Here is a 57,671-nt window from a genome sequence, read left to right on the forward strand (position 1 = left end):
GGTACTTGCGGGCGAACGCCTTGACCGCGGCCGGGGCGCGACGGTCGGAGTTGCCTTCCCGCAGGACCGGGTTAACGGCACTGCCCAGGACCTTGGCGTAACGCGCGGTGACGTCCTTCTCCTCGTCGGTCTCCGGGTGTTCCTTGTACTCGGGAACGTCGAAGCCCTGCTCGTTCAGCTCCTTGATCGCCGCGCGCAGCTGCGGAATAGAGGCACTGATGTTCGGCAGCTTGATGATGTTGGCGTGCGGGTTCTTGGTGTATTCACCCAGCTCGGCCAGGTGGTCCGGCACTTTCTGGTCGTCGTTCAGACGCTCCGGGAAAGCCGCCAGGATACGGGCCGCCAGGGAAATGTCGCTGGTTTCGAAGTCGATGCCGGCCGGCTTGGCAAAGGTCTCCAGGATCGGCAGGAGAGAGCGGGTGGCCAGGGCGGGAGCTTCGTCCGTCAGGGTATAGATAATCTTGGATTTGGATTCTGTCATGTTTCGTCTTCAGGTCGTCGTTGTGGGTCAGGACGGATGGTTCAGATGCGGCCTTGTGGGCTGCATCCGCTGGTAGTCATCAGGGTGAACCGGGGAGCTGTTCAGAAACTCCCAGTACCAGGAAACCGCTGAAAACGTCCTGCCCGACGCGGGAAAACGTCAGGGCGTTTTCAGAGACTCCCTACACTTCGGACCACCCCCATTCGTACCATAACTGCCGTCGGTTTGTTCACGTTACGCGTAATCTAGTAGCCAAACGTATAGGTCGCAAACAGCTACACGTTGTCGCATTCCTTGACTGGGACAGGCCTCATTGCCCGTACAGGATGGCGTCAAGAGATGACGCGCCGGTTGTGGCCGGATCCGGTCTGTCAGGGGGACAGCGCTGTCCGTGACAGGCTTTCGGGGGATGGTGCTTGGGATCCGGTGTCGCCAACCGGAGTCGTATTGTAGCGAAAACAGCGCATTTTGGGGATGGGGTTGGCTGAACGGCCGGTAATTGGCCTTTGCCAAGGTCATGTCTTTGCCGAATCCATGTGTGGGTTTCTACCCATTGGCCCGGAAAGTCTGGGTGAAATGTCACCCATTGGCGGTGAGTGGTCTATTATGCCCATAGCCTGCCAGGCCCGAAAAGTCGCGAATTCTACTGACCTGGCCCGTTGCTTGCTGAGCTACTGACTGCTGATAGAGGACCTGCGCAGGCCTCGAAGATTCACGTCGTCGGAGCTGGCTGTTCCGGCGCGTCATGCATAACGACAATGACAGTACAGGAGTAAGAATAATGAAAGCGCAATCCCTGCTGGCGGCGACGTTCGCCTCTGCACTGATCGTATCCGGTTCCGTTTCGGCCCAGGATCGTTCCGACTGGCCGGAAAAATTCACCGTTGGCACGGCGAGTCAGGGCGGTACCTATTTCGCCTACGGTTCGGGCTGGGCGCACTACATCTCCGAAAGCCTGGGCGTGTCCGGCGGTGCTGAAATCACCGGTGGCCCGATGCAGAACATGGCGCTGGTCCACACCGGCGACCTGAAGTTCGGCCTGACCACCCTGGGGCCCGCCCAGGAATCCATCGACGGCAACAGCCCGTTGGCGCCGGGAATGAAGATGGACAACGTCTGTGCCATGTTCCCCATGTACCAGACCCCGTTCTCCGTCACGGCCCTGTCCAGCTCTGGTATCACCTCCATCTCCGACATTCCGGATGGCGCCAAGATCGGTTTCGGCCCGGCCGGCTCCACCTCGGACACCTACTTCCCGAAGATGATGGATACCCTGGGCGTGAACTACGAGCGTCGTAACGGCAGCTGGTCCGACCTCGGCGGTCAGCTCCAGGACGGCCTGATCGACGTGGTGGCGTTTGCCGCCGGTATTCCCATCCCGGCCGTGAGCCAGCTGGAAGTCCAGACTGACGTCAACATCATCGGCATGACCGACGCCGAGCGTCAGAAGATCATCGACAACTTCCCGGTGGCCGAGTTCAACATTCCGTCCGGTACCTACCAGTCGCTGGAAGGCGAGTCCCACGTGGTTTCCATGTGGAACTTCTCCATCGTCAACTGTGATATGCCGGAAGACTTTGTCTACGAGATCACCAAGCTGACCATGGAAAACAACGACAAGATGGTAGGCATCCACAAGGCCGCCAAGTCCACCATCCCCGAGAACTACAGCAAGAACACCGTTCTGCCGTGGCACCCGGGTGCGGCTCGTTGGTTCAATGAGAACGGCTACGACATCGACGATAGCCAGATCAAGTAAGCGTTCCACGGGAATCGTGACTTGACCGGACCGGCCACGAGGCCGGTCCTTTTCTTCAGGCTGTTGGCCGCCTTCCGGCCACTCTTCTTTCCCGATCAGGTTGCATCATGACTACTGATAACTCCAACAAGGATCAGGCGCCGGTCAACCCGGACGACGATCACATGCTGGCCCATGGAGTGGACGACGAACCGGTTGAACCCAATCGCCGACTCTACTCCGGCTGGGTGCTGAAGGTGGTGAGCGCGCTCGCCATTCTGTACTCGGCGTTTCACCTGTACACCCTGAACATCGCGCCCCTGGAAACCTGGTCGTTCCGTATCGTCCACGTGTGCGGCGCGCTGATTCTCGGCTTCATCCTCTACACCGGCGCGCGTTTCGTGTCCGAGCAGGAGGGCGAAGCCCGTCATCGCTGGACCACCTGGCTGGCCGCCGTCTTCCTGTTGCCGGCCCTGTACGTCCTGTACCAGACGTTCAATTTCCACCAGATGATTGCCGGCGGCACCATGCGCCTGCCGCCGGAGCTGGAAACCTGGCACTTTGGCTGGCCGCTGCTGGCCGCCACCGCCGGCGGTATCGTGCTGAGCTGGTTCCACCAGCGCCAGCGCTCGCTGTTCAGCCTGCCGGACCTGGTGCTGATCCTGTGTTCCGTGGCCAGCGCGGTCTACTTCCTGGAGGTCTACAACACCTCCATGCGCATGAGCACGGGCACCTCGTTTGCGCCCATCGGCATTTCCTTCGCGGCCATTGCCGGCACCGCCCTGATCATGGAAATGACCCGCCGGGTCGCCGGTCTGGCGCTGGTGGTCATCGCCCTGATCTTCCTCGGCTACGTCTTCGCTGGGCCTTACATGCCGGGCTTCCTGGGGTATCCGGGGCTGTCGGTGCAACGTTTCTTCAGCCAGGTCTACACCGACGCCGGCGTACTGGGGCCGACCACGGCGGTGTCCTCCACCTACATCATCCTGTTCATCATCTTTGCCGCCTTTCTGCAGGCGTCGAAAGTCGGTGATTACTTCGTCAACTTCGCCTTCGCCTGCGCCGGTCGCTCCCGCGGCGGCCCCGCCAAGGTGTCGATTTTCGCCTCCGGCCTGATGGGCATGATCAACGGCACCAGTGCCGGTAACGTGGTCTCCACCGGCTCGCTGACCATCCCGCTGATGAAACGGGTGGGCTACAGCAAGCAGACTTCCGGCGCGGTGGAAGCCGCCGCCTCCACCGGCGGGCAGATCATGCCGCCGATCATGGGCGCCGGCGCCTTCATCATGGCCGAGATTACCGGCATCCCGTACACCGAGATCGCCATCGCCGCGATCATCCCGGCGATCCTGTACTTCGCCTCGGTGTTCTTCATGGTGGACTTCGAGGCCGCCAAGCTGGGCATGCGTGGCATGCGCTCCGATGAGCTGCCCAAGCTGTCGAAGCTGATCAAGCAGATCTACCTGTTCGTGCCCATCGTCATCCTGGTGGTGGCGCTGTTCATGGGCTATTCGGTGATCCGCGCCGGCACCCTGGCCACCGTGTCCGCGGTGGTGGTGAGCTGGCTGTCGCCGCACAAGATGGGCATCCGCTCGATCCTGCACGCGCTGGAGCTGGCCGGCATCATGTCGATCCAGATCATCGCCGTGTGTGCCTGTGCCGGTGTCATCGTTGGTGTCATCTCGCTGACCGGCGTGGGCGCGCGTTTCTCCGCGCTGCTGCTGGGCGTGGCCGAGCACAGCCAGCTGCTGGCGCTGGTGTTCGCCATGTTCATTTCCATCCTGCTGGGGATGGGGATGCCGACGACGGCCGCCTACGCCGTGGCCGCCTCCGTGGTGGCGCCGGGTCTGGTGCAGTTGGGCATCGAGCCGCTGACCGCGCACTTCTTCGTGTTTTACTTCGCGGTGGTCTCGGCCATCACGCCGCCGGTGGCGCTGGCCTCCTACGCGGCGGCGGGGATATCCGGCGCCAACGCCATGCAGACGTCGGTGGCCTCGTTCCGCATTGGCCTGGCGGCGTTCATCGTGCCCTTCATGTTCTTCTACAACGGGGCATTGCTGATGGACGCCAGCTGGCTGGCCATCGGCCGCTCGCTGATCACTGCGGGTTTCGGTGTCTACCTGCTGTCCGGCGCCGTGCAGGGCTGGATTTTCCAGGCCTTCGCGCCCTGGTTCACCCGTCTCCTGCTGCTGTCGGCGGCGCTGCTGATGATTGCCGGTGGCTGGGTCTCCGACCTGGCGGGCATCGCGCTGGCCGTGGTCACCTACCTGCTGCAGAAGCAGCGGGGACCGGGGCATGGCCAGACAGCCGAGGCGTCCTGATTCCGGCGTGACCTCATGCCCGTCCCCGAACGACCGGTCGGCGTCAGCCGGCCGGTCGTTTCTTTTGCGCCTGCCGCTGCGCCGGCTATTGTTCCCATCCCGCCTCAAGAGTAGGCTTGCTCCGGACTTTCAGGAGCAGGCACCCATGACCTACCGACTCTGGGCCTTGCTGCTTTTCCTGTCGACGATGGGCGTGTGCTGGCTGCTGGGCGGTTGGGCCGGATACCGGATGCTGGAGCAGGAAGGGCAGGAGGAATCCTTTCGCTACAGCCAACTGGTGGCTAACGAGCTCAAGCGCTACCGGCCCATTCCCGAGTTGATGGCCGAGCATCCGCTGCTGGAAAGCGTGCTGCGCGAGCCGGGCGACCAGTCCCTGGTGCTGCAGGCCAACCAGGAAATGCAGCGCATGGCGGAAATCGTCGGTAGCTCCGACGTCTACCTGATGGACCGCACCGGCTACACCATCGCCGCCAGCAACTACCGTCGGCAGGACAGCTTCATCGGGCGTCAGTTCGATTACCGCCCGTATTTCCAGCAGGCCATGGCCAGCGGTGGCTCAGCGGTGTATTTCGCCCTGGGCACCACCTCCGATATCCGCGGGCTGTACTTCTCCCATCCGGTAAAAGCCACGGACGGCGGCATTCTGGGCGTGATTGCGGTGAAAGTGCAGGTGGACGAGCTGGAGTCCCAGTGGCAGCGGCCCGACCTGCTGCACGATTCGGAGATGGCGGTGCTCGACGGCGGCGGCATCAGCTTCCTGGCGAGCCGGGACAGCTGGCTGTACCGGGACTTCGAACCCGCCAGCCAGGCGCAGACACCCAACCTGCGCTATCCCAAGCGGGATCTGGCGCCCATACCCATCGAGACGCTGAGTCAGCCATGGGGCGTGTCCGACCGTTCGCGCAAAGTGCTGATTTCCGAAGGGGAAACGCCGGCGGAGTTCCTCAGTATCCGCTCGCCATTGCCCAAGATGGACTGGTCGCTGCAGGTGATGATCGGCACCCAGCCGGTGATGTGGATTCGCCTGCAGTTCCTGGTGGGGGGCTTCCTGGCCTTTATCGGCGTCTTCCTGACCTGGCTCTACCTGCGCGAGCGCTACCGGCGCGAGGCGGAGCTGGCCCAGCGCGGCGAACAACTGGAGCGACGCGTGGCGGAGCGTACCGCCGATCTGGAGAATTCCAACCGCCAGCTGCTGGAGGAAATCCGCCAGCGGGAAGAGGCGCAGAACGAACTCAAGGAAACCCAGCAGGAGCTGATCCAGGCGGCCAAACTGGCGGTGCTGGGGCAGATGTCGGCGGGCCTGAACCACGAGATGAACCAGCCGCTGACCGCGATCCAGACATACGCCCGCAACAGCCGGCGCTTCCTGGAGCGGGGCGAGGGCGCGATGGTGGACGCCAACCTGCAGGAGATCCAGAACCTGTGCCAGAAAATGGCGGAGATGACCCGCCAGTTCAAAGTGTTCGCGCGCAAGTCCGAGGGGCCGCCGGCGCCAGTGGACCTGCGCCAGTCGGTGGACGCCGCGCTCAAGATCATCGCTGCCCAGAGCAACAGCGAGGGCGTCGGTATCCGCTGGCAGCGACCGGACGATCCGGTCATGATCCACGGCGACCTGATCCGCATCGAGCAGGTGATGGTCAACCTGATTGCCAATGCCGTGCAGGCGGTCGAGGGCGCCGACCAGCCGGAGGTGCTGATCGACGTGCTGGCCGATGCCGACGGCTGGCAATGCCGGGTGCGGGATAACGGCACCGGCCTGCCGGCGGACACCGAGCAGGTGTTCGAACCTTTCTTTACCACCAAGTCGATGAAGCAGGGGCTCGGTCTGGGGCTGTCCATCTCCCGGCAGATCGTCGACGCCCTGGGCGGTACACTGACCGGACACAACCGCAGCGACGGACCCGGTGCCGAATTCATCCTCACCCTGACCCGACGGGAGGCCATGGAATGACAGACGCAGACGTACTCTTCATCGACGACGACGAGTCGATTCGCCAGGCCATGGCCCAGACCCTGGCGCTGGAGGACCTGAAGGTGGACTGCCACGCCGACGGTGCCTCGGGCCTGGCCGGCCTGGGGCCCGACTACGAAGGCGTGATCCTGTGCGACTACAACATGCCGGGCATGGACGGGCTGGAACTGCTGGACAAGGTCCAGGCCATGGACGACGCCATTCCCGTGATCATCCTCACCGGGCAGGGGGACATCAGTACCGCCGTGTCCGCCATGCAGCGCGGCGCCTACGATTTTATCGAGAAGCCGTTCGACCACGACGAACTGATCGAGCTGCTGCGCCACGCCCTGGAGAAACGCCACCTGGCCCTGGAAAACCGGCGCCTGAAGGCCCAACTGCGCCAGCTGGCCCGACCCGGCCCGCGCATCCTGGGGGATTCGCCCGCGATGCAGAAGGTGATCGCCACCGTCGAGCCGCTGCTGGACATCTCCGCCAACATCCTGATCCACGGCGAGACCGGTTCCGGCAAGGACGCGCTGGCGCGCTACATCCACGAGAACAGCCCGCGCAGCGCCCACAACTTCGTCGCCATCAACTGTGGCGCGGTGCCGGAGAACCTGATCGAGAGCGAGCTGTTCGGCCACGAGGCGGGGGCGTTTACCGGCGCGGACAAGCGCCGCATCGGCAAGATCGAACACGCCGACAAGGGCACTCTGTTCCTGGACGAAGTGGAGAGCATGCCCCTGGCGCTGCAGGTGAAGCTGCTGCGGGTACTGGAAGAGCGTAAGGTGGAACGGCTTGGGAGCAACACGCCACTGGACACCGACGTTCGGGTGATTGCCGCCACCAAGTCCGATCTGAAGGCGCTGAGCGATGCCGGCGACTTCCGCGCCGACCTCTACTACCGGCTCAACGTGGTCAAGGTGGACATCCCGTCCCTGCGCGAGCGTAAGGAAGACGTGCCGCTGCTGTTCCACCACTTCGTGCTGATCGCCGCGGCCCGCTACGACCGTGAGAGCGTGCCGCTGGATGCCGAGCAGGCGGCGCGCCTGATGCAGCACACCTGGCCCGGCAACGTGCGGGAGCTGCGCAACCTGGCCGAACGCTACGTGCTGCTGGGTCCGACGGCGCTGGAGGAAACCGGCACCGCGGTCACCGATAACGTGCCCGGCCGGCGCACCCTGGGCGAGATGATGGACGCCTTCGAGCGCTCCGCCATCGTCAGCGCCCTCAACGCCTGTCAGGGCAGCCTCAAGGACACCATGGTGCAACTGGGCATCGCCCGTAAGACCCTGTACGACAAGATGAAGAAGCACGGCCTGGACAAGGCCGAGTTCCGCGACTGACGTGTCGCTCTCTCGATACTGTTTTTATATACAGTAATTTACTGCTATGCTGCTCCGACGCGAGCGCCGGCGACCGATTGCTGCGCCGGCGATGACGACAGGAGATTGATTCATGGCAGTAAAAGCGCTGTACTTTTCAGAGAGGGACGGGCAGGCGATGGCACTGAAGCATCCGGATACCATGCTGTTTGCCAACAAGGCGGACGCCGACGCACGGGACAGGATGTTGGAACTGTCCGAGGAAATCATGGTATTTCTGCAGGGCCGGGTGGACGGACTGTCCGATGAGCTGGCCGAGCAATGCGCCCTGGCCATCGCCGAAGAGAAGGACCTGTTCCAGAAAGCCCTGAAGAAACCTTCCCTGCTCAACCAGGGCCGGGACGACACAACGGACTGATACCCCATGATGAAGGCGGCGCCCTATCTGCGCGTTCTGTTATTGCTGCTGGCCGGCTGCGTGATGTCGGCCTGCACCACGGTGCCGGCGGAAGAAGAAGCCGCTGAAGCTGAAATCACCTTTACCAACACCTTCTGGCGCCTGGCGCACGTGGGCGGTGAGAAGGTGGCGGCGGAGAACGGCGTGAACGCGCCCTACATCGTCTTCCTCGACGATGGCCGGGTGAACGGCTTCGCCGGCTGTAACGATTTTCGCGGCCGCTACGGCACCTTCGAAGGCCAGTTCCGCTTCGTCGAAATGGCCGCCACCCGCAAGATCTGCCCGGGCGAGCCGGTGGAGCCGGCGTTCATGAAAGCCATGCGCCAGACCGTGGCGGTGGACATCAAGGACGACGAGCTGTTGCTGCTCAATACCGAAGGGCAGCCGCTGGCGGTGTTCAAGGCGATGAAAAAACGTTTCCAGTCCGCCTTGTAACGGGGCTAGGGACGCGGGTAAAGCCGCTCCGGTTCGACCACCACAATCTGCTCGCCGTCGCCGATACTGGCCTGGCCATCCTGGATGGTGCACTGGAAGGTCATGGATCGCTCCGCCAGGGCGGCGAGCGCGTCCGCATCGTCGTCGTTGACCTGCAGGATGGTCAGGTTGTCGAAGCGGCTGACCTTGCCCGCCATCTTGTCCCACCACACCGGTACCGCCCGGCCGCCGTAGGCCAGGATTACCACCTGTTCCGACCTGCCGCAGGCCTTGCGGATACGGCTCTCATCCGGCAGCCCCAGCTCGATCCAGAGCTCGATCTCGTCACTCAGGCTTTTCCGCCACAGGTCCGGCTCGTCGTCCGTGCTCAGCCCCTTGGTGAAAGCGAGCGCTTCGTCAGCGTAATAGGCGAATGCCAGCAGTCGCAGCATCAGCCGCTCGTCCGTCTCCGACGGGTGCCGGGCCAGGGTCAGGGTATGGTCCGCGTAGTAGCCGCGATCCATATCCGCGATGTTGATGTGGGCTTTGAATACCGTGGACTTGAGCGCCATGGCCGGTCTCGCAGGGATAAGAGAAAGGCGGCTATTGTCGGCCAGTGGCGCGAGCGGGTAAAGCGAAAGCCTCGTTCAATGCGAAAAAATCGGATCGGTGGCGCTGTTCGGTTTTCTATTCCTTGGCGGTGGCCCACGCGATTAGGCGGCAAGGGCCGCCGTCGGGTACATTGGCGAAGCCGTTAAAAACCACAACAAGGAGCTTTCATGACGTCCCGAACCATCTGGATCACCGGCGCCTCGTCCGGCATCGGTGAAGCGCTGGCGATCCGCTTTGCCCGGGAGGGCGCCAACCTGGTTCTGTCCGCGCGGCGCGAGGATGAACTGAAACGCGTCGAAGCCCGTTGCCTGGACGCCGGGCTGCACGCCGATCAGGTGCTGGTGCTGCCGCTCGACGTGACCGACTGGGAATCCCTGCCGGGGGCAGTGTCCCGGGTGACGGCGCAATTCGGCTCTATCGACCTGCTGATCAACAACGCCGGCGTGTCCCAGCGCTCGTTGTGCAAGGACACGGACATGAGTGTCTACCGCAAGTTGATGGACGTGGACGTGATGGGGCAGATCGCCCTGACCAAGGCCGTGCTGCCGGACATGCTGGAACGCGGTTCCGGCCACATCGCGGTAACCGCCAGCGTTGCGGGCAAGGTGGGCGTGCCCCAGCGCACCGGCTACTGCGCCGCCAAACACGCCGTGATGGGCTTCTTCGACGCGCTGCGGGCGGAAGTGGAGGACGCCGGCGTGCACGTGTCCACCATCGTGCCCGGCTTCATCCGTACCTCGATTGCCGAGAACGCCCTGGCCGCCGATGGGTCGGCTTTCGGACAGGTCGACGACGACATCGCCGGCGGCATGGACGTGGACGAGTGCGCCGAGGTGGTGGTCAAGGGGCTGAACGCGAAGACGCGTGAAATCCCGGTCGGCAAGGGCAAGGAAATGGCGGCTTTGTGGGTCAAGCGGATCGCGCCGGAAATGCTGTTCAGGCTCACCAAAGGCCGCAATGGGTAAGCGTTTGTAATGCTTCCGAAAACTGGCGGTGGCGAATTCTTTGTCTAGACTTTGTCCAGAGTGGGGCGCTGCAAGGACCTCGGGCGCTCACGATGCTCCCGCATTGACCGCACCCTCAAGACGACAAGGATGGACGATGAAACGCCACTTCAACACGCTGCTCGGCTCAGCGCTTTTCATGATGATGCTCACCCCCGCCGCGCAAGCGGCGCAAGACGGTGGGCAGGTGCCTCCTCCGCAATCCGCCAGCGATGTGCCTGAACCCGTGTCCGGCGCGCCTCTCGCCCCGGAGTACGCGTCGGCCATCGGTCGAATGGCGTACGTCTGGGGCTGGCCGCTGGTGAACATGCACAACCGCCAGACGCTGTTCGCCACCGCGCCGAAACCCGGGCTTCTGGGCGGCGTCCTGCCTGTTGCGCCGCTGAACCAGGTCAGCATGCTGTCGGACTATTTGCGACCGGAACAGCGCTTTGTTACCTCGCCCAATCAGGATGTGGTCTATGGGGCCGGCTTCCTCGCGCTTGATCAGGATGCGGTCGTGGTTCAGGTGCCCGATTTCGGCGACCGCTTCTGGGTCTATCAGGTTGTCGACCAGCGGTCGGATTCGTTTGCGGCGATGGGGATCCAGTACGGTACCGAACCCGGTCATTACCTGCTGGTCGGGCCGGACTGGGACGGTGAAACGCCGGACGGGATCAAGGGGGTTTTTCACTCCCAGACCCATCTCGGCGCGGTCTTTCCCCGCATCTTTATGGATGACACCGCAGAAGACCGGGAAGCAATCCAGCCCCTCATCGATCAGGTGATGGCCTATCCGCTGGCCGCGTACACCGGCGAGATGAAAACCACGGACTGGTCGGAATCGCCCACCATCCCGAACCCCAACGAGGGCGGCGATGGCGAAACCCAGTGGGTTGTGCCCGAGGAGTTCTTCAAGGTCCTGCCGGAGGTGCTGGCTGAAACCCCGCCGCTGCCGGGAGAGGAAGGTATTTACGCGACGGTGCGGCAGGTGCTGGACGCCGCCGCGGACGATCCCGATTTGATGGAGGCGCTGACGCAAACGGCGGTAGAGACCGAAGAGCAGGTCATCTCGGACATGTTCGAGTTCCGCAATAACGGCGTCGATGCGGGCAACGGCTGGCGGACGCAGCAGAACGCGGCTCGCTTCGGCTACGACTACTTCCAGCGTACCGCAACGGCCAAGGGCAACATGTTCTCGAACGTGCCCCAGGAAACGATGTATTTCGGGGCCGATTTCGACAGCACTGGCGATCGGCTTGATGGCGCCGGGAACTACACCGTTACCTTCCCCGCCGGGCAGTTGCCGCCGGTCAACGGTTTCTGGTCGCTGACCCTCTATAACGAACAGCATTTCTTCTACCCGAACGAGCTCGACCGCTTCTCGCTGGGCACGAAGAACAAGTCCCTCGTCACCAACGACGACGGCAGCCTGACGATCTACGTCCAGAATGAGAATCCCGGCGGTGAGCGCGAGGCCAACTGGCTGCCGGCGCCCGAGGACCACTTCTCGCTGTACATCCGGGCGTACTGGCCGAAGGAGGCGATCACGAACGGCGACTGGACTCCCCCGACCATTGAGCCGGCGGACTGAACGTGAATCGACGAAGTGAGCCTGTTTCAGAAACACGCCCTGAATGGCGATCGGCGGAGGTGGCAGCGGTGACGCCAGCGACGGTTTATCTGGCCGGCCCGGAAGTCTTCTTTCCGGAGCCGGTGCGTGCGCACGTCGACCGGCGCAAGAAAGCTGTCCTGCACGCGGCGGGGCTGGAAGGCCTGTCGCCGTCCGACAACGTGTTACCGGATGGCGTGGACGACCCGGCGCAGTGGATCTACGACGCCAACCGGGATCTGATGCAACAGGCCTCGGCGCTGATCGCCAACCTCACGCCGTTTCGCGGTCCCAGCGCCGATGCCGGGACCGTTTACGAGCTGGGCTACATGCTGGCGCTGGGCAAGCCGTCGATGGGCTTTTCGGTTTGCGCCACGCCGTACAATCAGCGGGTGGGACCGGGCGATACCGATGCCAACGGCGCCGCCATCGAACCCTTTGGCCTGGCCGACAACCTGATGCTCGACTGCGGGCTGGCGCGGGCCGGAGGCGCCCTGCTGTGCGGCGATCTGGCCCATCGCCCGGCGGGGTTTGACCCCGCCGACTGCTTCGACGAGGCCCTGTTCCGCCGGGCCGTGGATCAGTTGAAAAGGCTGCTGTCGGCCTAGTTCGCTTCCCGCTGTTTCAACAGCTCACGCATGCGCAGGGTCACCAGCATGGTGTTGAGGTGCGGCACCGCCACGCCGTGTTGTTCGGCGATGGCCACCACGTTGCCCAGCACCGCGTCCAGCTCGATGGGCCGGCCGTTCAGGTAGTCCAGCGCCATGCTGTTCTTGTAGGCGGTCATCTTGCGGGTGCCGGCGATCTGCTTGTCGATGATGTCCCGGTCCATGGGGTAGCCGTCGGCTTCCGCCACCTGGATCACTTCCTCGGTCAGCGCCCGGATCAGATCCTCACCGCCCTCGCTGTCGAGGATGGTGTCGGTGTCGGCGCCGCCGGCCAGTACCGACAGCGGGTTGAACGGGGTGTTCCACAGGCACTTTTTCCAGCGTTCGCCCACCACCGTTTCCGTCAGCTTGACCTTGATCCCGCCGTCGTCGAACAGCCCCGCCAGCGTCTGACAGTCTTCACCGATGCCCTCGGGGAATTGTCCCATCACCAGCCGGCCGTAGGAGTTGTGGTGCACCTGGCCGGGTCCCACGCGGCTCACGCCGATAAACGCCAGGCAGCTGATGATCGGATTCTGCGGGTAGGCGTCGGCGATCTCGCGCTCGATGTCCAGGCCGTTCTCGATCAGTACGATGCGGGTCTTGTCCCCCAGCCAGGGGCGGATCAACGCGGCCCGGTCTACGCCCGGCAGTACCTTCACGCAGAGGATCAGGTAGTCGGGGGCGGCGGCCGGCGAGTCGCCGTCGCGGTAGACGTGATCGGGGTGGTAGGACAGGTCGCCCAGTTCACTCTCGATCTGGATGCCGTTGGCGACCACGGCGTCGTACTCGGATCGCATAACCACGCTCACCGGGCAGCCGGCCCGCTTGAGGATGGCGCCGTAGAAGCTGCCGATGGCGCCGGCGCCGACGATCAGGACACTGGGCTTGTCGGACCCGGCGGTTGCTGGCTTGGTTGGTTCTGACACGGTGAGTGACTCCTTACAATCGCTGAATGAATCGGCCTGCGGTTGGGGCAGGCGACGTCACACCATCCTGGGACGGCGTGCGTTCCGGTGTCTGTGCGGAGGCGAGCTGGGTGGCATCCTGACGGGGTGGCAACCGATGAGGCGCTTCTGTGTCGTCGTGCTCTTTTTATGGTCTTTGCTTTTTTAGTCGTTGCTTGTGCGCTCTGTCATGTGAAGGCGCGTCGCACGTTCCCTTGGCGCTTATCGTCGCCCGAACCCCGACCGTCGTCAATCACGGCCACATTCCTGAGACGCTCGCCAGGGCGCTCCTTAACACAATTTGACGCTTTTCGCCCTTGATCTAGTCTTAATTAAACGTAGCGCCTTGATGTCACGCTGTTATAGCAGGCGCTTTCGCCGACAGGTCGGTGTCGGTTGCAATCCAGGACGGAAGTCGCGTGGCGAAGGAAGGCGAACCTCTCTACATACTGATCGATGGCCAGTTCTGGCAGGTGCTGGACGACGGTACCCTGGTGGCGGTGTCCCCGGACGACATCCCGCCGGAGGCCCAGGTCATCGATGCCATCGACGGCATCAACGCCAGCCCACAAGCGCCGCCGGCCGACAACGGCGAGGCGCCCTCAGCTATCAGTGGTGCGCCCCCGACCATCAATGTGGCTTCGTTCTTTGACACGGTCCGCCGCGATGGCGACGAGGTCCTGCCGGAATCCGGCTTCCAGACCCGCCAGTTTGACGATAGCAGTCGCCTGGGGGCGTTGCAGGCCGGCGGTTTCGGTGAGGAGTCGCCGTTACCGCCGCTGGACCCCAACGCCGCCGTCACCGTCACCATCGACGACAAGGGCGACGGCTTCATCAACCGTTACGAGATTCCGGTGGTCGACCTGTTCGGCGACGCGGTCGAGTTGCGCGACGGTCAGTTCCTCGACGTGGTGGTGACCGATTCCGAGGGGCAGTCCATCACCTTCGGCACCGGCGTCAACGGGAATGCCTGGAGTCTGCCGGCGCGGGATCTGAGCACCCTGGCCGAGGGCGAGGTCACCGTCGTGGTCACCGCGCGGGACAACTACGGCAATTCGGTGTCCGCCACCGACAGCTCCGTCATCGACACCCTGGCCGAGATCAACGACGACTATCAGTACAACGGCGGTACGCTGCTTAACGCCGAGGAAGTGCTGGACGTGGGCATGACCGGCAGCACCTCGGACATCGGCGAAGGGCGGGCCATCACGATCACCTTCACCGACAGTGCCGGCGCCTCGGTCAGCCGTGAAACCACCCTGGATGCGGACGGCGCCTACGCCATCGACGACGTGGACCTGTCCGGACTGGCAGACGGCGATATCAGCGTGACCCTGACCAGCACCGACCTGCCCGGCAACATCGCCGAAAGCGTGACCACGATCGTCAAGGATACCCAGGCGGCCATCGATCTGCGCTTCGCCGGCGACCCGCCCTACGGTGAGGATGAGGTGGGGGCGATTGCGGTCACCGGCACCGTGCAGGACGTGGAGGCGGGCCAGACCGTGACGGTGACGGTCAGCGATGGCACCAACAGTGAAACGGTCACCGCGATCGTTGCCGACGATGGCACCTGGACCACAGACTCCCTGGATGTCAGCGGCTGGGACGATGGCACCCTGACCGCCGAGGCGGACGTCACCGACGTGGCCGGCAACGATGCCAGCAACACCACGACCACCGAAAAGGACACCGAAGTCACCATCGACATCGATGCGGACGTGAATGCGGACACAGCACTGGATATCCAGGCCCTGCGGACCCAGTCTCCGGTGGCGATTTCCGGGGTGACCGATGCCGAGGCCGGCCAGACGGTGACCCTGACGTTCGCCGATAACCTGGGGCAGTCCCAGCGCTTTACCGCGACAGTCCAGGCGGATGGCACCTGGTCGACGACGGTGCAGGTGGACCAACTGGGGAGTCTGTCGCCCTGGACCCTCAACGCCAGCGTGACCGACGTGGCGGGCAATACCGCCGCCGATGCGACGCCGACCCTGATCACCCCCACCCGGGCGATTCTTTCGGAGCAGGCGCTGGACGTGTTCCCGGACGGCTATTCCGCCACCAGCACCATCCGCATCGAGCAATACGACGAAGTGCGCTTTAGCGAGGGCCAGGATGACCTGGCCAGCATCACCGCCGGTGGTATACCCCTCACGGTGGACGTGGCCGCCGATGGCCAGTCGCTGACGGCGAGCGATGGTACGGACGATGTGTTGACCGCGATGATCAATGCGGACGGCACCATCACCGTCACCCTGCTTAAGCCCGTGGACCAGACACTGCTGACCAATGTGGCCCGCACGGCGCTGGCCCTGGAAGCCACCCAGAACGACGCCGACGGCACCAGCGAAACCGTAATCGTGGATGCGCAGGTGGATATCCGCGATGCGGGTACCTTTACGGTCGACGATACCTACACCGCCGTTGAGGCGGAGCCGGTCAGCGGCAACGTGTTCGACAACGACAACCTGGCGGAGGGCCCCCTGACGCTCACGAGCATCCGCGTCGATGGCACGTTGTACACGGTGACGCGGGCCAACCCCGCGGTCGTCAGCACGTCCAAGGGGGAACTGACGGTCAACGTCGACGGCAGCTGGACCTTTACCTCATCCCGCAACCTGGACAATACCGTCGACCAGAGCCTGACGTTCGAATACGACGCCCTCGACCAGGACCGGGACTTCGACACCTCGGAAGTCACCATTGATATCCGCGACGGGGCTCCGGGCGTCGTGGGCAGCGGCGTCGTGAATGCCGACGAACCGGTGTACGGCAGCGGCACGCCGCAAGAAGTGGCGTTCCGGGTGGAGGCCGGTTCCGACGACCTGGACCCGGGCTCGATCGCCTTCGGTGAAGGCCAGCAGGCGCTGCTTGACGCCCTCAACATGACCAGCGGTGGTGTGGCGGTGACCTACACCGTATCCGGCAATACCGTCACCGCCTCGGCCGGTGGCAACACCGTGTTCGAGATGGTGCTGTCAGCGGTGGATGACAACGGCGACCTGCAGGCGACGGCCACGCTGACCCAGAGCCTGCCGCTGGATCATCTGGACAGCGACGACCTGTCCTTTCCGCTGGTGGCCGTGGCAGTGGATCTGGATGACACCGAAGCCACTGCACAGTCCACGCTCGTTATCGCCGATGGGGCCGACCCAAGCACCACATCCACGGATGCCGCCCTCAGCGAGGATGACCTGGCCACCACGGCCCAGGTCACCGGATCGGTTGATCTGACGATCGGCAGCGACGCGATCGACGGTCTGGCGTTCAGCGCCGAGCAGTCGGCCACCCTGACCAGTGGCGGCGAGCCGATCCAGTTCCAGGTGTCCGCGGATGGCCTGACACTGACCGGTTATACCGACGATCCGGGCGACCCGGTCTTCCAGATCGTGCTGGACGGGGACGGGGCGGGCACCGCCGATGCCAGCGTCGGCTATACCTTCGATCTGTATCGCGCGCTGGACCAGCTGGATGCGGATGGCAGCCGCTCCGACCCGTTGGACTTCGGCCTGAACTACCACGTCGACGATGCCGATGGTGACCGCACCAACGGCCAGATCAGTGTCAGCGTCAGCGACGGCGACCCGGCCACGGGCAGCGGTGTCTCGGTCCAGCTCACCGAATCGCCGGTGGCTCTGGCCAATCCCGGAACGCCGTCATCGGCCTCGGTCGACTTCAGTCTGACCGCGACCCAGGACCCCATCGTGGACGCCGTCTTCGACCTGACCGAGGGGGCGACCGTCCAGGACGATGGCGGCAACACCCTAACGCGCAACGGTGAGGCGCTGACCTGGACGCAACTCGATGGCCGCCGCTGGGAAGCGGTCGACAGCCAGGGCAGCACCGTAGTGCGCCTGAGCCTGCCAACCACCATCGATATCGCGTCCGGAAGCAGCCAGACCGTCCCCCTGACGGTCGAGGTGCTGGCCAACATCGATCACATTGCCTCGGACAACCTGACCCTGCCGGTCAGCATTGGCTTCGCCGACAGCGACGGCACCGTAACCAGCCTCGACGCGGACGTCAGCATTTACGACGGTCGCGCCCCCTACATCTCCAGCATCGACGATCTGGCGACCGACGAAGACGAAACCCTGTCCGGCACGTCCGACGACACCGGTACGGTGGGCGGCCTGGTGGGCAGCGACGGCCTGACCGGGTTTGGCGTGACACTGGATACCGCGCTCACCAGCCAGGGCAATGCCGTGACCCTGGCGTCGTCGGCCAACGCCGACGGCTGGTGGATCGCCAGCGCCGGCGGAAACGAGGTCTTCCGGGTGCGCCTGGGGCTGGATGGCACGACCGAGTTCCGGTTAGCCGGTCCGCTGGATCATCCGGATGGGGCCGGCGAGAACAATCTGCCGGTGGACTTCTCGGTAACGGCGTTGGACGGCGATGGCGACGTGTCCAATGCGGTCACGATGACCGTCGACGTGACCGACGATGTGCCCGTGGAGCAGGACCAGTCCCTGCGACTGACCGAAGGCTCCAGCCGGTCCATCAACCTGCTGGCGGATGGTCGCGGCGGGGCGGACGGCGCCACCCTGACGAGCATCACCTACGACGGCACCGGCTACGATTTCGCCACCGACGGCGACCCGCTGGTTATTCCGCTGTTCGACGCCAGCGACGTGCAGTACGGCGAGGCGACCATCCAGTCCAACGGCCAGGTGACCATCGAAACCATACCGTCCCTCAACGCCAGCTTTGCCGATGCCCTGGACTTCACCGTCACCGATTTCGACGGCGACGAGGCCACCAATACTCTCGACCTGGACATCCGGGACGAGGAGGGCGTCATCGAGATCGGCCCGCTGGAAACGCCGGAGGATACAGCGCTCACGCTCACGTTGACCGCTAACCCCGGCGACCTGGACGACAACGAGGCGATCCGCTTGATCACCTTCGACCTGGCTGGCCTGCAGGGCGGCACCCTGACGCTGGACGGCCAGCCACTGGCCACGGACGGCAGCGGCAATCCGGTGCTCAGCATCGCCGATGGGTCGCTGGTGCTGGTGGATGCCGCCACCGGTGAAGTCCAGCCCGGCGGCACGCTGGTGTTCACCCCGGCGCTGAACACCTCGGATCCCACCCACGACTTTGCACTGGACGTGTCCATGACCGTCGAGGCGGATTCGGGGACGCGTAGCCAGGATGCCAGCTTCGACCTCAGCGTCACGCCGGTGGTGGACGACCCGGTCTGGGACGACGCCGCGGTGTTCAGCTACACCATGGACGAGGACGCCGCCGCACCGAACCTGAGCCTGCAGGCCAACCTATTCGATACGGACGGCTCGGAAGCGCTCAGCTACCGCATCGAGAACATCAGCAGCGAGATCACCCTGCGCACGTCCGGGCGCACCATCGGCAACGGCGACACCCTGACCCCGGCGGAGCTGGCGAGCCTGACGGTTGGCGTGACCGGGGACTACGCCGGGCGACAGACGTTCGACGTGATCGCCATTGCCGAGGAAACATCCACCGGCGAGACCGCCGAGATCCAGGAGACGGTCACGCTGGACGTGGCGCCGGTGGCGGACACCCCGACGCTGCAGACGTCGAACGTCTTCAGCCTGGAGGACGAGCTGATCCCGCTGTCGAACGTCATTGATGGCGAGCTGACCGATACCGACGGCTCGGAAACCCTGAGCTTCGAACTGACCGTGCCGGCCGACTGGGCGGTTACCGATGCCGACGGCAACCCGTTGGGGGGCGTGTCCGACGGCGTGTTCCGGGTGTCGGCGGAGGCGGTGGCCAACGGCGACGTCTTCCTGAAACCGAAGGAAGACATCAGCTCCATCAACGGCAACTTCACCGTGTCGGTTGTGGCGATCGCGACCGAATCCAGCGCCGACGGCATCGAACCCAGCGTTGAGGAAACCCGCTCCAATCCCCGGGACGTGACCCTGGTGATCAAGGGCGTGGTGGACACCCCGTCCGTTGGCCCCGGCCCGGACGACGCCTGGGATTTCGATCAGGACTCCCTGACGATCAGCGGCACCTACGACGAAGATGAGCTGATCCCGCTCAATTTCGAGGTGGGCACCAACGACGACGACGGTTCGGAAGTGTTCGACTTCGTTATTCGCGACCTGCCCGAGGGTGTGGCGCTGGTGGATGCCGATGGCAATCCCGTGGACCTGCTGATCAGCGGTGAGTACAACGGCCAACCCACTTATTCGCTGACCGCCGCCCAGCTTGGCAACCTGTATGTAAAACCGCCTCAGGATTACAGCGGCGACCTCAGCTTCAGCCTGCAGCAGTTCAACACCGAACCGGATGGCGATACCGGCGGGTTCGATCTGACGGTGGACATCACTCTGGCGCCGGTGGTGGATACCGACGATGGCATCTCGGTGGGCAGCGCCGGGGCCGAGGATAGCCTGATTGTCCTCAATATCTTCCCGGGGACGGCGGATACCGACGGTTCGGAAACCGTCACCAACGTGATCCTCCAGGCATTGCCGAACGGTGCCCAGCTGTTCTACGCCGGCACCGTGCTGGAGATCCCGCCGGGCGGTCTGGATCTGGCGGCCTTCGCAGACAGCCAGGGGCTGACCCTGACGGAACTCAACGCCTCCGGTGACCTGACGGTCCAGCCGCCGGAGGACGCCGCCGGTACGGCGAGCGTGTCGGCCGAGTTCGAGATCACCGACACCGCGCCGGGAGGCGAGACGGCGGTTCGCACCGTGTCCGGTTCGCTGGATGCCAGCGTCACCGCGATTGTCGATGACGAACCGGAAGACGGCATTACCCGCATCGAAACCACCGACGACACGCTGGTGTCCAGCGACGGCTCGGCCATCAGCCTCGACGGCGCCGCGCAGTTCGTGGAAGAGGACATCGACGGCTCGGAGTACCTGGACTACATCAGCATCACGCTACCGGAAGCCGATGGCTGGTTTGTGTCCCATCCCAACGGGGCCATCAACAACGGCGACGGCACCTGGCTGATCCCGGCGACCGGCCTGACCTCGACCAGTGCCGTGGATGCCGCCGCCGAACTGCTGGCCGGCGCCACCCTGGTGAGCGACCACAGCACCTCGGGTGCGGTGGAGGTGCTGATCGAGGCGCGGGTGATCGACACCAGCGTGGGCGATGACGCGGACATCATCCGCGATACGCTCCAGGTGGATTTCCAGACCGGCGGCAGTGCCGGCTCCGCCGACGCGGTGGATACGGTTCAGGATTCCATTATCGATGGCCTGGAAAACGAGACCGTCGATACCGACGGCCACCTCAACACCGGTGCGGCCGGCGACGCCAACGACGTGGTCAGTTTCCGCATCGATGCCGCCGATGTGCCCTACGGCGGCGCTATCAGCGGGGACGACGTGATCGTCCGCTACGCCGACGACGGCACCACGCCGATCGAGTACCTGTTCACCAACGCGAGCCTTGGCAGCCTGCAGATTGTCGGTATCGATGGGGATTTTGCCGGTGCCACGTCGATGACGGTCAACAAGATCTCGACCGATCCCCTGGGGGACACGGTGGTCACCCAGGAAGATCTCGCCATCGAGATTGGCCCGGTAGTGGACGACGTGGCGTCGCTGGGCACGTACGAACTGCTGGAAGACACGCCCCAGCGGCTGAACATCGATCTGGATACGCTGGTGGGGGATCGCAGCACCGAGGCCGCCGAGGGCATTGAAACGGTCACCGAACTGCATTTCATCGGTCCGGTGGACGGTTCGTTCCTGGATCCGGACGGACTGCTCACCAGCGACGGCTCCGGCGGCTACATCCTCAGCGATCCGAGCCGTATCTCCGATATCTTCTATGTGCCGCCGGAGAACAAACACGGCAGTGTCCAGCTCGATTTCGAACTCACGATCCGCGATGAAACCACCGGCCTGACCCTGGGCAGCCTGGAGAACCCGGCGGAAGACACTGTCCAGTCCAGCGTGACGTTCGACATCCGGGCGGTCACCGACGAGGCACCGGTCACTGCCGACACCGTCATCGGCGACGAGGACAGCGACATCGCCCTGACCGGCCTGAGCGTGACGGACGTGGACGACGACGGCTCGGAATCCCTGTCGATGGAAATCTCCGGTGTGCCCAGCGGCGCGGTCCTTTTCTGGGACAGCGGCAGCGGTCTGGTGCAGCTCTCCCAGGCCGGACCGGACGGGAACGGCGGCACTGTCTGGACCTTCGCCGCGGACCAGATCGACGACCTGGTGCTGCGCCCGCCCCGGGATTTCGCCGGCGATATCGACCTGACCCTGACGTCCATTTCGGCGGAACGCTCGACCGGCGAGGTGGTGACCAGCTCGGCGGACTTCACCGTGGGCGTCAATCCGGTGGCCGATCCGGTAGCGTTCTACCGCGATAATGACGACAGCGTGAGCGCCAGCGAGGGCGACCCCATCACCATCGGCCTCTATGCCCAGACTCAGGAGGCGGTCGATCCCAACGAGACCCTGGTGGTCACCTTCCGCATTACCGAACCGGCGCCCGACGGCCTGATCGGTATCCGCTCGCCGGACGGCAAGGTGGGGCTGTTCCAGTCCCAGGGCGGTGAGCTCGTGGCGCGGGTGGTCACCACAGCGGCGCAGATTGCCACGATGCAACTGCTGACCAGCGAACACGCCTACGGCGATTTCGACATCAGCATTGAAGTGGGGGCGGTGGATTCAGCGGTGGTGCTGGGTGACACCGTCACCGCGGAAACCGCCGATGGCAGCACCCTGCAGGACACCGTCTCGGTCAGCATCGAGCCGGAGCCGACGCCGCCGCTGATCACGCTGGATGGCGACCAGATCGTCGCGGCAGACACGGTCATTCCGTTGGGCATCACCCTGGAAACCATCAACCCGGCGCCGGGGGAGACCAGCGATATCGTAGTGTCCGGGTTGCCGGACGGCATCACCCTCAGTGCGGGGACCCGGTCCGGATCGGACTGGATCGTCGACGCGGCGGATGTCGAGGGTCTGAGCATCACCAACGCCAATCCGGGGGATGCCTATTCCCTGCGCTTCGAGCCGCGTTCGACCCTCGATGGTGAGACCGTCACAGGAGCGTTCGGTGCCATCGATATCGTTGTGGCCGCGACCACCGGCGACAACACGCTCATCGGCACCGCCGGCAACGACGTCATCATCGGTGGCGACGGGAACGACACGCTGACCGGCAATGGCGGCGCCGACACCTTTCTGTTCCGGTCGGTCGACGCCGGAGCGGCCGGGTCGCCGGCGGCGGATAGCATTACCGATTTCAGCGTCAGCGATGACGCGGTCAACCTGTCGGACCTGGCCGCCGGCCTGAGCACCGGCGCCGAGGTGGACACCGTGGTGGACCTCGAGGAAAGCGGTGGCACCACCACCCTGGAAGTGGATCTGGGATCCGGCAACGTCCAGACCATCGCCCTGGATGGCGTCAGCAAGGACGATCTCTACGGGGCGTCCAGCTCCGGCGTGTCGGACGCCGACATCCTGCAGAAGATGCTGGATGACCAGACGCTGCTGACGGGAGGCTGACCCATGAGTCCACCGACCGCCGCCATCCAGCCGGAATCGTCCCGCCAGCGCCTCACGCCGGCCGAACAGTGGGCCGGCCTGCTGCGTTACCTGTGCCAGCACTTCCAGCGCCCGGCGATACCCGGCGCGGAGCTGCGGGAGCTGGATCAGGAGGAGCAGCTGTCGCTGAATTCGCCGGCGCCGCTGGCCCTGGCGCGCCGCTTCGGCATTGAGCTGGAACCGGGGCGTTTCCGGGCCAGGGAACAGGCTGACGTCAACCTTTTGCCGGTTCTGGTGATCCACAACGAGCAACTGAGCCTGGTGGAGTCAGTCGACGGCGACCAGGCGATCCTCTGCCCGCTGGGCAATGAACGGCTGCGCTTTCATGCGCCTCTGGCGTCGTTGACGGGGCCGTGTCTGGTGGCCTCGGCGGGGAGCCCGTCCGACGCCCGCGCTGAGGACCTGATTCCGCGCAAGGAGCGGCACTGGTTGCTGCAGGCCCTGTGGCAGGCGCGCCCCTGGTACCGCGACCTGCTGTTTGCCTCGCTGATGGTCAACGTACTGGCGCTGCTGGTGCCGCTGTTCACCATGAACGTGTACGACCGGGTGGTGCCCAACCAGGCCATGGACACCTTGTGGGTGCTGGCCTCCGGAGTGACCCTGGCGCTGTTTTTCGACTGGCTGCTGCGCAACGCCCGGGCGGAGATCACCGATATGGCCGGGCGACGCATCGATGTGTCCGTGTCCGGCCAGCTCTATCGCAAGGTGCTGGGCATGAAACTGTCCCAGCGCCCCAAGTCCGCCGGCGCCTTCGCCCGTCAGTTGCAGGACGTGGACAGCGTGCGCGAGTTCCTGACCTCCGCCACGCTGGTGGCGCTGGTGGATCTGCCGTTCACGCTGATGTTCCTGGCGTTGATCGCCTGGCTTGGCGGGCCCATGGTGCTGGTGCCGATGGTCGCGCTGGCGGTGCTGGTGACGGCTGCCCTGATCGCTCGCCCCAGGATGGCAGCCGCGATTACCGAAACCGGCCGGCTGTCCTCCCAGCGCCAGGCGCAGCTGATTGAAACCCTGCAGACCTTGCCGGACCTCAAACAGACCAACCAGGAAGATCGCCTGTCCCGGCGCTGGCAGCAACTGGTCGGCGAGCTGGCGGACCAGGGCATCCGCTCCCGCGGCGTCACCGCGTCGCTGTCTCACCTGATGATGCTCAGTCAGTACCTGGTGACCGTGGCGCTGCTGGTGATGGGGGTGATGCGCATCTCCGAAGGCCTGCTCAGCATGGGCGGACTCATCGCCATCGTCATGCTCAGCGGGCGCGCGGCCCAGTCCATGGGGCAGGTGGCTGTGTTGCTGCTGCGCTACACCCAGACCCGTTCGGCCATCACCGGGCTGGACACGATCATGGCGATGGAGCAGGAGAACCAGCAGCACAGTGTCACCGAACTGGCCTTTGCCGGTGCCATCCGTACCGACGCCTGCAGCTTCCACTACCCGGAGCAGAACGAAGCGGCGCTGGAGGCCTTGTCACTGCAGCTCAAGCCGGGGGAGCGGGTCGCGATTGTCGGTAATTGCGGCTCCGGCAAGTCCACCCTGCTGTCGCTGCTGGCCGGCCAGCACGAGCCCAGTCGGGGGCTGGTCTATTACGACGACGTGGAGCGATCCCGCTGGCCCCTGGCGCATCTGCGCGAACACATCGGCTGGCTGCCCCAGTCGCCGCTGCTGCAGTGGGGCACGGTGCTGGAAAACATCACCTGTGGCCAGCCGGTCACCGATGAGACCGACCTGCGCCGGCTGATCGTCGACCTGGGCATCGACCGCTTCATGGCGCAACTGGGCAACGGCCTGCAGTCCCAGGTGGGCGAGGGCGGTCAGGCCCTGTCCGGCGGCCAGCGGCAACTGGTGGCGCTGGCCCGGGCGATGGCGCGCGATCCCCTGTGGCTGCTGCTGGACGAACCCACCAGCGCCATGGATGACGCCATGCAGCAACGGGTGGCGGCGACGCTGGCGGGCCTGCCCCAGACCCGCGGATTCGTGATCGCCACCCATCGCCAGGGGCTGTTGAAACTCTGCGACCGGGTGCTGGTGATGGATCAGGGGCGCGTCGTGCTCGACCAGCCCCGCGCCGACTTCGAGCAGCGTTCCCGGGTCCGCAGCAAGACCGCAGCACGGCGCAAGGTGACCGTGCGGTCGCGGGCGGAGGGCTCATGAGCACGTCCGGCTACTGGCAACAGCTCCGGCGCGCCTACGGCGCCCGCAAGGTGATCTGGCTGATTGGCGCGTTGGTGATCAGCAGCATCGCCTGGTCGGCGTTTGCCGCCATCGACGAGGTGGTAAAGGGCCAGGGCAAGCTCGTGCCCTCGGCTTCGGTGCAGCGGGTGCAGAGCCTGGATGGCGGCATCCTGCGCCAGCTCCACGTGCGGGAGGGCCAGACCGTGGAAAAAGGCCAACTGCTGGTCACCCTGGATGAAACCCGAGCGCGGGCCAGCTACGCCGAAGCGCTGGCGCGGGAGAATGCGCTGGAGGCCCGCCGCAACCGGCTGCTGCTGGAGCTGGAGGCGGTCGCGGGCGGCGGGTTTGAGAGCACGCCGCTGACAGACGCCTCGCTGGAAAAACTGGGCGGCGAAGCGGCCGGCTATCGCGCCAACCTGGCGCAGTTGCAGGGCCGCATCAACAGCGCCCGCGAAAAAATCGTCCAGCAGCGCCGGGGCTACTCCGAGGCCCTGCAGAAAAGCCAGACCCTGAAACGCTCGCTGGCGCTGCTCCGGGACGAGATCGAAATTACCGCCGATGCCGTCGATCAGGGTGCCCTGAGCGCGGCCGAGTTGCGCAAGCTCAAGCGCGACCGGGTCAGTCTCGAGGGCCAGATCGAAGCGCTGGATTATGAGATCGGGCGGCTCGAGTCCACCATCGCCGAGGCGGAACAGGCGCGCGGTTCACTGTTCCAGGAATTCCGCGCCCGGGCCCAGTCTGACCTGTCCGACACCACCGCCGAGCTGGCGCGGGTGCGTGAGCAACTGGCCGGCCTCAACAGCCAGCTTCAGCAGACCCGTCTATACGCCGGCATGGCGGGCACCGTGAAAGCCATCGACGTCACCTCCATCGGCGGCGTGATCCGCCCCGGCGAAACCATCCTGGACATCGTACCCGAGGGCGATCAGCTGTTTGTGGAGACCCGCATCGCGCCCCGGGACATTGCCCATATCCACGAGGGCGACGATGCCATCATCAAGCTCAGCGCCTACGACTTCGTGATCTACGGCGGCATTCGCGGACGCGTGGAGCACATCAGCCCCGACGCGCTGACCAACGAAGACGACGAATCCTACTACCTCGCCCATGTGGTTGGCGACTCCGGCGACTGGGGCGCTGCAAGCTGGCAGGGGAAGCCGCTGATCCCCGGCATGCAGGCACAGGTGGACATCCTGGCGGGTAAAAAAACCATCCTCCAATACTGGCTGAAGCCGTTGCTGCGTGCGCAGGCTGAGGCAATGCGAGAACCCTGATTGAGGTACTTCATGAGAGTGAGACGTCACACCGTAAGGAGTGCAGTGTTGATGTTCGCCTGCAGCCTGGCAGGGGCGGCCGGCGCCCAGACGCTGGAGGAAGCGGTTGCGGCGGCCGTTGACAGCAACCCGGGGTTGGGCGAGCGTTTCGCGCGCTACCGCTCGGTGCTGGAGGATCGCGAAGCGGTCACGTCAGAGTATCTGCCCCAGGTCAGTGTGCGGGCCGGCATCGGGCCGGAGCATACGGAATACAGCTCGGGGCAGCTGATCGACGAGGACCTGACCCGCAGCGAGGCCAGCCTGAGCGTCTCCCAATTGCTGTTCAACGGCTTCGAGACCAGTGCCAACAGCGACCGGCTGGAATACGAAGCGGATGCGGAACGCCTGCAGCTGCTCGCCGAAGCCGAGGATCTGGCCCTGGCCACCAGCCAGGTCTACCTGGATGTGCGCAAGGCCGAAGAGCTGGTCGAACTGACCGAGCGCCACGTGCGCGGCCACCTGGAGATCCTCGACGACGTGCGTAACCTGGCCTCGCGCGGTTACGCCAACGAAGCCGACATCGCCCAGGTCAGCGCCCGCCTGGCCAACGCCCGCGCCTCGCTGGTGGCGGCCAACAACAACTACCAGGATGCCCGGGCGCGCTTCCTGCGGCTGGTGGACCAGGCCCCGGTGAATCTGAAGGATCCGGTTACCGACGACACCCTGTTGCCGGACACCGTCACCCAGGCCATCGACTGGGCGCGGCAGACCCATCCCCAACTGCAGGCCGCCTTTGCCGATATCCGCGCCGCGAAAGAAGAAGTGGAGGCCAGCCAGTCGGGCTACTACCCACGCCTGAGCCTGGAAGGCTACGCCACCACCGGCGAGGACATCGGCGGCTTCGAGGGCCGTGAGGAGGATTACCGGTTGATGCTGGTCATGGAATACGACCTCTACAACGGCGGGCGCGACAAGGCACGGTCCCGATCCTCCAACTGGCGCTACAACGAGGCCCTGGCGGTGCGCGAGCGAACCGAGAAAGATCTGGTCGAGGGGACTCGACTGTCGTGGAATGCGTACCAGGCCCTGAATGACCAGCGCGCCCTGGTTCAGCAAAGCGTGGACGCCTCGACCCTGGCGGAGACCGCCTACATCACCCAGTTCCGACTGGGCAAGCGTTCCCTGCTGGATCTGCTCAACGCCAAAGTGGAGGTGTTCATCGCCCGGCGCACCTACATCAACACCCGCTATGACCAGCTCCAGGCCCGCTACCGCGTACTGAACGCCACCGGACGCCTGGGCTACGCCCTGCGCCTGAACTATCCGGACGAATGGGATGAAGCCAACCGGGAGGACAGCGAATGAACCATCCATTGCCAGTTGTTCTGTTGGCGGGGTTACTGCTGGCGGGCTGCCAGTCGGCCCACGTGGAGGAGGGCTACAGCCGTACCCAACTGCTGGATATCCGTGACCTGGACGGTGACGGCGTGGTCAACGTCCGGGACCTCTGCGGCGACACACCGACCACCAGCGAAGTGGGTGTGGACGGCTGTGCCGAGTGGACCCTGGAGTCGCGCCACCGGGATTTCGTGTTCCGTTTCGATTTCGACAGGCAGACTCTGCGCGAGGACCAGATTCCGGTGCTGACCGAGGTGCTGCAGATGTTACGGGCGCATCCACAGGCCCGCATCGTGCTGGTGGGAGACACCAGCAGCGAAGGCACGGACGATTACAACCACCGGTTGGGCCAGCGCCGTGCAAACACCATCGTCAATGCCCTGGTGGGGCGAGGCATGGACCGAAGCCGGGTGGTGGATATGGTCTACGACGACCCGGCGCTGACGAACATCATGCAGCAACGTCAGCGGCGTACCATCGTCCGGGTGTTCTACCCTCAGCTTGAATCGATTCCCAAATGGACCATCTACACCACCGAGAACCAGCGGCAGGAGGCTTCCCAATGAAATACGGACTGATCCTTTGGGCCGTCCTGGCGAGCCAGGTGGCGCAGGCCGACGAGCCGCTGCTGGATCTGCTGGCGGAGCAGCCACTCAAGGTGTCTCCGGATCCGGCGGTCCTGATCCTGGGCGGCGCTGATGCGGCCCTGTCCCAGGGGCCCTGGTCAGAAGGGGATGTGCTCGCCTTCAGTCAGGCCCACGGCTACCGGCCAACCGTGCTGCCCCTGACTCATGTGGCGGCCAGGGAAACGGCGGACGGCGAGGCCGCTGAAGAAGACTCTGACCAGGCGAATTTCTACCGCGCCGACCCGCAGGTGGCCTACTACCTCTACGTCAACCTGCCGCCCGAGGCCGGCGGACGCGAGCGTCTGGCGCCGGCGCTGGGCGACTTGCTGGAGCCGGCGTTCCAGAACAGGCTTGCGGATCGGGGCTTCGCCACCTTGCCGGAGGTGTACCGGCAGCTCTGGCGGGTGCGTCTGGGGCAGCAGCCTCCGCGCTATGACAACGGTTATCTGTGAATCCGTGGATGCATGCCCGGCAATGGCGTCGGGCGACGTCGCAGTAGGAGGGCGCAAGTACCTGCCTGTCTTCAGGTTACAGGGCGGGCAGCGTGGTCATAAGGATAGTGGTTTTCCAGCTTTTCCGAATCCCCTTCGGAGTTAAATCTTCCTTACGCAAACTTCATGGCTTTGTAGTCTGATCTTCATGGCAAACGGTGCATGCTTTTGGGGCGCACAGGACGGGCGTTTGCGCCTTTTTGCGCCGTTTTACATTTGCAGTGTGACCACAATGCATACATTGACCGTTTCGTCGACGGTCGCGCACCGTAAAAGGCCCGTGCCGACAACTCACGGAATGTAAGCCCCGGCGACGCCCGGTGTGCGGATCAGGGTCCGCGCCTGGCTCGCTGGTCTGAATTATGCAGCGTTCGCTTGAGGACCTTCGAATCGGTGCTGTACGGGCTGCCTGTCCATCCTGGGAAGTGATGACTGGCGGTATAGACAGACCGGGATTGTGGTAGTTCCTGGAGTGCAGGCCATAAAACGCATGGAGAGGATTTTATGGGTGGGCACCATCTGAAAGATGCCACGCCTCACAGTGTGGTTAGGGAAGGGCAGTCGCCAGTGATTCGACTGCATCAGTCCCGCATTCTTGCGCTGTTCCGCGCATTCGACTGCTTCGTCATCCTGTTTATGCTCTGGGGTGTACTGAACGTGGTGGGTGTGCCGCTGGACAACGGTTACACCTTCCTGGGTGTGCTCTCAATCATCCTGTTCGGGTTCTTCGCCGAGAGCAACGAGGTTTATTACCTGTGGCGCGGCCTGTCCACGCCCAAGCTGGCCTCCCGGCTGCTGGCGGCCTGGGCGGCCACCGCCCTGGTGACCTTTACCGTGGCGCTGCTGGTGGGTCTGGTGAAGTCCGTGGACCACAGCGCCGTCCTGACCTGGATTGCGGTGACGCCGGTTGCGATGGTGTTCCTGCACTGGGCGCGTCGTGAGTTCCTGTCGCTGTACCGCGGCCAGCGCACCCAGCCGCGCCGTGTGGCGGTGGCCGGTGCCAATCGTCTGGGATCGCGTCTGGTGGAATCCATGGAAGGGATTCCCTGGATGGGCTACCAGGTGACCGGCTATTACGACGACCGTGCTCCGGCCAAGGACATGGCGCGTCGTCTGGAGGGTGAGGAGATCAACGTGTGCGGCGGCTTCGACCAACTGTTCGAGGACGCCCGCGACGGCAAGATCGACATCATCTTCGTCACCCTGCCGATGAAGGCCGAAGACCGCATCCGCGAGATGGTTGATCGCCTGGCGGATACCACTGCCTCGGTCTACCTGATTCCGGATGTGTTCAGCTTCAACCTGGTCCATTCCCGGCTGACCGGCATCCAGGGCATTCCCGCCCTGAGCATCTACGACACCCCGCTGGTGGATCATGGCTGGAGCAAGCGCCTGGAGGATGTGTTGCTGTCCCTGGCGATCCTCACGCTGATCGCGATTCCCATGCTGATCATCGCCGCTGGCGTGAAACTGTCCTCGCCGGGACCGGTGTTCTTCAAGCAGACCCGTTACGGGATGCGTGGCGAGAAGATCAAGGTGTGGAAATTCCGCTCCATGAGCGTTTGCGAGGACGGCCCGGACGTGCCCCAGGCGCAGAAGGAGGATCCGCGCATCACCCCGTTCGGCGGCTTCCTGCGCCGTACCTCCCTCGACGAGCTGCCGCAGTTCTTCAACGTGCTGGGTGGCACCATGTCGATCGTCGGCCCGCGTCCCCACGCGGTGGCTCACAACGAGTTCTACCGTGGCCAGATCCAGGGCTACATGCTGCGCCACAAGGTCAAGCCGGGCATCACCGGTCTGGCCCAGATCAACGGTTTCCGCGGTGAGACCGACACGATGGACCTGATGACTGGGCGCATTGATTACGACCTTGAATACATTCGCAACTGGTCGCTGTGGCTCGATCTGAAGATTGTCTGGTTCACGATCTTCCGCGGCTTCGTTGGTCAACAGGCCTATTGACGGGCCAGGGTATCGATAACGTGTCTTCTTCACTGAGCATTTCCCGAATCCTCGTGCTGTGCGTCGGCAATATCTGCCGCAGCCCCATGGCTGAGGTGCTGCTGCGCGAAGGGTTCCGACGCCGCGGAGCGGGCCGGGTCCAGATCCGTTCAGCGGGTATTTCCACGATCGACGGACGCGAGCCGGATACCAACGCGCGTCGGGTCCTGCAGGTCAACGGCCTGGAATCCCAGGGTCTGCACAGCCAGCGGGTGCAGTCGGAAATGATCGCCTGGGCCGAGTTGATCCTGGTGATGGAAGACTTCCAGAAACAGTACATCGAGAGCGAGTTCCCCGAGGCGCGCGGCAAGGTGTTCCTGATTGGCCATTGGCGCAAGGCCCAGGTTCCCGACCCCTACCAGGGCGATTACTCGCTGTTTGAAGCGTCCTATCAGCTCCTGAGCCAGTGCTCGGAGGACTGGGTCAGCCGCCTGTCACAAGCGCTGGCCGACGCCTGATTGGACGCTCGCCGAAGCCGGATTTCACGATTGGATTAGGAAAAAGTGTATGTTGCCACCACGTTGGAAAAATGGGCGATTGCTGGGACTGGCCGGTGTGGCCCTGGTGTTGCAGGGATGCGCCGTCGCCCCGGGCATGGAGATGTCTGGCACGGGCGTACCCGATGAGGTCACGCTGAAGGGTGAAGACACCGGACAGGGGCCGGTCCAGGTCAAAGTGCATCCGATCACGGCCAACCTGATTGCGGCCATGCGCTCCCAGACACCGCAATCGCTCGGTGAGGTGCCGGATGGCTCCGCCGACCCGGCGAGCTACGCCTATGAGGTCGGTCCGGGCGATATCCTGTCGATCACCGTCTGGGAACATCCGGAACTGACCATCCCGGCCGGCTCCTTCCGCTCCGCCGAGCAGGCCGGCAACCTGGTGGACAGTGACGGCTACATCTTCTTCCCCTACGCAGGTCGTCTTCAGGTCGCGGGCAAGACCACCGAGGAGATTCGCGAAGCCCTCACGCTGGCGCTCGATCCCTTCATCGAGAACATCCAGCTGGACGTGCGCGTGATTTCCTTCCGCAGTCAGCGGGTCTACGTGGTGGGCGAAGTCGACACCCCGGGCGTGCAGGCCATCGATGACGTGCCGCCGACCCTGCTGGAGATGGTCAACCGTGCAGGCGGCTTCACCGACCTGGCGGATCGCAGGGACGTGACGCTCAGTCGTGACGGCCAGACCTACCGGGTCAACCTGCAGGCGCTGTATGAAGACGCGCGCAAGCCCCCCGAGTTCATGCTCCAGAACGGCGACGTGGTCAATATTCCTGACATCAAGAACGATAAGGTCTTTGTCGTGGGCGAGGTGGTCGAACCCGGCGACATCCAGATGGAGAACAACCGCAAGACGCTGGCCCAGGCGCTCAGCGAAGCCGGCGGCGTGAATCCGGCGACATCGGATCCGGGGCAGATCTTCGTTCTGCGCGGCGCTGGTGTCGACGGGGAGCCGGAGATCTTCCACCTGGATGCCAGCTCCGTGGACGCCATGCTGCTGGCGGATCGCTTCCCCTTGCAGGAGCGCGACCTGGTCTATGTGGAAACCGCCGGCATCGTGCGCTGGAACCGCGTGATCGGCAACCTGGTGAACACGGTCAACGTGCTTGAATCGACCAGTAACACCAGTTACCCGCTTTTCAATAACCGGCAAAGCAACTAGGCAGGGATAGCGATGCAGAACTCGGATAACTACACCTCGGAGCGTCCGGGAATGGCGGGGCAGGCCGCGCCTGCCGCCATGCCGCATGTCCAGCAGGACCCACTGGGCGAGGAGTCGGTCAAGCTGGGGGATTACTTTGCGATCCTGATGGAGCGCAAATGGCTGATCGTCCTGATTACGGCCCTGGTGACCCTGGGCGGGGTCGGCTACGCGCTGACCGCGCCGCCGGTCTACCAGACCGATGCGTTGCTGCAGATCGAGCAGCAGAAACCGATTGGGTTGCGCCAATTGGGCGGCGATCCGGCGTCGATGCTGACCCAGGAGCCGCCCATCGTCGCCGATGTGGAAATCCTGCGCTCGCGCATGGTGCTCGGTGACGCCGTCCGCAATCTGGGGCTGGAATACAGCGCCTCGCCACGCCACCTGCCGGTGATCGGCGCCACCTTCGCCCGCCGGTTTGAGCGGGATAACGAGGGTCTGGCGGACCCCATGTTCGGCTTCAACGAGTACGCCTGGGGCGGCGAGTCCATCCAGCTCGATAACCTGGAAGTGCCCCAGTCGCTGCTCAACAAGCCGCTTACCGTGGTCGCCGGCCAGGAAGGCCAGTACCAGGTGAAGGATGCCGAGGGTCGTCTGTTGCTGACCGGTCAGGTGGGCCAGGTGAGCGAGACGGCGTTCGACGGCGGCCAGCCGCTGAAAGTGATGATTTCCGAGCTGGTGGCCCGTCCCGGCACCCAGTTCAACATGGAGCGGGTGTCGCCGCTGGAAGCCATCAAGCACGTCGAAGGCAACTTTTCGGTTAGTGAGCGTAGCAAGAATTCCGGCATTCTCGGGTTGTCCCTGACCGACACCGATCCGGCGCAGGCCAGCCGCATCCTGAACGAGGTTGCCCAGGTTTACGTCCAGCAGAACATCGCCCGCAACTCCGCCGAGGCCCAGCAATCCCTTGAATTCCTCGAGCACCAGTTGCCGGAGCTCAAGGAAAAGCTGACCGCCGCCGAGGAAGCCTACAACGACTACCGTATCGAGTACGGCTCGGTGAACCTGGACGAAGAAACCAAGGTCATGCTCGATACCGCCGTCAAGGTGGATCAGGAACTGCTGCAGCTGCAGCAGAAATGGGACGAGCTGCGTCAACGCTTCAAGCCCGACCATCCGACCATGATTGCGATCAGCCAGAAGATCAATCGACTGGAATCGCGCAAGGCGGAGCTCGACCAGCAGTCCGAGAGTCTCCCCAAGGCCCAGCAGAAGCTGCTGCGTCTGAGTCAGGATGTGGAGGTCAACAAGGCGCTCTACACCAAGCTAATGTCCACCGCACAAGAGCTGCGGGTGGCCAAGGCGGGTACCGTCGGGAACGTCCGCATCATCGATGACGCGGTGCCGATGAATGTGCCCGTTGCGCCCAACCGTAAGCTGATTGTCCTGGTGGCCGGCATGGCCGGTGTCTTCTTCGGCATTCTGGTGGTGCTGGTGCTGCGCGCCCTGCGTGGCGGCGTCGAGGATCCGGACGAGATCGAGCGCAACCTGGGGCTGCCGGTCTACGCCACGGTGATCCACAGTGATCGCCAGGCCAAGATGAGCCGCAGCAAGGCCTCGCGCAAATCGCGGATACTGGCGGACGTGGCGCCGGACGACAAGGCGGTGGAGAGTCTGCGCAGCCTGCGTACCACGCTGCACTTCTCCCTGCTGGGCGCCAAGAACAACCTGATCATGCTGACCGGTCCCAGCCCGCAGATCGGTAAGAGTTTCGTGACCGTGAATCTGGGGGCGGTACTGGCCCAGAGCGGCAAGCGCATCCTCATTATCGATGCCGATATCCGCAAGGGCCGTATGCACCAGACGCTGGGCATGCGTCGTGACCAGGGTGTCACGGAAATGATCACCCGCGGCGGCTCGCCCATGAGCTACGTGCGCAAGACCACGATCCCGGGCTTGCACCTGCTCAGCGGTGGCCAGCTGCCGCCCAACCCGGCGGAGCTGCTGCTGCACGAGTCCTTCGGCCGCAAGGTGCTGGAACTGGCCGAGCACTTCGACTACGTGCTGATCGATGCGCCGCCGATCCTGGCGGTGACCGACGCGGCCATCATCGGCCGCCTGGCGGGCACCAGCCTGATGGTGGTCAAGGACCGCACCCATCCGATGCGCGAGCTGGAGCAGTCCTCCAAACAGCTCCAGCAGGCCGGCGTCACCGTCAACGGCGTGGTCTTCAACGACGTGCAACTGCATCGCCAGAACCAGCAGCGCGGCAACTACGTGTACCAGTACAAGTATTGATGTCCCGTCTGCTGCGCCCTTGGGGAGCGCCTGAACGCTTTGGTGGCAAGGCGTTCAGGCGGTCAGTCGAGCAACGAACGAGCCTGCCCAGCCCATGTCAATGACCACGGTCGCCAGTTCCTACAACGCACAGCGGATGTCTCCGCGTCGCCGCCTGCTGATCCAGCGGGCGCGCGACGGCATGGTGCTGTTCTTCGTCTTCATGACGATCCTGGAAAGCGTCAAGATTGATATCGGCCGTCTGGCGAACCTCAAGCCCTTCATCATTGTGATCCTGGCGCTGGCGTTTCACTACGGCATCATGGTGAAGCGGTTTCGCTGGCGGCCCGAGTTCAATGTGTTCGTGGCCTGGTGGCTCAGCCTGTTCATCCCGGCGCTGGGCGGCACCATCATCTCGATGCACCACTTCATCGTCATCGCCCTGGGGCAGCTGCTGTTGCTGGGTTATCTGACGCTGACCTACACCTACCTCTACGATCGCGAAAACGGGGTCATCAAGGTACTCAACGCGCACATCCTGGTGGGCATGTTCTGCGCGGGGCTCTCGTTCCTGCAGATCGTGGGCTATTTCGGGGGCATCAACCTGGGGGTGTCCCACGCGCACACGGTGGGCTTCCCGCGGGCGGAGTCGATCTTCACCGAAACCGACTGGCACGCCATGTACATGGGTTATGTCGGTCTGTTGCTGACCGTGTGCGGCAAACACCTGATCCGCGAGAAACTGCATTACCAGCTGGCCCTGGGGGCGACGCTGATGTCGCTGATCCTGTCGTTCGGGCGTACCGCGACCTTCGCCTACATCGGTTGTCTGGGAATCTTCCTGCTGGTGCGTCGGCGCTTCGGGATCATCGCGGTGGGCGGCGCCCTGGTGTTCATGCTGATGCTGTGCATCCAGCTCAAGGCACCGTTCATCCCCGACTCGCTGGTCCAGCGCTTCAACGTGGTGTCGACCATCGAGGACAGCAGTACAGACTCGGGGGCGCTGGACTCGCGCCTGTTCGCCCTGGAGATGACCTGGTACTTCGTGCAGCAGGAGCCCTTCTGGGGCAACGGCGCCGGCAGCATTCAGGAGTTGGTGGACCGCATCGATCTGCGTGAGCAGTACGCCAGCGGGGGCATCATGAACGCCGGGCGTGGGGGTACCAATCTGTTCCTCACCAGCCTGTTCGACTCCGGCATCCTGGGCCTGCTGGTGGTCATCGCGGTGCTGACCGTGCTGTTCCGAACGGCCCTGCGCAGCTACCGCATCACCCGACGGGCGCGAATGGCGCCGCAGCGGGATATTGCCCTGTTCCTGGTGCTGGGGCTGGTCTATTTCATCGTGAACTGCATGTCCAACAACTTCATCCGCTACCCGCTGGTGTGGCTGCACTTCGTGATGATTTTCCTCTATCACCGACAATTGCTCGAAACTTTCCGGGGAGGCGCCCATGCGAATCCTGCATTACGTTAGGCAGTTCCATCCGTCCGTGGGCGGTATCCAGGACGTGGTGCTGCAGATTGCCAGGCGCCAGATCGCCGCCGGCCACGAGGTGGAAGTGCTCACCCTTAACCGCACCTTTGGCAGCGACGAGATCCTGCCGGAGACGGACGAGATCGACGGCATTCGCATCACCCGTGTCCCGTTCCGGGGCATTCGCCAGTACCCGTTGGTGAAGCTGGATCTGGACACGGTCAATCGCTTCGACGTGTTCCACATCCACTGCGTCGATTCCATGCTGGACAAGTTGATCTTCCTGCGCCGGCGCATCCGGGGTGCGGTGTTCCTGACCACCCACGGGCTGTACTTCCATACCGAGAAGTTTGCCCGCATCAAGCGTTTCTTCTACCGCTTCGTCACGCCCCGGGCACTGGCCCGGGTGGACCGGGTGTTCGCCTGCAGCCGCAACGACTACGAGCTGATCGGGCGCATCATTCCGGATCCCGAGCGCCTGATGCTGGTGGAGAACGGCGTGGCGCTGGACAAGTTCCTGCCGGCGGCGGACGCCGAACGCAGTGGTGACATGGTCTACATCGGCCGCATGGCCGGGCACAAGAACGTGGAGGCGCTGATCGACCGCTTCCTGGAGCTGGACGACGACGGCCGTCGCCTGCACCTGGTGGGCCGCGACTTCGACGGCACCCTGCCGCGCCTGCAGGCGCGCAACCTGCCCGAGCGCGTGGTGTTCCACGGCAGTATTTCCACCGCCGAGATCGCGGCCTTGGCGGCGCGCTGTCGTTACTTCGTCAGCGCCTCGTCGTTCGAGGGCTTCGGCCTGTCGGCGGTGGAGGCCATGGGCGCCGGCCTGATCCCCATCCTCAACGACATCCCGCCGTTCCGCGAGCTGGTCGACAATCATGGCGGCCACCTGATCGACTTCGGCGAGCCGGGCAGTCTGGCGGCGGTCCTGCGGGAGACCGCTGAAGCACCGGCGCTCGACGATCTGGGGCGGCGCCTGCAGGCCAGCGTGAGCCAGTATTCCTGGGACGAAAAAGTACGCGCCATTCTCAACCAGTACCAGCAGTGCCTCGCCCGAGCAGCATCATAGGAATCGTTATGACCACAGCCGAGCCCGTTCACGAACGCACCGCCAAACAGTCGCCCCGGCACGTCATGCTGGCGGCGTCCTTCGGCGGCCACTGGAAACAGCTGATGGTGATCGACCGTCTGCTGGACGGCGACAGCCGGCGCCTGAGCTACGTGTCCACCTCGCCGGAGATACCGCCCGAGGCGGCCGGTGCCGACTATTACCGGGTCACCGACTGCAACGCCGGTGAGCGCCTCAATGCCCTGCGTTGCCTGGGCGGCAGCCTGCGCCTGATGCTGCGTCTGCGTCCCGATCTGCTGATCACCACCGGCGCCTTACCCGGTCTGCTGTTGGCGCTGGCCGCCAAGCTGACCGGCACCCGGGTCATCTGGATCGACAGCGTCGCCAACGCCGAAGAACTGTCCAGTTCCGGGCGCATGGCGGCGCGTTTCGTGGATCTGTGCTGCACCCAGTGGCCGCATCTGGCGAACGACGACAGCAACAAGGGCCCGGTGTACCTGGGCAGTGTTCTTTAGGGCCTGGACGACAGGACCCGGATTTTAGGAGCCGGCATTTTGATTTTTCTGACCGTAGGCACACAACTGGCGTTCGACCGGCTGGTCCGCAGCCTGGATGAATGGATCGGGCCGGACCACACCTACCCGGCCTTTGCCCAGATCGGCCGGGGCGAGTACCTGCCGCGCCACATCAGCTACGAACGCTACCTGGAGCCGGAGAGCTACCAGAAATACCTGGACGCCGCCCAGGTGGTGGTGGGCCATTGCGGCATCGGGACCATCCTGTCCTGCAACGACCGCGGGATTCCGGTGGTGGTGGTGCCGCGTCGCTACGACCTGAACGAACACCGCAATGATCACCAGATCGCCACAGCCCGCCAGGTGGAGGCCCGCGGCCTGGCCCAGGTGGTCTATGACGAAAGGGAACTGGGCGGAATACTGCGCCAGGTGCTTGAGGGCAACGAGACGCCCCGCGCCGAACACGCCGAGCGGGAACGGCTGGCGCAGAACCTGAACCGGGTGGTGAACCGGGTTCTCGGCACAGCGGGAGAGCTGCCATGAAGATACTGATCGTGAACACCTTCTACACGCCGATCCAGGTGGGCGGCGCGGAACTGTCCGTGCAGCAGTTGGCCGAGGGCTTCGCCGCCCGGGGCCACACCGTCGGCGTACTGACCCTGTCCCGGGACGGCGTGGGCGACCGCGAGGAGATCAACGGCGTGACCGTGATCCGCGTGCCCAGCTACAACCACCACATCCCGCTGATCAGCCAGGGCTCGCTGACCGAACGCACCCGCTGGCACCTGATCGACGTGTTCCAGGGCGGTGACGCCGACAAGTACGTGGACCTGTCCGAGTTCGACGTGATCCACACCAACAACCTGCTGGGGTTTTCCACCCAGTTCTGGAAGACCATTCGCCAGCAGAAGCGCGACGACGCGGTGATGGTCCACAATATCCGCGATTTCTACCTGCGCTGCCAGCGCTCCAACCGCTACCGCAACGGGACCACCTGCCAGAAGACCTGCACCGGTTGTCTGCCCGCCGAGGTGACCCGGCGTCGTCACAGCGAGTGTGTGGACGCGGCGGTGGGCGTGTCCGACTACATGCTGCAGCATCATCTGGAGGCGGGCTTCTTCCCGAATGCCCGGCGCACCGCTGCGATCCACAACCGGCCCGGCGACCACCTGCAGTTTCCACGCGCCGAGCGCCAGCACGGCGATCCGATCCGCGTCGGCTTCATCGGCCGGGTGGCGGAGAACAAGGGCACCTTCATCCTGGCCGAAGCCTTCCGCAAGCTGGCGCGCCGGGACATGACCCTGGACATCGCCGGTACAGGCAGCGACGCCGACGTGGCCCGGCTGCAGGACATCATTGCCGGCGACGAGCGCATCACCTATCTGGGCAAGACCCAACCGGCGGACTTCTATCCGCGCATGGATGTCATGGTGATGCCCTCCACCTGGGAAGAACCGCTGTCGCGGGTGGTCAGCGAAAGCCTGCTGAACGGCATCCCGGTACTGGCCTGTAACCTGGGCGGGCAGCCGGAGATGGTGCGCCACGAACAGGATGGCCTGGTGTTCACGCCGACGGTGGCGAACATTCACGACGCCCTGGCTGGTTTGACCCGCGAACGTCTGGCGGAGCTGACCCGTAACGCGCGGCTGCGATCGCCGGATATGCTGGCCGCCAACGTGATCGACCAGTACCTCAACCTGTTCGGGGCACTGCTTGAGGAGCAGTCCGCCGCGAAGTCGAACGACAGGGCGGTGGGCCTGTGATGCAACTGGAACCGCAGGAGGGCGTGGCGTGGCCGAAATAACGAATACCCTGTCCGGTGGGCTGGCCGACGGCTCGTCCGGTGTCATCTCCGGCGCCAAGGCGGGACGCCGGACCGACCTGAACGTGGAAACCCTGCGCGGCCTGGCCTGTCTCCTGCTCGTTGGCTTCCACGTGGTTGGCGGCAAGCCCTACACCGGTTTGCGGGTGGAAGACCCGGACTCCATCTACCGGCTGGTGACCGACGCGCTGGCCTATCTGCGCATGCCTCTGTTCACCTTCCTGTCCGGCTACGTCTACGCCATGCGTCCGTTCAGCGGCGGCGCTGGCCGTTTCATGCAGGGCAAGGTGCGCCGCCTGCTGGTGCCCATGCTGGTGGTGGGCACCCTGTTTGCCATCCTCAAGAGCGTGGCGCCCGGCACCAACACCCCGATGGCGCTGGAGGATTTCCTGACACTGCACATCGTCCCGGTCGAGCATTTCTGGTACGTGGAGTCCCTGTTCTGGATCTTCCTGCTGGTGATGCTGCTGGAGATGGGCGGTCTGTTGTCCACGGGAAGGCGCTTCATTGCCGTTATGGCGATTGGCTGTGTTATTCACGTGCTGTACCAGAAGCCGCCGATCTATCTGGGCTTTGCCGGTGCCATCTACCTGATCCCCTTCTTTCTGTTCGGGGCGGCCTGCAACCGTTTTCGCGAGACTCTGTTCCGGCCGACGGTGCTGTGGCCGGCTGGTTTGTTGTTCGTGCTCTGCGGCACCTGGGCTCTGATGGGCGTGGCCGGACTGACCGCGCGGGTGCCGGACCAGTCGGTACCGGCGTTGGTGATTGGCTGTTGCAGCGGCCTGTTCCTGCTGGCGTCCCAGTGGAAGGTGCGCTGGCTGGTCTTCATCGGCGGCTTTTCCTACAGCATCTATATCTACCACGTGTTTGCCGCGGCGCCGTCGCGGATCATCCTTGAAAAACTGGGGGTGACCGACACCTTCCTGCTGCTCGTCGTCGGCCTGGTGTGCGGCATCGTGGCACCGATCATCGTCGACCGGGTGGCGTCCCGCTATGGCTGGAGTCGACTGGTGCTGCTGGGAAAACGCCGCTGATGCCGGCGTAGCCGCCTCCGCGAGTGCGGGGGCGGCTCACAGGATGTGGTGAGTGCGGCTCAGGACGCCGCGTCGGGGAGGGGCGAAGGGCTGGCCGCGCTGTCCGGCACGACGCCCAGACTGTCCAGAATATCAGCCCAGCGCTGCCCCACCGCCTCTTCCGAGAACCCGCCGATAAAGCGTTGGACGCTCTGTTCGTCCGGGCTCTGGTAGTGCTCGCGACTGGCCGAGATCACTGTTGCCAGCGCCTCCGCATCCCCCGCCTCAAAGAAACGGAAACCGTTGCTATCGGCCTGCGCCATGGGGCCGTAAATCTCCGCCAGGGCACCGTAATCGGATGAGATCACCGGCAGGCCGCTGGCCAGGGCTTCCATGATGGCGATGCAGAAGCTCTCCTCCGCGCCGGTCTGGGGATCGACGTGGGAGGGCTGTACGTAGACGTGGCTGTTGTAGAGCAGGGTGCGGATGCCGTCGCGGCTGAGGCCGGCGTGCAGCGTGACCCGGTCGGCCAGGCTGTGTACGCCGATGAAAGACTGCAGCCGTGCCTCGGTGGGACCGAAGCCGACCAGGTCCAGGGTCACGTCGACCCCTTTGTCGCGCAACAGGCGCACCGCCTCAAGCAGCGTGGCCTGGTCCTTGAACCCTTCAAACCGGCCGATGCAGGCCAGCCGCAGCGGCCCGCCGTCGTACTGGCGCGGACGCCACGGGAAAAAGTTCTGGTTGACGTAGTTGCGCACCACCCGCACCTGGGAGGGCGCCAGTTTCAGGGTGGTGGCCACCTGGTTGGCAAAGTGCTGGCTGGGAAAGGTAAAGATCCGCTCGGACCCGGCGCTCAGTTTTTCCATGGCGCGGCGGAATTCCCGGTGCTGGTGCAGGGCCACATTGCCGTCGTAGCCGTGCATGGACGTGATCACCGGCACCCGTGCCCGCAGGAAATTGGTCGCCGACATGCCGAACTGCGCCTGCACCGCGGCCACCCCGCGGGTGGGCTGGGCGATGGCCGTCGTCGCCACCTCGAATTCCCGGTACTGGCGCAGCAGCTTGGATTCGATTCGCGTCAGGGTTTGGGCCCAGCCGCCGCTCTCCCGGCCCGGCACAACGTGCACTTCCAGCCCCGGCAGTTCCCGGTCCGGCGTGTCCAGCAGGCGCGAGGTCACCAGCCGGCAATCGTAGCCCTGGCGCATCAGGCTGCGCAGGTGCAGGAAAATGTATTCCTCATTGATCCGGGAATAGGCCGGCACGGCGTGCAGTAACGTCATGTGGAGCCTCGCGGTTGGCGGGAATGGGGCCCGAAGTACATTCGGGCGAGGCAGATCAGCAGTTTGAGCAGCGAGCCGGCGATCATCGAGTAGATGAAGATCTCCAGGCTGGATTCGCGCACCGCCCAGATGGAGCCGGACACGAACAGCAGGGTGCCGGCCAGTTGGGCGCGAACCTGGACCCGGTTGTGCCCGGTCAGCAGCAGTGGCTGGATCACCAGCCAGGCCACCGATGCGAGAATCACGTTGAGCAGCAGCAGCGACGTAATGTGGGCAACGCCGCTGAAGTCCTTGCCGAACACCAGGGCTACCGGGTATTCCAGCACCACCAGGCAGATGGGCCAGAGCACCAGCCCGAGCCCGAAATAGATCAGCGTCCAGCGGCTGAAGGTGCGGCGCATCTCGGCTTCATCCTGGGCGTTGACCCGGGCGATGATCACATTGGTGACGTTACCCACCAGCTGGCGGGCGGACATGGCCAGTGTCACCGACACCGCGTAGATGCCCATCTCGCTGGTGGTGGCGATGAGCGACACCAGGATCTTGTCCAGGTGTTGTTGCAGCAGGCCCATCAGGTCGGACTGCCAGAAACGCAGGGAGTAGCGCCGGTTTTCCCGGGGCAGCCCGGGCTGGCGCTCGATCTGCTGGGTGCGGAACAGGCGCCGCAGGGCCCAACTGATAAACAGGATCTCGGCCAGCCGGCAGACAATCTGGAACCCCAGCAGGATCTCCGGGCTGCCGATGTCGAGCAGAAAGGCGCAACCCAGCAGCAGCCCGTTGAGCAGCGGCAGGATGAACTTGGCCACGTCGGGGATGATGAAGCGACGGTCGATGGCGGCCAGCGCCTGCAGGTAGGTGGCGGCGGTGAACGACACGGTGCCGGCCAGGGTCAGGATCACGATGGCGGTGTTGAGGCTGGTGTACTTGGGCTCGATGTAGAACGGGAAAATCAGGCACCAGATCACCGCGAAAACCGTGGCGGCGGCCGCGCCGATGGCAAGGTGCACCGCCGCGGCCTGGCGCTGCTCGCGTTTGCCCAGGTAGATTGCCAGCCGGTGCAGCCCGAGGTTGCAACCCAGCGGTGCAAAGTACATCGGCAGGAACAGCAGGAACAGATGGCCTCGCCCCTCCACACCCAGGATGCGCGCCACCAGGGCGGCGTTGAGCGTGGAGATCACCACGATCAGGACGTTGACCGAACTGCTGCGCAGCATCAGGCCGATCAGGGAACGGCCGCCGGACGCGGCCTTGTTTTCGGCGGTCGTCGCGTTCGGCTCGTTGCTCATGTCCAGATCACGTTGTCGAACCGGCCGGCGATGGAATTCTCGTAGACCGATCGGCACTTGTGATAGCTGCCGCCACTGAAATAGACCGTCTTGCCCAGTCGCGCCGCCGCGATGCACACGTGCAGGCGATCGGTGTAGACGATGTCGAACTGGTCGATGTAGTTGACGAAATCCCGCGCCGATTCGCGGATGCGTTCGATCGAGGTCTGGCCATAGTCGAACGCCACCGAGGCGTCGCAGTTATCGTCGGGAATCGGCTGGCCGGCGCTTTCCCGGTCGGTGCGATAGAGGTGTCCGGCGCGGGTGCCGGAGCGGCTCAGGCGACGGCGCAGCCAGCCCCCCAGCAGTCGCAGCTTGGCCTCGGCGTACTTGCGCCGGCCCAGGCCGGTCACGCGGAAGGTGCCGAACAGCTCGCGCAGCCATACCAGCGGCAGGTGGCGCACCCGAAAGGCGCTCATATCGCCATAGAAGACCATGTCGTCGCACAGGTAGGTCTGCGCGCTGACCTGGTTGCTGACGTAATCGAAAGAGGGCTTTTCCCGGCAGAAAATCAGGGTGCTGTCCGGCAGTTCGCGCAGCAGCGGTTCGTGACCGGCGATGGTGTGCGGCAGCACCACCAGGCGCTGGAAGGCGTCCTTGAAGCGGTGCAGCAGTTGCGCTACGTCGTCGTAGAGCGGGACCAGGTTGCCACCGCCCGCCACCAGCAGGGTGCGGTTGGCGGCGGATTCCCCCACCGGCGCACCGGGCAGGGCCAGGTTCACCTTCAGGCCCAGCTTCTCCAGTGTGCTCAGCGAACTCATGGTGATGAGGTGGTCGCCGGCGTTGCCCGGGAAGCTGGCCAGCGTCAGCGTCGACGCTCCGAACTCCCGCTGCATGATGGATTCAAAATCGTGCTGATCGAGCTTCATCCCTGAGATTCCGTTGAAAGTACGAGGTCGGTCCGTAGATCACGCTGAGCGCCGCCTTCTTCAGACCGCTGACGAGATCGTGGTTGGGAAACAGGCGCCAGGCGCGGGTGCTCTGGTTGAGCTGGCGCAGACGCTGCTGGCACTCCTTGAGGTCCGCGCCTTGCGCCTCTTTCACGGCCTTGCGATAGACGTGGTAGCCGTACCAGCCCAGCGCCTCGCGGAAGTGATTGTCGCGGGTTTCGCGGCGCAGGTAGTGCAGGTCCAGGAAGATCTGGATCAGGCTGTCGACCCGCTCCCGGGCCTTGTCCGGATTCACCGCCTGAGTGATCGATCCGGAGCGCTGGCGGTACAGGTAGGGCGCCTGCTCCAGGGCGACGAAGCGGTCCGCCTCCTGCAGCAGCTGCGGCGTGTGCAGCATGTCCTCGTGCAGCAGGTTGGGTTCGAAACGCAGGCCGGACTGGACCAGCAGCGAACGCCGGTACACGTAGGTCCAGGCGGTGGTGGCGATGTGGAACGCCTTCACGCCTTCGCGGAAAAACTGGCGACCCGAGATCAGGCCCAGTTGCAGCGGCGTATGGCGTCCCGGCAGCTCGGTGCCGGCTTCGTCGACTTCCTGGAAACCGAAGTGCACGCAGTCCAGCGCCTGCTGTTTCAGCGTGGCGACGATGCTGTCGATGGCGCCCGGGGCGATCATGTCGTCGCCGTCGATGAACCAGATGAACTCACCGGTCGAATGCTCGAAGCCGGTGTTGCGGGCCGCGGACAGACCGCCGTTGACCTGGGTGACGACGCGCATTCGCTCGGGAAAACGCTCGGCGAGGGCCGTCAGGCGTTCGCCGGTGTCATCGGTGGAGCCGTCGTCCACGGCAATGAGCTCGAAAGGAATGTGGGTGTCCTGCTCGACAATCGACAGGATGCAGTCGTCGATGAAGTCTGAAATGTTATACGCCGCAACAACGATACTCAGGTCCATGTTCACGTCCTTGCCTTGGAGCTGTTGTGGAAAGCGTAGGCAAAGGCTGCCCGCTCCCCTCGTTGGCGAATGGGGCCAGGGATTCCCGGCATGGTTATTCGATGCAATTGTCAGGCCGCGATGTTACTGCGTGACGACAGCCTGCTGCTTCTGATCTCCCGCAAAAACGCCGGAGCGCGGGGCCCCGTGGGGAGTCACGGACGCTCGTGGATGCGCCGCGATGGGGCGCGCTGACCGTCCGATAATGGCAACCCAGTCTAAAGCATCCACCGCTGGAGTTGAGTTACATCCGCGCAAGGCTGTCTTCATGTTCCGGCGTGTCGTCATCGGCGAACCACCAGTCCGGCAGCAGGCGTCGAATGGCCGGTTGGGCGAAGCGGTCGTCGATCAGCCAGAGGGTGCCGGTGTCTTGCGGCGTGCGGATGACGCGCCCGGCGGCCTGGGTCACTTTCTGCAGGCCCGGGTAGAGGTAGGTGTAGTCGTAGCCGGCGCCGAAACGGGCGTCCAGCCGCTGGCGCAGGACGTCGTGCCAGGGATCGAACGGCGGCAGGCCTACGGTGGCGACGAAGGCGCCGATCAGGCGGGTGCCGGGCAGGTCGATGCCTTCGCCGAAGGCGCCACCCAACACCGCAAATCCGACCCCCTGACCGTCCTCGGTGAAACGCTCGACGAACCCGGCCCGCTCCGCCTGGCTCATGCCGCCGTGCTGGTGCCAGACGGGAATATCCGGCGCCTCGCGCTGCAGCCGCGCGCGGACCGCCTCCAGGTAGGTGAAGCTGCTGAAGTAGGCCAGGTAATTGCCGGGCTGGCGCCGGTACTGGCTGGCGATCAGCGCGGCAATCGGCCCCAGGGACGCCTCGCGGTGAGCGCGCCGGGTGCTGATGCGGTCGGCGAAGTGGATCTGCAACTGGCCACTGTGGAAGGGGCTGGGCACGGACTGCCAGGCCGTCTCCGGCGGCAGGCCTAGCAGGTCGCGGTGGTAAATTCCCGGCGACAGGGTGGCGGAGAACAGCAGGCTGCTGTCGGCGGCTTCGAAGCGCGGCCTGAGAAAGTCCGCCGGCACCAGGTTCTGGATTGCCAGTTCGGCCCGGCCGCGCCCGCCGCGGCGGTATTCGCACAGGGAGTGGTCGCCGAAGGATTCCGCCAGGCGGCTGAAGGCAAGGCAGTCGAACATCAGCTCCTGCAGGGTCAGGTCCGGCGGGTGGTCGGTGAGGTAATCGGTGATCGCCGAGACCAGCCCGTTGAGCCCGCCCAGCAGCGCTTTGGGCAGTGTGTCCAGAAACACGGGCCGGTCATCGTCGCTGCCGTACTCGCGGGCCAGCGTCTGCCATTGCCGGGCCAGCCGGTTGATGGGGCCTTTCAGGCTGGCCGGGGCCTGCTTCCTGGCCTGCAGCAGCCGCGACTGACGCAACGATACCGAATACATGCCCCGGGCGCGGTCGATCAGGTTGTGGGCTTCGTCGACCAGCAGGCTGACGCGCCAGTCGTTCTGCCGGGTCAGGCCATGCAGCAGGGCGTGCTGGTCGAATATCCGGTTGACGTCCGCCACCACCACATCGCTCCAGCGGGCCATCTCCTGGGCCAGGAAATAGGGACACAGACCGTGCTCGGCGGCGATGTCGCGCAGCGCTTCCCGGGTCAACGGGCCGGTGTGGTCGACCGCGGCCTGGCGGGCGGCGGGCAGGCGGTCGAAAAAGCCCCGGGCCAGCGGGCAATCCTCGCCGTGGCAGGCCTTGTCCGGGTGTTCGCAGGCGTGGTCCTTGGCGCTCAGTTCGAGGATGCGCAGGGGCACGGCGCCGTCCTGGGCGTCGGCCAGCCGTTGCAGGCCGTCCAGCGCCAGATCGCGGCCGGGATTGCGGGTGGTCAGGTAGAACAGACGATCCTGCCCGGCCCGGGGCAGCGCCATCAGGGCCGGATAGAGCGTGCCCAGGGTCTTGCCCAGACCGGTCGGCGCCTGCAACAGCAACGAGCGCTGGCGCAGGCTGTTGCGGTAGACCGTCTCCGCCAGGGGACGCTGGCCGCGCCGGAAATCCGGGAAGGGAAAGCGCAGGTTGGCGAGGGCAGCATCCCGCTCGCGCCGGTGCGCCGCTTCCTGCTGGGCCCAGGCGCGGTAGGCCTGGCACAGGTCGGTCAGCTCCTGCCACAGGCTGTCGGCGCTGGCGGATTCGCGCACCACGGTTTCCCGGTCGCGGCCGATGTCGTAGTAGACCAGAGCCAGTTCCACGCTGTCCCGGCCGCTGGCCTGGCAGTGCAGGGCGCCGTAGGCCCGCAGTTGCGCCCGGTGCAGGGCGCGCTGATCCGGCGACAGGCGTTCCAGATCGCCGCGATGGGTCTTGATCTCCTCCAGCCGGTTGGCCAGCGGCTCGTAGCCGTCGGCGCGCCCGCGCAGGGACAGACCCGCGCACTCGCCGCTCAGCGGGACTTCCGCCTGGTATTGCGGCCCGCGCCGGGCCTGGACCCGGGCGTGTCCGGCGATGCCGTCCTCGGCGGACGGTGCCGGGGTGTAGCGGTGATCCAGGTCGCCCCGCCGGGCGGCGAACTCGCACAAGGTTCTGACGGCTACCTGCATTCGTCCGCCTCCGACCAGCGCACGTAGCACACCGAGACCGGGAGGCCGTGTTCCAGGCAGAACTCCAGCCAGCGGATCTGGTGGTCCTGCAGGCGGTCGCCCGGGCCTTTCACCTCAATCATCTCGTAGGTGGCGTCGTACGGCACGAACCGGATCAGGTCGGGCAGGCCGCTGCGGTGTTCGCGCAGGTCCCGCAACAGGCGCTGGAACAGCAACTTCAGGTGCGCGGCCGGGATGCACGCCAGGGCCATCTCCAGCACCGGTTCCGTCAGCACCGGCCAGTGCACGAAGGCGGACGAGAGGCCTTGCTTGGCACGCCAGTTGTCACGGATGCGGTCCTTGTAGTTACCGCCGTCGAGCGCGGCCAGGCAATCGTCGAACAGGGCCTGGCGGCGCTGCACGAAATCTTCCCGGTGCAGGTCCGCCGGCGCCAGGTGGAACGGGTGAAAAAAAGCGCCGGGCAGCGGGGCGAACAGCGCTGGCCAGCACAGCAGGCCGAACAGGCCGTTGATCAGGGTGTTCTCCACGTAGCAGACCGGCGCCCGCTCCTGGCTGAGATGCTCCAGGGCGGCCCACTCCACCGACATCGCCTCGGGCTTTGGCAGCACCAGCGTCTGCTCCGGAATCGGCGGCCGCCGGGGGGCCAGCGGTGGCGTCTGGTCGAGCTTTCTGGCCAGTCGTTTGAGCAGGCGCTCGAGGCCCCGGGCTTCGCCGTCGCCGCGCGGGTCGTCGACGGCGTCACGCGCAACGGCCCAGGCGTCCTCCGGCCGCTTGAGCCGTTCCAGCAATCGCAGTTGTCGCAGCCGCGCCTCGCGATGCCCGCTCTCGCCCCAGGCCCGCAGGGCCAGCTCGACTTCGCCGCTGCGGTCGGCCTGGCGTCCCAGCTCCATCAGCAGTCGCCCGCGCCGGCTCTCCAGCCAGGGGTTGGCGTTGCGCGGCGGAATGTCCGGCCAGATGGCGGCGGGCGGCTCGCCGGCTTCCAGGCGGTCGCGGCAGGCCTGCATGGCCAGGTAGCGGTCCACGTCGTCGCGGCTCTGGAACGCCCGGGAATCGGGCGTGAACGGCACCGTCTCATAGCGGTGATGGCCCAGTTCCACCAGCACGAAGTCCGGCCAGCTCTGGCGTAGGTTTCCGAAAAACATCAGGCGGATACGATCGAACAGCGCCATGTGGTGCAGGGCCACGAGGCGATCGTCGGTCTGCGGCCACCAGTGCGAGAAACGCCGTGGTTCCGGCGTCAGTTCCCGGCAATGGGCGAGCATGGCCTTCTTGCTGGCGGAGCGGGGCAGGGGGCTCTCGGCCAGCCAGGTGCCCAGGGCGTTGCGGCACTCGGCGACGGTCAGGGCGTCGAACAGCGCTTCGATGTCCAGCTCCGGGTCGTCTTCCACCCAGCCGGCTGCGGCCAGCACGTCCAGCGCCTCATCCACCGGGGCGCCCAGTTCGGGGTAGTTGAGCTTGCTCTGGCGGAAGCGTTCGCCGCTGCGCATCACCAGCCGCACCAGCAGGGCGCGGGCCGGCTGGGGCAGGTCGAGCAGGCGGTCGATGAGGGCGCGCTCGTCGGACGTGAGCAGGTCACCGTGGTGTTCGCGCACCCAGCGCACCACGGTCTCGAAGTTCTTCAGGTAGTAGAGCGGATCATCCAGCGATGCGGTGGCGATGGGACGGTTCATGACGCTCCGACAGGTTGGTTCCGGGCGGACAGTTTAAAGCCTGGGGCGGATGTGTCCCAGTGTTCACCGCCGGGTACAAGCGCGACGTCACCGTGCCGCGTTGATGAAATGAAACGGCTCAGGACTGGATGCTCCAGCCAGAAGCGAATGGACAGCCTTGCCTGCGCCGCCGCTTTGGCGGTGCTCTCGGGTACAACGGATGGCGTAACCCATCGCCTTCCTGTACGGTGCGCGACCCTTTCCATTCCTCAAGTATTCAAATTTCCCTATGTCTAATTCTTCGAATGTCGCCCTGGAACAGGCGCAATCCCGTTCCAATCGACTGGGCGACCCGCTGGTGGCGGCCCTGACCATGACGTTTATCGTCGCTTTCGTGGCCCTGTCCCTGGTGGATTCCGAAACCATGACCGCCTGGATCGGCGCCGGCTTTGCCTGGACCGCCAAAACCATGGGCAGCTTCTTCCAGCTGCTGTTGCTGCTGACCTTCTTCATTGCCCTGGGCGTGGCCTTCACCCGCAGCGGCGAGGCGCGCATCGGTAACCGGTCAACGCCGGAAATCGGCACCTTCCGCTGGTTGTCGATGATCCTGTGTACCCTGCTGGCCGGAGGCGGCGTGTTCTTTGCCGCCGGCGAGCCGATCTATCACTTCGTGGTGTCGCCGCCGTCGTTCAGCGCGGAAGCGGCGACGGCCGATGCCGTGGCGCCGGCGCTGGCGCAATCGTTCATGCACTGGGGCTTCCTGGCCTGGGCGGTGCTGGGTTCGCTGACCGCGCTGGTGCTGGCCTACGCCCACTACGGTCAGGGCAAGCCGCTGCAGCCGCGCACCCTGCTGTATCCGGTGTTTGGCGAGAAAGCCGTCAGCGGCTGGCTGGGCAGCGTGATCGACGCGGTCTGTGTGATTGCGGTGGTGGCCGGTACGGTCGGCCCGATCGGCTTCCTGGCCACCCAGATGAGCTTCGGCCTGCATGAACTGTTCGGCCTGCCGGACGGTTTCGGCACCCAGCTGGTGATCCTCGCGATCCTGGCGGCGGTTTACATGACTTCCGCCCTGACCGGCCTGCACAAGGGTATCCAGCTGCTGAGCCGGTTCAACGTGGTGCTGGCGCTGATCATCGCCGGCCTGATCGTCGTCTTCGGCCCGACCCTGTTCCTGGTGGACACCTACCTGCAGTCCATGGGCGAGTACGTGTCGTCCTTCTTCACCATGGCCACGCAGACCTCCCAGACCGCACCGGCCTGGTGGATGAAGTGGTGGACGGTGTTCTTCTTCGCCTGGTTCATCGGCTACACGCCGCTGATGGCGATCTTCGTGGCGCGCATTTCCCGCGGCCGCACCGTGCGCCAGATGGTGCTGTGCGTGTCGGTGCTGGCGCCGATTGCCACCACCATCTGGTTCACCCTGCTGGGCGGTACCGGCATCTACCACCAGCTGGCCGGCACCTTCGACCTGACCGAGGCGCTGAACAGCTTCCAGTTCGATGTGGCGACCCTCACCGTGGCCCAGGCCTTGCCGGGCGGCTCGTTCATGGCGGCGGCGATCCTGCTGCTGACCACCATTTTCGTCGCCACCACCGGCGACTCCATGAGCTACGCCATCGCCATGGTCGGCGCCGGCCACGACGAACCCAGCCCGGGCACGCGGGTGTTCTGGGGCGGCGCGATGTCCGTGATGGCGGCGATGCTGCTGTACATGGGCGCCGGCCAGATCGGCGTGTTGCAGCAGTTCATCGTGCTCACGGCGATTCCCGTGTCCCTGGTGATCCTGCCGTCCCTGTGGACCGGCCCCAAGGCCGCGGCTGCCATGGCAAGGCAGCAGGGGATTCTCGGCTCGGACTGAGTATGAAAAAGCCGCCCGATGGGCGGCTTTTTTGTGGGCGTGAGTTCGACTTGGCCGATCAGCGCCAGATGGTGTGGTCGATCTTCTCGGCCAGTTCCGGATACTCCTGCGCCTTGAAGTGCGGCACCTTGCCGTCCTTGCGTTGGGCCAGGTAATCCTTGGTCAGTTTCACTACCGTGCCGGAGAGAAGGACGATGGCGATCAGGTTGATGGTGGCCATCAGGCCCATGGACGCGTCGGCGGCGTTGAATACCGTGATCACCGCCTCGTAACTGCCCCAGACCACCATGCCCAGCGCCGCCAGGCGCAGCAGGGTCAATCCCAGCGTACTGCCGCCCCCGAGGTAGATCAGGGCGTTCTCGGCGTAGGTGTAGTTGGCGACGATGGAGGTGAAGGCGAAGAACAGGATCGCGATGGCGATGAAGTAGGCGCCGAAGGCACCGAAGTGCACTTGCAGCGCGTCCTGGGTCAGCTTGGTACCGGTAATGCCGGAACCCGGTTCGAGGACGCCGGACAGCAGGATCATCACCGCGGTGGCCGTGCACACGATCAGGGTGTCGATGAATACACCGAAGGCCTGCACCAGACCCTGGGAAGACGGGTGATGCGGGGCCGGTGTGGCGGTGGCGGCGATGTTCGGCGCCGAGCCCATGCCCGCTTCGTTGGAGAACAGCCCCCGCTTGATGCCGTTGAGCATGGCCGCGGTCACCGAACCGGCGACGCCGCCGGCGGCCTCGGAAATACCGAAAGCGCTCTTGACGATGGTGGCCAGCACACCCGGCACTTCGGTGATGTTCATGGCGATGACCACCAGCGCCGCCAGCACGTACAGTCCCGCCATAAACGGCACCACGAATTCGGCGAAACGCACGATCGAGCGCAGCCCGCCGAAGATGACGATGCCGGCGAAAAAGGCCACGGCGACCCCCACCCAGAGCTTGGGGATGTGGAAAGCGCCCTGCATGGCGTCGGCGATGGAGTTGGCCTGCACCGCGTTGAACACCAGCCCGAAGGACAGGATCAGGCACACCGCGAAGATGCCACCGGCCCAGGGCGCCTTGAGCCCCTTGGCCATGTAAACAGCTGGCCCGCCGCGATACTGACCCTTGCCGTCGCGCACCTTGTAGAGCTGGGCCAGGGTGCTCTCGGCGTAGCCGGTGGCCATGCCGACCAGCGCCACCATCCACATCCAGAAGATGGCGCCGGCGCCGCCGAGGTACAGCGCCACGGCGACACCCGCCAGGTTGCCGGTGCCGACCCGCGACGCCAGGCTGGTGCACAGGGCCTGGAACGGCGAGATACCGTGCACGTCGCTTTCGCGGGAGCCGCGGATGGCGCGGATCATTTCGTTGAAGTGACGGAACTGCAGCAGTCCCAGCCGGAGGGTAAAGAACACGCCCACGGCCAGCAGACCGTAGACGAGCACGTAGCCCCAGAGTATGGAATTCAGGAAGTCGACAATGGCTGTCATGAAAGGTCCCCAGCGGCGGTGCCGCGATCCGGTGAAAAAGGCCAACCCGGCGGAGCGGGTCGAAAAAGCGCGCGAGTCTAACACTCACCTCAGGATTTCGCCGATAGACGATCGTGGGCTACATCAAGACCCGACAGGGGATGGGAAAAGAATCGCGTCCATCCTGGACAAACTATCCGAGGTACTGCGAATGTCTTTCGTTTCAGGATAGACAAAACCGGTGAGGATGATGACATCAGAGCATGACTTCGGCGGCAATGACCGCGTTCGTCCCCATCGCGTGGCGGTGTACGGCACGCTCAAGCGCGGCGGCAGCAATCACCGCTACCTGCGCGGCGCCCGGTTTCTGGGTCGAACGCGGCTACAGAGCATTGCCCTGTACGATCTGGGCGCCTATCCCGGCGCGCGGCTGGAGGCCTCCGCAGGCGTGGAGGTGGAAGTCTACGCGTTAAATGACGCCGGCCTGCGCCGGGTCGACTGGCTGGAGGAATACCGGCCCGAGGCTCCGGCGCACGGCACCTACGACCGGCGCTGGCTGGCAACGCCTCTCGGCTCCGCCTGGGTCTACCTGTACAACCCTCCGGTGAGAGGCCGGCGGCGCATTACCCGGGGCGGCTGGTCCGCCCGCCGCTAGGCGCCCGCCAGTGCTGGTCCGTAGCGGTTTTCCCCTTCGCCCGGGCGTGCCAGCATCAGCGCCAGCACGATCCAGCCAATCACGATCACGAACATCAACAACTGCCACCAGCCGGAGCGACCGATGTCGTGCAGGCGACGGGCGCCCAGGCTGATACTCGGGACCAGAACGACCACGCTGAACACGGTCGAGAGAATGAACGAGCCCATGGCCAGATCGATCACGTTGGCGGCCAGGGATATCAGGAAATAGACCAGGAAAAACATCCAGTACTGGCGCCGGGTGGCGCGGCCGGAAAAATCGGCGTAGCGGCGGAAACCGTCGATGAATTCGTCCATCGGTGCCTCTATTCAGGTGAACAACATTCAGGCAGTGAAGACGAAGCCTATCAGCCGGTCGGAGCCTCGTCCGGCCGGGACTGGATCGAGATCATGTCAGCGCGGGAAGCGGGTGGCGTCGCGGTGCGTGGGCAACTCGAACCGGGCGCGGGCGATGTCGGTGCGGCGCAGGGTGGCGTGGATCAACTGCTCGCCGTCCTCCGCGGCCGCCAGGATCTGACCGCGTGCACCGACGATACGCGAGCCGCCCCAGAAGTGGCTTTCGCCCTCCGGCCCGTAGCGATTCGCCATCACGATGGGCGTGCCGTAGGTCATGGCGTAGAAACTCAGGTTCAGGGCCCAGTTGTCCTCGTTGGAGAAGGACTCGCTGACGATGCCGGAGGCCGAATTGATCGGCGCGCACAGCAGCGACGGCCGCTGCATCATCGCCTCGTGCACCAGCCCCGGATGCCAGAGGTCGGCGCAGATCAGGTAGCTGGCGGGCCAGCCTTCCACCACCGGGCACAGGGTGGTGGCGTCGGCGGGGGAGAACCATTTGCCTTCCTCCAGGCCGCCATAGGTGGGCAGGTTGATCTTGCGGTGGACCGCCTGGACCTCCCCGTGCTGCAGGATGGCCAGGGCGTTGTAGTACTCGCCCGGGCTGACTTCTTCCACGAAACCCACCACCGTCTGCATCTCGCCCGCGGCCCGCGCCAGCTCCAGGAGATGAGCGTCCGTCGCGGGCATGGCCACGTCCACCACCCTCTGGCGCAGGCTGTAGCCGGTCAGCGACAGTTCCGGAAAAACCAGCAGTTCCAGGCCAGCGGCGCGGCCCTGTTCAATCAGACGCTGGTGGGTGTCGAGGTTCCGGGCCACGTCGCCCAGGACGCTGTTGATCTGGGCGGCGCCGACGTGCAGGGCGTCCTGGTGGTGCATAATGGGTCTCCGGCAATGCTCGTATATTGGGAGCCGCTGAAAAAGTCGATTTTGCGGCGAATCGCGGCGTCGCGCTTCATCCACAGCCTGAATTTTTTCAGAGGCTCCTCAGGCGCGATGATGCCAGTCAAAGTGAAGCAGGTTAAGGAATCATTCCGGGGATTTTTCAGGACAATGTAGCCGAAGCGAGCGCTCCATTCAGGCGGTTCCCGCCTCCCCGGGGACAACCAGCTTATCCAGCAAATCCGTCACCGGTCGCTCGTCCAGCGTGTCGATCACCGTTTCCAGTTCCGCCGTGGCCTCGGCGCCCAGCACGGGGCTGACCAGGGCGCGGTACTTGGTGCGGATCTCCTCGTCGCTCAGCGGCGTGTGCGGATCACCGCGGGCTTCCATGGCGTCGCTGTGCCAGGCACGGCCATCGTCCAGCACCAGCATGGCGTGGGCCCAGCGGCGAGCCGGGAAGGCCTCGTTGAAGGCGTCCGACTCGGTGATGACCACCCGTTGGGCCAGTCGGGTGATCAGTGGGTCGCCCAACGCGCGGGTGACGCTGTCCGTATCGACGGTGCCCCGCACCAGCGCGCAGGCGACCGACCAGGGCAGGCTGTACTGGGCCTGCTCGGTATCCGCCGGTGCCCGGGTGTGGAGTCGTTTGGCCTCGTGAAAGGTCTCGATCTCGATGCACGCGATCCGCGCCGGGTCGATGCCCTGCGGGCGGATCGACAGTGCCGCTTCCACGGCTGGCTGCGCCCAGCGGCAGACCGGGTAGGCCTTGAAGTACTGCTCGTAGAGGTACCAGCGTTCGCCGAGATCCGCCCAGATGGGCGCCAGCGCCGGATCGGTGACCGTCAGCGTGGGCGCGCCGCTGAAGCCGTCGGCGGCCAGCAGCGCGGCGGACACCCCGGCCAGGGCGCCCCAGCCGGAGCCGTCCTTGAGCATGGTGGGGTGGTCGATGCAGCGCATCATCTGGCTGCGCGGGCCGTAGAACTCGGCGATGCCCAGCGCGTGGTGCAGGGTGTCGCGATCCGAACCCAGCAGGCGCGAGCAGACCGCCGCCACGGCCAGCCCGTTCCAGGCCCCGGAGGTGTGGTAGTCGTCCGCCGATACGTGCAGGGCGATGCCGGCGCGGGTCGCCACTTCGTAACCCAGCACCAGCAGGCCCAGGAACGCGCGCCCGGACAGGGCGTTGACCTCCGGCAGCGCGAGCAGGCCCGGCAGCACCGCCACGCCCACGTGCCCCTTGGTCAGCACCTGGCCGTCATGGGCGTCCAGGGCGTCGATCAGCCAGGCGCCGTGCAATGCCACACCGGCCGGGGAGGCCCGGCCGTCGGCGAACAGCAGCGGGCGGTCGCCGCCGTACTGGCTCAGTGTGAAGCGACGCGCCTTGTCCGCCAGGGGTGTCGCGGTGGCACCGGCGGCCACGCCGACGAGGTCGAGCAGGCAGCGCTTGGCGTGGGCCATCGCGTCCGGGTCCAACTGGTCCGGGGTGAAGGACTGGATCCAGTCGAGGGGCTGCAGGTTGGAGGTCATGGGACGATCCGGAGGGGCGGGAAAGTGGATGCCGGGCCTGGTGCGGCCCGGCGAGCGGGATGGATTACAGCAGGTTGTTCTCTTTCAGGAACGACTCGGCCACCTTCTCGATGGTTTGCTTCTCCACGTCGACCTGGGCGTTCAGGCCGGCCATGGTGTCGTCGTTCAGCAGGGCGGACAGCTGGTTCATTTGCGCCGCCAGTTCCGGATTGGCGTCCAGCGTCTCCTGACGCACGACCGGGGTCAGCGCGTAGGCCGGGAAGTAACCCTTGTCGTCTTCCAGCACGCGGAAATTGAACGCCTGGATGCGGCCGTCGGTGGCGAATACCAGGCCGACTTCCACCTGGCCGTCACGCAGGGCCGGGTAGACGAGGCCGGAATCCATGCGCTTGATCTGCGGGCGCGCAAAGCGGAAATCGTATTCCTGCTGCAGGGGGCGCAGGCCGTCTTCGCGGGCGTAGAACTCGGCGTTGCAGGCGAAGGTCAGGTCGTCGCCGTCGTTCACGGCGGCGGCCAGGTCGCTGATGGTCTCGATGCCGCGCTCGGCCGCGTCGTCTTCACGCATGGCCAGGGCATAGGTGTTGTTCGCGTCGGAGGGCTCCAGCCACACCAGGTCTTTCTCGCCGTCCAGTTCCTTGACGGTACTGTAGGTCTCTTCCGGGGACAGGCGCTCGGTGATGTCGTTGTAGTTGATCAGCGAGGTGCCGGTGTATTCCCAATAAAGGTCGATCTGGCCGTTTTCCTGGGCCTGGCGCAGCACGGCGGAGCCCATGCCGGCGCGTTTGTCGACGTCGTAGCCCAGGCCGTCCAGATACTGGGCGGTCATGCTCGCCAGCACTTGTTGCTCGGTGAAGTTCTTGCCGCCCACCACGACGTCGTCGGCGGCGGCCACGGTGGATGCCGCGGCCAGGACCATGGCCATTACGGGTTTGATGAATCGTTTCATGAGCCTTGCCTCTTCTGTGTTTTTTGATGTGTCCGGCAGCGCCGGATGGGTTCTGGATGCGTTTTCGGTTCGGTTTGCCTCAGGCGCGGGACGGGTTCACTTCCCGCGGTACGATCAGGAACGCCGCCAGGGCGACCAGCGCGTCCACCACAATCGCGAGCAGCGCCGTGGGGATGGCCCCGGCCAGCATCATCACCGGGTCGTACAGGTCGATGCCGGTGAAGATCAGTTCGCCCAGACCGCCGGCGCCGATCAGGAACGCCAGCGGTACGGTGCCCACGTTCAGGGTCAGCGCGGTGCGAATGCCGGCGAAAATGACGTAGAGGGCGTTGGGCAGCTCCACCTTGATCAGCCGCTGCAGCGGCGACATGCCGATGCCCGCGGCGGCCTCGATCAGCGCCGGCGACACGTCCTTGAGGCCGGCGTAGGTGTTGCGGGTGATCGGCAGCAGGGTGGCCACGAACAGGCCGAACACCGCCGGCAGCGTGCCGATGCCCAGGAAACTCATGGACAGCGCCAGCACCGCCAGGGTGGGGATGGTGGTGCC

Annotated in this window: 42 protein-coding genes (2 of these 42 running past the window's edge); 27 read left to right on the forward strand and 15 right to left on the reverse strand. The window is 64.9% G+C overall.

Features of this window, described 5'->3' with window-relative positions; all coding sequences use genetic code 11:
• Positions 1 to 481, reverse strand: the beginning of a protein-coding gene (locus DKK67_RS00990; RefSeq protein ID WP_111493526.1) for an NADP-dependent isocitrate dehydrogenase. Its footprint begins 1,769 nt before the window's first position; the window shows 481 of its 2,250 coding nt (coding positions 1-481); its start codon is at positions 479 to 481; its stop codon lies beyond the left edge, outside the window.
• 781 nt (positions 482 to 1,262) lie between these two features.
• Between DKK67_RS00990 and DKK67_RS00995 the strand changes: the two genes are divergently transcribed.
• The 6 genes from DKK67_RS00995 (at position 1,263) to DKK67_RS01020 (ending at position 8,711) form a co-directional block, all read left to right on the forward strand.
• Positions 1,263 to 2,240, forward strand: coding sequence for a TAXI family TRAP transporter solute-binding subunit (locus tag DKK67_RS00995; RefSeq protein WP_111493528.1), 978 nt, complete (start codon positions 1,263 to 1,265; stop codon positions 2,238 to 2,240).
• Between the two features lie 107 nt (positions 2,241 to 2,347).
• The gene (locus DKK67_RS01000) at positions 2,348 to 4,540 is read left to right on the forward strand and encodes a TRAP transporter permease (RefSeq protein WP_111493530.1); all 2,193 of its coding nucleotides are present in this window, start codon (positions 2,348 to 2,350) and stop codon (positions 4,538 to 4,540) included.
• A gap of 145 nt (positions 4,541 to 4,685) precedes the next feature.
• Positions 4,686 to 6,491, forward strand: a complete 1,806-nt coding sequence (locus tag DKK67_RS01005; protein WP_111493532.1) for a sensor histidine kinase — start codon at positions 4,686 to 4,688, stop codon at positions 6,489 to 6,491.
• Entirely contained in the window at positions 6,488 to 7,840 is a 1,353-nt protein-coding gene (locus tag DKK67_RS01010; protein ID WP_111493534.1) for a sigma-54-dependent transcriptional regulator, read from the forward strand. Before DKK67_RS01005 ends, DKK67_RS01010 begins: the two co-directional genes overlap by 4 nt.
• A 112-nt stretch (positions 7,841 to 7,952) precedes the next feature.
• Positions 7,953 to 8,237 (forward strand): YebG family protein, encoded by a 285-nt coding sequence (locus tag DKK67_RS01015; RefSeq protein WP_111493536.1) that lies wholly within the window; start codon positions 7,953 to 7,955, stop codon positions 8,235 to 8,237.
• A gap of 6 nt (positions 8,238 to 8,243) precedes the next feature.
• Positions 8,244 to 8,711, forward strand: coding sequence for an META domain-containing protein (locus DKK67_RS01020; protein ID WP_111493538.1), 468 nt, complete (start codon positions 8,244 to 8,246; stop codon positions 8,709 to 8,711).
• A gap of 5 nt (positions 8,712 to 8,716) precedes the next feature.
• Here the strand turns inward: DKK67_RS01020 and DKK67_RS01025 are convergent, their stop codons facing one another.
• A complete protein-coding gene (locus DKK67_RS01025; protein ID WP_111493540.1) occupies positions 8,717 to 9,262 on the reverse strand; it encodes a YaeQ family protein in 546 nt (181 codons plus the stop codon).
• 207 nt (positions 9,263 to 9,469) lie between these two features.
• Between DKK67_RS01025 and DKK67_RS01030 the strand changes: the two genes are divergently transcribed.
• The 3 genes from DKK67_RS01030 to DKK67_RS01040 all read left to right on the forward strand — a co-directional run bounded on the left by DKK67_RS01030 (position 9,470) and on the right by DKK67_RS01040 (position 12,505).
• On the forward strand, positions 9,470 to 10,267 hold the full coding sequence (locus tag DKK67_RS01030; RefSeq protein WP_111493542.1) for an SDR family oxidoreductase: 798 nt from the start codon (positions 9,470 to 9,472) through the stop codon (positions 10,265 to 10,267).
• 103 nt (positions 10,268 to 10,370) lie between these two features.
• The gene (locus DKK67_RS01035; RefSeq protein ID WP_204355697.1) at positions 10,371 to 11,879 is read left to right on the forward strand and encodes a DUF1254 domain-containing protein; all 1,509 of its coding nucleotides are present in this window, start codon (positions 10,371 to 10,373) and stop codon (positions 11,877 to 11,879) included.
• Between the two features lie 68 nt (positions 11,880 to 11,947).
• Positions 11,948 to 12,505 (forward strand): nucleoside 2-deoxyribosyltransferase, encoded by a 558-nt coding sequence (locus tag DKK67_RS01040; protein ID WP_162628705.1) that lies wholly within the window; start codon positions 11,948 to 11,950, stop codon positions 12,503 to 12,505.
• Here the strand turns inward: DKK67_RS01040 and DKK67_RS01045 are convergent.
• Entirely contained in the window at positions 12,502 to 13,473 is a 972-nt protein-coding gene (locus DKK67_RS01045; RefSeq protein ID WP_111493548.1) for a ketopantoate reductase family protein, read from the reverse strand. The genes DKK67_RS01040 and DKK67_RS01045 overlap by 4 nt on opposite strands.
• A 437-nt stretch (positions 13,474 to 13,910) precedes the next feature.
• Between DKK67_RS01045 and DKK67_RS01050 the strand changes: the two genes are divergently transcribed.
• The 16 genes from DKK67_RS01050 (at position 13,911) to DKK67_RS01125 (ending at position 40,791) form a co-directional block, all read left to right on the forward strand.
• The gene (locus DKK67_RS01050) at positions 13,911 to 22,976 is read left to right on the forward strand and encodes a T1SS-143 repeat domain-containing protein (protein WP_111493550.1); all 9,066 of its coding nucleotides are present in this window, start codon (positions 13,911 to 13,913) and stop codon (positions 22,974 to 22,976) included.
• A gap of 3 nt (positions 22,977 to 22,979) precedes the next feature.
• Positions 22,980 to 25,163, forward strand: coding sequence for a type I secretion system permease/ATPase (locus DKK67_RS01055; protein WP_111493552.1), 2,184 nt, complete (start codon positions 22,980 to 22,982; stop codon positions 25,161 to 25,163).
• Entirely contained in the window at positions 25,160 to 26,458 is a 1,299-nt protein-coding gene (locus DKK67_RS01060) for an HlyD family type I secretion periplasmic adaptor subunit (protein WP_111493554.1), read from the forward strand. The genes DKK67_RS01055 and DKK67_RS01060 overlap by 4 nt, the downstream gene beginning before the upstream one ends.
• Before the next feature lie 51 nt (positions 26,459 to 26,509).
• Positions 26,510 to 27,802, forward strand: a complete 1,293-nt coding sequence (locus tag DKK67_RS01065; RefSeq protein ID WP_162628706.1) for a TolC family outer membrane protein — start codon at positions 26,510 to 26,512, stop codon at positions 27,800 to 27,802.
• Positions 27,799 to 28,401: an OmpA family protein gene (locus DKK67_RS01070; RefSeq protein WP_111493558.1), complete on the forward strand. Its 603-nt coding sequence runs from the start codon at positions 27,799 to 27,801 to the stop codon at positions 28,399 to 28,401. Before DKK67_RS01065 ends, DKK67_RS01070 begins: the two co-directional genes overlap by 4 nt.
• A complete protein-coding gene (locus DKK67_RS01075) occupies positions 28,398 to 28,913 on the forward strand; it encodes a hypothetical protein (protein ID WP_111493560.1) in 516 nt (171 codons plus the stop codon). Before DKK67_RS01070 ends, DKK67_RS01075 begins: the two co-directional genes overlap by 4 nt.
• A gap of 606 nt (positions 28,914 to 29,519) precedes the next feature.
• Positions 29,520 to 30,914, forward strand: coding sequence for an undecaprenyl-phosphate glucose phosphotransferase (locus DKK67_RS01080; RefSeq protein WP_204355698.1), 1,395 nt, complete (start codon positions 29,520 to 29,522; stop codon positions 30,912 to 30,914).
• A 20-nt stretch (positions 30,915 to 30,934) separates the two neighbouring features.
• The gene (locus DKK67_RS01085; protein ID WP_162628707.1) at positions 30,935 to 31,411 is read left to right on the forward strand and encodes a low molecular weight protein-tyrosine-phosphatase; all 477 of its coding nucleotides are present in this window, start codon (positions 30,935 to 30,937) and stop codon (positions 31,409 to 31,411) included.
• Between the two features lie 49 nt (positions 31,412 to 31,460).
• Complete coding sequence (locus DKK67_RS01090; RefSeq protein WP_111493566.1) at positions 31,461 to 32,615, forward strand: polysaccharide export protein; 1,155 nt, start codon at positions 31,461 to 31,463, stop codon at positions 32,613 to 32,615.
• A gap of 12 nt (positions 32,616 to 32,627) precedes the next feature.
• A complete protein-coding gene (locus tag DKK67_RS01095; protein WP_111493568.1) occupies positions 32,628 to 34,892 on the forward strand; it encodes a polysaccharide biosynthesis tyrosine autokinase in 2,265 nt (754 codons plus the stop codon).
• 94 nt (positions 34,893 to 34,986) lie between these two features.
• On the forward strand, positions 34,987 to 36,345 hold the full coding sequence (locus DKK67_RS01100; RefSeq protein ID WP_111493570.1) for an O-antigen ligase family protein: 1,359 nt from the start codon (positions 34,987 to 34,989) through the stop codon (positions 36,343 to 36,345).
• The gene (locus DKK67_RS01105; RefSeq protein ID WP_111493572.1) at positions 36,323 to 37,420 is read left to right on the forward strand and encodes a glycosyltransferase family 4 protein; all 1,098 of its coding nucleotides are present in this window, start codon (positions 36,323 to 36,325) and stop codon (positions 37,418 to 37,420) included. The genes DKK67_RS01100 and DKK67_RS01105 overlap by 23 nt, the downstream gene beginning before the upstream one ends.
• A gap of 8 nt (positions 37,421 to 37,428) precedes the next feature.
• Positions 37,429 to 37,935, forward strand: coding sequence for a glycosyltransferase family protein (locus DKK67_RS01110; protein WP_111493574.1), 507 nt, complete (start codon positions 37,429 to 37,431; stop codon positions 37,933 to 37,935).
• A gap of 39 nt (positions 37,936 to 37,974) precedes the next feature.
• Positions 37,975 to 38,478, forward strand: a complete 504-nt coding sequence (locus DKK67_RS01115; protein WP_162628708.1) for a glycosyltransferase — start codon at positions 37,975 to 37,977, stop codon at positions 38,476 to 38,478.
• Positions 38,475 to 39,698, forward strand: coding sequence for a glycosyltransferase family 4 protein (locus tag DKK67_RS01120; protein ID WP_111493578.1), 1,224 nt, complete (start codon positions 38,475 to 38,477; stop codon positions 39,696 to 39,698). The genes DKK67_RS01115 and DKK67_RS01120 overlap by 4 nt, the downstream gene beginning before the upstream one ends.
• A gap of 28 nt (positions 39,699 to 39,726) precedes the next feature.
• A complete protein-coding gene (locus DKK67_RS01125) occupies positions 39,727 to 40,791 on the forward strand; it encodes an acyltransferase family protein (protein ID WP_162628709.1) in 1,065 nt (354 codons plus the stop codon).
• A gap of 59 nt (positions 40,792 to 40,850) precedes the next feature.
• Here DKK67_RS01125 and DKK67_RS01130 read toward each other — a convergent pair whose 3' ends face one another.
• The 6 genes from DKK67_RS01130 to DKK67_RS01155 form a co-directional block, all read right to left on the reverse strand.
• Positions 40,851 to 42,050 (reverse strand): glycosyltransferase family 4 protein, encoded by a 1,200-nt coding sequence (locus tag DKK67_RS01130; protein WP_111493582.1) that lies wholly within the window; start codon positions 42,048 to 42,050, stop codon positions 40,851 to 40,853.
• Positions 42,047 to 43,336: a lipopolysaccharide biosynthesis protein gene (locus DKK67_RS01135; RefSeq protein ID WP_111493584.1), complete on the reverse strand. Its 1,290-nt coding sequence runs from the start codon at positions 43,334 to 43,336 to the stop codon at positions 42,047 to 42,049. Before DKK67_RS01135 ends, DKK67_RS01130 begins: the two co-directional genes overlap by 4 nt.
• Positions 43,333 to 44,244, reverse strand: coding sequence for a polysaccharide pyruvyl transferase family protein (locus tag DKK67_RS01140; protein ID WP_111493586.1), 912 nt, complete (start codon positions 44,242 to 44,244; stop codon positions 43,333 to 43,335). The genes DKK67_RS01135 and DKK67_RS01140 overlap by 4 nt, the downstream gene beginning before the upstream one ends.
• Complete coding sequence (locus DKK67_RS01145) at positions 44,219 to 45,217, reverse strand: glycosyltransferase (protein WP_111493588.1); 999 nt, start codon at positions 45,215 to 45,217, stop codon at positions 44,219 to 44,221. Before DKK67_RS01145 ends, DKK67_RS01140 begins: the two co-directional genes overlap by 26 nt.
• Positions 45,218 to 45,500: 283 nt before the next feature.
• Positions 45,501 to 47,786, reverse strand: coding sequence for an ATP-dependent DNA helicase (locus DKK67_RS01150; RefSeq protein ID WP_111493590.1), 2,286 nt, complete (start codon positions 47,784 to 47,786; stop codon positions 45,501 to 45,503).
• The gene (locus DKK67_RS01155; protein WP_111493592.1) at positions 47,777 to 49,456 is read right to left on the reverse strand and encodes a VRR-NUC domain-containing protein; all 1,680 of its coding nucleotides are present in this window, start codon (positions 49,454 to 49,456) and stop codon (positions 47,777 to 47,779) included. Before DKK67_RS01155 ends, DKK67_RS01150 begins: the two co-directional genes overlap by 10 nt.
• Positions 49,457 to 49,724: 268 nt before the next feature.
• Between DKK67_RS01155 and DKK67_RS01160 the strand changes: the two genes are divergently transcribed.
• Positions 49,725 to 51,293, forward strand: coding sequence for a BCCT family transporter (locus DKK67_RS01160; protein ID WP_111493594.1), 1,569 nt, complete (start codon positions 49,725 to 49,727; stop codon positions 51,291 to 51,293).
• Positions 51,294 to 51,351: 58 nt separating this feature from the next.
• Here DKK67_RS01160 and DKK67_RS01165 read toward each other — a convergent pair whose 3' ends face one another.
• The gene (locus DKK67_RS01165; RefSeq protein ID WP_111493596.1) at positions 51,352 to 52,764 is read right to left on the reverse strand and encodes an alanine/glycine:cation symporter family protein; all 1,413 of its coding nucleotides are present in this window, start codon (positions 52,762 to 52,764) and stop codon (positions 51,352 to 51,354) included.
• A 229-nt stretch (positions 52,765 to 52,993) separates the two neighbouring features.
• Between DKK67_RS01165 and DKK67_RS01170 the strand changes: the two genes are divergently transcribed.
• Positions 52,994 to 53,398 (forward strand): gamma-glutamylcyclotransferase family protein, encoded by a 405-nt coding sequence (locus DKK67_RS01170; protein ID WP_111496714.1) that lies wholly within the window; start codon positions 52,994 to 52,996, stop codon positions 53,396 to 53,398.
• Here the strand turns inward: DKK67_RS01170 and DKK67_RS01175 are convergent.
• The 5 genes from DKK67_RS01175 to DKK67_RS01195 form a co-directional block, all read right to left on the reverse strand.
• The gene (locus tag DKK67_RS01175) at positions 53,395 to 53,736 is read right to left on the reverse strand and encodes a DUF805 domain-containing protein (RefSeq protein ID WP_111493598.1); all 342 of its coding nucleotides are present in this window, start codon (positions 53,734 to 53,736) and stop codon (positions 53,395 to 53,397) included. The two genes, DKK67_RS01170 and DKK67_RS01175, sit on opposite strands and share 4 nt — an antisense overlap.
• Before the next feature lie 96 nt (positions 53,737 to 53,832).
• Positions 53,833 to 54,651, reverse strand: coding sequence for a nitrilase-related carbon-nitrogen hydrolase (locus DKK67_RS01180; RefSeq protein ID WP_111493600.1), 819 nt, complete (start codon positions 54,649 to 54,651; stop codon positions 53,833 to 53,835).
• A 198-nt stretch (positions 54,652 to 54,849) separates the two neighbouring features.
• Entirely contained in the window at positions 54,850 to 56,178 is a 1,329-nt protein-coding gene (locus DKK67_RS01185) for an MmgE/PrpD family protein (RefSeq protein ID WP_111493602.1), read from the reverse strand.
• A 64-nt stretch (positions 56,179 to 56,242) separates the two neighbouring features.
• Positions 56,243 to 57,124, reverse strand: coding sequence for a glycine betaine ABC transporter substrate-binding protein (locus DKK67_RS01190; RefSeq protein WP_111493604.1), 882 nt, complete (start codon positions 57,122 to 57,124; stop codon positions 56,243 to 56,245).
• Between the two features lie 79 nt (positions 57,125 to 57,203).
• On the reverse strand, positions 57,204 to 57,671 hold the 3' portion of the coding sequence (locus DKK67_RS01195; RefSeq protein ID WP_111493605.1) for an ABC transporter permease. Its footprint extends 264 nt past the window's final position; 468 of the gene's 732 nt are visible here — the last part of the coding sequence; the start codon falls outside the window, past its right edge; it ends in the stop codon at positions 57,204 to 57,206.

It is taken from the genome of Marinobacter bohaiensis (genome assembly GCF_003258515.1).
In the GTDB taxonomy this organism is placed as follows: Bacteria; Pseudomonadota; Gammaproteobacteria; order Pseudomonadales; family Oleiphilaceae; genus Marinobacter_A; species Marinobacter_A bohaiensis.

Excerpts from the sequence above, each read along its gene's own strand:
- DKK67_RS00995 (WP_111493528.1), top strand. The coding sequence starts at position 1,263 with ATGAAAGCGCAATCCCTGCTGGCGGCGACGTTCGCCTCTGCACTGATC.
- DKK67_RS01190 (WP_111493604.1), bottom strand. The coding sequence starts at position 57,124 with ATGAAACGATTCATCAAACCCGTAATGGCCATGGTCCTGGCCGCGGCA.
- DKK67_RS01070 (WP_111493558.1), top strand. The coding sequence starts at position 27,799 with ATGAACCATCCATTGCCAGTTGTTCTGTTGGCGGGGTTACTGCTGGCG.
- DKK67_RS01180 (WP_111493600.1), bottom strand. The coding sequence starts at position 54,651 with ATGCACCACCAGGACGCCCTGCACGTCGGCGCCGCCCAGATCAACAGC.
- DKK67_RS01100 (WP_111493570.1), top strand. The coding sequence starts at position 34,987 with ATGTCAATGACCACGGTCGCCAGTTCCTACAACGCACAGCGGATGTCT.
- DKK67_RS01120 (WP_111493578.1), top strand. The coding sequence starts at position 38,475 with ATGAAGATACTGATCGTGAACACCTTCTACACGCCGATCCAGGTGGGC.
- DKK67_RS01090 (WP_111493566.1), top strand. The coding sequence starts at position 31,461 with ATGTTGCCACCACGTTGGAAAAATGGGCGATTGCTGGGACTGGCCGGT.
- DKK67_RS01155 (WP_111493592.1), bottom strand. The coding sequence starts at position 49,456 with ATGAACCGTCCCATCGCCACCGCATCGCTGGATGATCCGCTCTACTAC.
- DKK67_RS01065 (WP_162628706.1), top strand. The coding sequence starts at position 26,510 with ATGTTCGCCTGCAGCCTGGCAGGGGCGGCCGGCGCCCAGACGCTGGAG.
- DKK67_RS01175 (WP_111493598.1), bottom strand. The coding sequence starts at position 53,736 with ATGGACGAATTCATCGACGGTTTCCGCCGCTACGCCGATTTTTCCGGC.
- DKK67_RS01095 (WP_111493568.1), top strand. The coding sequence starts at position 32,628 with ATGCAGAACTCGGATAACTACACCTCGGAGCGTCCGGGAATGGCGGGG.
- DKK67_RS01140 (WP_111493586.1), bottom strand. The coding sequence starts at position 44,244 with ATGAAGCTCGATCAGCACGATTTTGAATCCATCATGCAGCGGGAGTTC.
- DKK67_RS01075 (WP_111493560.1), top strand. The coding sequence starts at position 28,398 with ATGAAATACGGACTGATCCTTTGGGCCGTCCTGGCGAGCCAGGTGGCG.
- DKK67_RS01000 (WP_111493530.1), top strand. The coding sequence starts at position 2,348 with ATGACTACTGATAACTCCAACAAGGATCAGGCGCCGGTCAACCCGGAC.
- DKK67_RS01165 (WP_111493596.1), bottom strand. The coding sequence starts at position 52,764 with ATGACAGCCATTGTCGACTTCCTGAATTCCATACTCTGGGGCTACGTG.
- DKK67_RS01020 (WP_111493538.1), top strand. The coding sequence starts at position 8,244 with ATGATGAAGGCGGCGCCCTATCTGCGCGTTCTGTTATTGCTGCTGGCC.
- DKK67_RS01130 (WP_111493582.1), bottom strand. The coding sequence starts at position 42,050 with ATGACGTTACTGCACGCCGTGCCGGCCTATTCCCGGATCAATGAGGAA.
- DKK67_RS01105 (WP_111493572.1), top strand. The coding sequence starts at position 36,323 with ATGCGAATCCTGCATTACGTTAGGCAGTTCCATCCGTCCGTGGGCGGT.
- DKK67_RS01030 (WP_111493542.1), top strand. The coding sequence starts at position 9,470 with ATGACGTCCCGAACCATCTGGATCACCGGCGCCTCGTCCGGCATCGGT.
- DKK67_RS01170 (WP_111496714.1), top strand. The coding sequence starts at position 52,994 with ATGACATCAGAGCATGACTTCGGCGGCAATGACCGCGTTCGTCCCCAT.
- DKK67_RS01055 (WP_111493552.1), top strand. The coding sequence starts at position 22,980 with ATGAGTCCACCGACCGCCGCCATCCAGCCGGAATCGTCCCGCCAGCGC.
- DKK67_RS01005 (WP_111493532.1), top strand. The coding sequence starts at position 4,686 with ATGACCTACCGACTCTGGGCCTTGCTGCTTTTCCTGTCGACGATGGGC.
- DKK67_RS01110 (WP_111493574.1), top strand. The coding sequence starts at position 37,429 with ATGACCACAGCCGAGCCCGTTCACGAACGCACCGCCAAACAGTCGCCC.
- DKK67_RS01010 (WP_111493534.1), top strand. The coding sequence starts at position 6,488 with ATGACAGACGCAGACGTACTCTTCATCGACGACGACGAGTCGATTCGC.
- DKK67_RS01135 (WP_111493584.1), bottom strand. The coding sequence starts at position 43,336 with ATGAGCAACGAGCCGAACGCGACGACCGCCGAAAACAAGGCCGCGTCC.
- DKK67_RS01060 (WP_111493554.1), top strand. The coding sequence starts at position 25,160 with ATGAGCACGTCCGGCTACTGGCAACAGCTCCGGCGCGCCTACGGCGCC.
- DKK67_RS01150 (WP_111493590.1), bottom strand. The coding sequence starts at position 47,786 with ATGCAGGTAGCCGTCAGAACCTTGTGCGAGTTCGCCGCCCGGCGGGGC.
- DKK67_RS01160 (WP_111493594.1), top strand. The coding sequence starts at position 49,725 with ATGTCTAATTCTTCGAATGTCGCCCTGGAACAGGCGCAATCCCGTTCC.
- DKK67_RS01015 (WP_111493536.1), top strand. The coding sequence starts at position 7,953 with ATGGCAGTAAAAGCGCTGTACTTTTCAGAGAGGGACGGGCAGGCGATG.
- DKK67_RS01145 (WP_111493588.1), bottom strand. The coding sequence starts at position 45,217 with ATGGACCTGAGTATCGTTGTTGCGGCGTATAACATTTCAGACTTCATC.
- DKK67_RS01185 (WP_111493602.1), bottom strand. The coding sequence starts at position 56,178 with ATGACCTCCAACCTGCAGCCCCTCGACTGGATCCAGTCCTTCACCCCG.
- DKK67_RS01025 (WP_111493540.1), bottom strand. The coding sequence starts at position 9,262 with ATGGCGCTCAAGTCCACGGTATTCAAAGCCCACATCAACATCGCGGAT.